Below are 56,356 nucleotides of genomic sequence, written 5' to 3'. Positions count from 1 at the left end.
TCCGCCTGGATACAGGGTGGTCCCCTGCGAGAAATCCCACCATCCGTCGAGATCAGACGAAGTACTGACCGCCATTGGCCGAGATCGTCGAGCCGGTGATGAAACCGGCGTCGTCGGAGGCGAGGAAGACGACGCAGCGGGCAATCTCAGCGGGCTCGCCGAGGCGGCCGACGGGGATCTGCGCGATGATGCTCTCGCGCACCTTTTCGGGCACGGCCATCACCATGTCGGTGCCGATATAGCCGGGGCAGATGGCGTTGACGGTGATGCCGGCCTTGGCGCCTTCCTGGGCGAGCGCCTTGGTGAAGCCGAGATCGCCGGCCTTGGCGGCGGAGTAGTTCGCCTGGCCCATCTGGCCCTTCTGGCCGTTGATCGACGAGATGTTGATGACGCGGCCGAACTTCCTCTCGCGCATGCCGGTCCAGACCGGATGCGTCATGTTGAACAGGCCGGTCAAATTGGTGTTGATCACCTCGTTCCACATGTCCGGCGTCATCTTGTGAAACATGGCGTCGCGCGTGATGCCGGCATTGTTGACGAGGACGTCGATGGGGCCGATCTCGGCCTCGACCTTTTCGATGCCGGCCTTGCAGGCATCGTAGCTCGACACGTCCCACTTGAAGACGGGAATGCCGGTCTCCTTCCTGAAAGCCTCGGCCTTCTCGTCATTTCCGGCATAGGTCGCGGCGACCTTGTAGCCGGCAGTGGTGAGCGCGACGGAAATCGCGGCGCCAATGCCGCGCGAGCCGCCGGTGACGAGTGCTGTGCGTGTCATGTTCTCTCCCATTGATGTTCATCTCCCCAGCGCCGTTCTCGGCGTCTTCTTGAAAAACGAGGGCGGCGCGAACGCCGCCCTGCGCAATCAGTTCATCGCTTCGACGCACATGGCAACGCCCATGCCGCCGCCGATGCACAGCGTCGCGAGGCCCTTTTGCGCGCCACGGCGCTTCATCTCGAAGAGCAGCGTGTTGAAGACGCGGGCGCCCGAGGCGCCGATCGGATGGCCGATGGCGATGGCGCCGCCATTCACATTCACGATCTGCGGGTCCCAGCCCATGTCCTTGTTGACCGCGCAGGCCTGCGCGGCGAAGGCTTCGTTGGCTTCCACGAGGTCGAGATCAGCGACCGACCAGCCGGCCTTTTCGAGCGCCTTGCGCGAGGCGGGGATCGGGCCGGTGCCCATGATCTGCGGGTCGACGCCGGCGGTCGCCCAGGAGACGATGCGGGCAAGCGGCGTGATGCCACGGCGCCTGGCCTCCGCCTCGCTCATCAGGACGACGGCGGCTGCGCCGTCATTGATGCCGGACGCATTGGCGGCGGTGACGGTGCCCTCCTTGTCGAAGGCGGGCTTCAGCTTCGCCATGGCGTCGAGCGTGGCGCCGTGGCGGATGTATTCGTCGTCCTCGACAATGGTGTCGCCCTTGCGGCCCTTGATCGTGACGGGGACGATCTCGTCCTTGAACTTGCCGGCCTTCTGCGCGGCCTCGGCCTTGTTCTGCGAGGCGACGGCGAACTTGTCCTGCTCGTCGCGCGAAAGCTGCCACTGGCGGGCGACGTTCTCGGCGGTGTTGCCCATGTGGTAGCCGTGGAACGCATCCCACAGGCCGTCCTTGATCATGGTGTCGATCATCTTGAAGTCGCCCATCTTCTGGCCCGAGCGCAGATAGGCCGCGTGAGGCGCCATGGACATGGATTCCTGGCCGCCGGCGACGATGATCTTCGCATCGCCGGTTGCGATCTGCTGCATGCCGAGCGCGACGGCGCGCAGGCCCGAGCCGCAGAGCTGGTTCATGCTCCACGCGGTCGCCTCCTGCGGGATGCCGGCGGCCATCGCGGCCTGGCGGGCCGGGTTTTGGCCCTGCGCGGCCTGCAAGATCTGGCCCATGATGACCTCGTCGACGTCCTTCGGGTCGACGCCGGCGCGCTCGAGGGCGGCCTTGATGGCGACCGCTCCGAGCTCGTGCGCGGGGACGGTGGCGAATGCGCCGTTGAAAGAGCCGACGGGCGTGCGCGCGGCGCTCGCGACGACGATCGAATTCATCTCAGACATGTCGGGTTACTCCGGAACGATGAGGGAGCGCGAAAAAGCGCTTTGACGCATTTCTTGCCGTCTCGGCGCGCCCAAGTCAAACCGGCGATGGGCCAGCGATGGGCCGGCGATGGGCTTCGTGCGCTGCACAAAGCGCTTTCAATTGCCCGCCTTTTGCGCATATCCTCAAAGCTTGCCGAGCGGAAACAGTCGGTTAAATCACTGGGAGCCAGCTACATGCCCGCAAAGACCGATCCGGTGGCCATCAAGAAATACGCAAACCGCCGTCTCTACAATACGGGCACGAGCACATATGTGACGCTGGAAGACCTGGCCGAGATGGTCAAGCGCGGCGAGGATTTCACGGTGCAGGACGCCAAGTCCGGCGACGACATCACGCATTCGGTGCTGACGCAGATCATCTTCGAGCTGGAAAACCGCGACGGCCAGAACATGCTGCCGATCCCGTTCCTGCGCCAGCTCATCGCCTTTTACGGCGACCAGATGCAGATGGTGGTGCCAAGCTTCCTCGAGCAGTCGATGGTGGCCTTCGCCAAGGAGCAGGAGCGCTTTCGCCAGCAAATGAAGGATGCGATGGGGAAGACGCCCATGGGCATGATGCCGATGGCCGCGCCGCTGAAGGCGATGGAAGACCAGGCCCGGCGCAATGCCGAGATGTTCCAGAACGCGATGCGCATGTTCACGCCCTTTCCGATGCACGGCGCGGCTGGGGGCGAGGCGGCGAAGGGCGAGGACGAGCCCGAAGCGGCGAAGGGCGACGATCTTTCCGAACTGAAGGAACAGATCGCCGCGATGCAGCGCAAGCTGGATCAGATGGGGCGGTAGGTTCGGCGCGTCGGCGCTTCTGGGCGCTGAATTGTCGATCGCGGAGCCGGCTTTTTTTCTGAATTGACCCCCACCCTTTATCCCTCCCCACAAGGGGGAGGGAGGGCGTCTTCGTTGCGCTCAGCCTTCCGCTTGGCACTTGCATTGACAGGAAAAAAACGACGCTGACGAACTCCCTCCCCCTTGTGGGGAGGGATAAAGGGTGGGGGTCGCCTTCACCAAAACCGGTGCCGACCATCCCGCGCCGCAGACCTACCAACCCATTGCGCAACCGTCCTTGCGGGGGTCGGAACCGGCGATGAGGAAGCCGGATTTTTCGTCGATGACGATCGCCTGGCCGCCGCCATGGGGGGCCGGGGCGTTCTGGACACGGTGACCACGGCGTTCGAGTTCGGCGCGGATGTCGGGGCCGATGCCGGTTTCGGCGTTGAGGATTTCGCCGGTATCTTCCCAGAAGATGCGGGGGTGGTCGATGGCGGCCTGCGGGTCCATGCTGTGGTCGGCGATGTTGGAGAGAACATGGGCGTGGCCCATGGGCTGGTAGTCGCCGCCCATGACGCCGAAGGAGATCGCCGCCTTGCCGCCCCGCGTCGCCATGGCCGGGATGATGGTGTGCATCGGCCGCTTGCCGGGGCCGATCTCGTTGGGATGGCCGGCGGCGAGCGAGAAGCCGGCGCCGCGGTTCTGGAGGGTTATGCCGGATTTCTCCGTCACGACCTTCGAGCCGAAGCCGTGATAGGTCGAGTTGATGAAGGAGACGGCGCGGCGGTCGCGGTCGACGACCGTCAGATAGACGGTGTCCGAGGACGGCATTTGCGGCGGTGCGATGTCGTCGTTGCGGCGGGCCATGTCAATGCGCGAGGCGAGCGCGTCGATATAGGCGTCCGACAGGAGTTCGGCCGGCGTCACGGTCATGGTGTTCGGATCGGCGACCAGGTGGTCGCGGACCGAATAGGCGATACGCGCGGCCTCGATTTCCATGTGGACGCGATCGGCCGAATCCGGCGCGAGGCGGCCGGCGCCGAGCTTTGCCATCAGGCGCAACAGGATCAAAGCCGTGATGCCCTGGCCGTTGGGCGGGATCTCGTGGACGTCGTAGTCGCCGTAGCGCGTCGCGATCGTGTCGACCCAATCCGCCGAGACGGCGGCGAGGTCGGACTCGGTCAAGAGGCCACCGAGCGACTTGACCGTGGCGGCGATCTCGGCGCCGATTTCGCCCTGGTAGAAGGCCTTCGAACCGTCCTTCGCTATCGCGCGGAAGGTCCTGGCGAGCGCGGGCGCCGCGTGGCGCGAGCCGACCGGCGGGGCCTTGCCATCGACGAGATAGTGCTTTGCACCGCCGGCATCCCTTGACAGGAGGTCGACGGCCTTCGGCCAGTCGAGGGCGACGCGTCCATGAACGGCGTAGCCCTCTTCCCCGTAGCGGATGGCATCGGTGAAGAGTTCGTCGAAGCCCTTTCTGCCGAAGCGGTTCGCGAGCTTTTCCCAGGCATCGATGGCGCCGGGAACTGTGATCGGCAGAGCGCCGTGCTCGGGCATCGCGTTGAGGCCCTTTTCGCGAAACCATTCCGGATCGGCCGCCATCGGCGCGCGGCCGGACCCGTTCAGGCCGTGAATCTTTCCGTCGGGTTCGGCGAGGATGACGAAGCAGTCGCCGCCGATGCCGGTCATGTGCGGTTCGACCACGCAGAGCGTCGCGCAGGCGGCGATGGCCGCATCGACGGCATTTCCGCCCGACCGGAGCACCGAGAGCGCGGTCATGGTGGCGAGCGGGTGCGATGTCGCGGCCATGCCGTTGTCGGCATAGACGGCCGAGCGGCCGGGCAGGTCGAAATTGCGCATGCGTTTGTCTCTCCCATTTCGGCCCGATGGTCCCGAGGCCGGTCGGGTAATAGTTCGCATGTTCAGTTCGGCAAGATCAATGGCGCCCTGCGCCAAGGGGAGCTTTCAATGTTTTGACCTTGCGTCCGCTGGTGGTTGCGCTGCACCATGCGGCCCCACGCAAGCTGGAGGGCCTTCCTTGCAGATCCAGAAAATCCTCGTCGCCAACCGATCCGAAATCGCGATCCGCGTGTTCCGCGCGGCCAACGAACTCGGCATCAAGACCGTCGCGATCTGGGCGGAGGAGGACAAGTATTCGCTGCATCGCTTCAAGGCGGACGAGAGCTATCAGGTCGGGCGCGGCGCGCATCTGGCGAAGGATCTGGGGCCGATCGAAAGCTATCTGTCGATCGACGAGGTGATCCGGGTGGCGAAGCTCTCCGGGGCGGATGCGATCCATCCGGGCTACGGACTTTTGTCGGAAAGCCCGGAATTCGCGGAGGCCTGTGCGGAAAACGGCATCGTGTTCATCGGGCCAACGCCTGAGACGATGCGCCGGCTCGGCAACAAGGTCGCAGCGCGCAACCTCGCCATCGAAGTGGGCGTGCCGGTGGTGCCGGCGACCGAGCCGCTGCCGGACGACATGGATGCGGTGAAGACGATGGCTGCCGAGATCGGCTACCCGGTGATGCTGAAGGCCTCGTGGGGCGGTGGCGGGCGGGGGATGCGCGCGATCCGCGCCGAGGCCGACCTCGCCCGCGAGGTGACGGAGGCCAAGCGGGAGGCCAAGGCCGCCTTCGGCAAGGACGAGGTCTATCTGGAAAAACTGGTCGAACGCGCGCGCCATGTCGAGGTGCAGGTGCTGGGCGACACCCATGGCAATGCCGTCCACCTTTTCGAGCGCGACTGCTCGATCCAGCGGCGCAACCAGAAGGTCGTGGAGCGCGCGCCCGCGCCCTATCTCGACGCGCAGCAGCGGGCGGAATTGTGCGCCCATGCCCTGAAGATCGCCAAGGCCACGGATTATGTCGGCGCGGGCACGGTCGAATTCCTGACGGATGCCGATACGGGGAAGTTCTACTTCATCGAGGTCAATCCGCGCATCCAGGTCGAACATACGGTGACCGAGGAGGTGACCGGGATCGACATCGTCAAGGCGCAGATTCGCATCCTTGAAGGGGCGGCGATCGGCACGGCTGAGTCGGGCGTGCCGGCGCAGGACAGGATTTGGCTGAACGGCCACGCGCTGCAATGCCGGATCACGACCGAGGACCCGGAGCAGAATTTCATCCCCGACTATGGCCGGATCACCGCCTATCGCGGCGCGACGGGCTTCGGAATCCGGCTCGACGGAGGCACGGCCTATTCGGGCGCGGTCATCACGCGGTTCTACGATCCGCTTCTGGAGAAGGTGACGGCGTGGTCGCCGTCTGCCGACGAGACGATTCTGAGAATGGACCGGGCACTGCGGGAGTTTCGCATTCGCGGCGTGGCGACCAACCTGACCTTTCTCGAGGCGATCATCGGGCACCCAAGTTTCCGCGACAATTCCTATACGACCAAGTTCATCGACACGACGCCCGAGCTCTTCACGGCGGTGAAGCGGCAGGACCGGGCGACGAAGCTCTTGAACTATCTCGCCGATGTTTCGGTGAACGGGCACCCCGAGGCGCGCGGACGGCCGAAGCCGAAGGCGGATGCGCTGAAGCCGAAGGTGCCGTTCGTCGGCGGCGCGGTGCCCGACGGGACCAAGCAGCGGCTCGACGCGGACGGGCCGGAAGCCTTTGCGAAATGGATGCGGGCCGAGAAGAAGGTGCTCGTGACCGACACGACGATGCGCGACGGTCACCAGTCGCTGCTTGCCACACGCATGCGCACGCACGACATCGCGGCGATCGCCGGCACCTATGCGCGGGCGCTGCCGCAGCTTCTGTCGCTCGAATGCTGGGGCGGGGCGACGTTCGACGTCGCGATGCGGTTCCTCACGGAGGACCCGTGGGAGCGGCTCGCCAAGGTGCGCGAGGGGGCGCCGAACATCCTCTTGCAGATGCTGCTGCGCGGGGCGAATGGCGTCGGCTACACGAACTATCCCGACAATGTGGTGCGCTATTTCGTGCGGCAGGCAGCGGCCGGGGGCATCGACCTCTTCCGCGTCTTCGACTGCCTCAACTGGGTGGAGAACATGCGTGTCTCGATGGACGCGGTGCGCGAGGAGGGGCGGCTTTGCGAAGCGGCGATCTGCTACACCGGCGACATCAACGACCCCGACCGGGCCAAGTACGACCTCAAATACTATGTCGGGCTCGCGCGCGAACTGGAGGCGGCCGGCGCACATATCATCGCCATCAAGGACATGGCGGGGCTGCTGAAGCCGGCGGCGGCGAAGATGCTGTTCCGCACGCTGCGCGAGGAAACGGACCTGCCGCTCCATTTCCATACGCATGATACGTCCGGCATCGCGGCGGCGACCGTGCTGGCGGCGGTGGAAGGTGGCGTGGACGTGATCGACGCGGCAATGGATGCGCTTTCGGGCAACACTTCGCAGCCCTGCCTCGGCTCGATCGTGGAGGCGCTGAAGGGCGATGCACGCGACCCCGGGCTCGACCCCGAATGGATCCGGAAGATTTCGCTCTACTGGGAGGCGGTGCGCAACCAGTACGCCGCGTTCGAGAGCGACCTGAAAGGGCCGGCCTCGGAGGTCTATCTGCACGAGATGCCGGGCGGACAATTCACCAACCTGAAGGAGCAGGCGCGTTCGCTGGGGCTGGAATCCCGCTGGCACGACGTCGCGCAGGCCTATCACGACGCCAATCTGATGTTCGGCGACATCGTCAAGGTGACGCCGTCGTCGAAGGTCGTCGGCGACATGGCGCTGATGATGGTCAGCCAGGATCTGACGGTGGAAGATGTCGAGAATCCGGGCAAGGACATCTCCTTTCCCGACTCCGTCGTCTCCATGCTGAAAGGCGATCTCGGCCAGCCGCCGAAGGGCTGGCCGGTGGGCCTGCAGAAGAAGGCACTGAAGGGCGAGAAGCCGATCACCGTTCGCCCCGGTTCGCTGCTTGCGCCGGCCGATCTCGACGCGGATCGCAAGAGCATCGAGGAGAAGCTGGAGCGCGCACTTTCCGATTTCGAGTTCGCATCCTGGCTGATGTATCCGAAAGTGTTCTCGGACTTCGCCGCCGCGCAGGACGAATACGGTCCCGTCTCGACACTGCCGACGCCGGTCTATTTTTACGGCATGGAACAGGAGGACGAGATCTTCGTCGAGATCGAGCGCGGCAAGACGCTCGTGATCCGCTGCCTTGCGATCGGCGAGACCGATGAGAAGGGCATGGTGACCGTGTTCTTCGAACTCAATGGCCAGCCGCGGCGCGTGAAAGTTCCAAACCGAACGCATGGGGCGGGCGGCGCGAAGGCGCGGGCCAAGGCGGAAGCGGGCAACGGAGCCCATGTCGGCGCGCCGATGCCGGGGGTGGTCTCGACGCTCGCCGTTTCCGCCGGGCAGAAGGTGTCGGCCGGCGACGTGCTGCTTTCGATCGAGGCGATGAAGATGGAAACCGCGCTCCATGCCGAGCGCGACGGCGAGATTGCAGAGGTTCTGGTGCGCGCCGGCGACCAGATCGACGCCAAGGACCTCCTGGTCGTCTACGCCGGCTGAAATGGAAAAGGCCCGGTCGAAGCCGGGCCTTGCTCAAATTCCGGCGATGCCGATCAGCGGGTGATGAAGGACTGGAAGATGTAGCCCTTCTGGCCCTTGTAGCTGACTTCGCACCAGCGGCAATCGGTCTCCGCCTCAATCGACGCGTTGGCGGGCACGACGGTCAGAACGGCGGCGCCATCCTCCGGAGCCGCGCGCATGTTCACGTACTGCGTGGCCTTGGCGGGGCTGAGATTGGACGACGCGACAACGGGCTCGGCTTCGACCTTCTCGTCCTCGGTGACGAGGGCGGCATCGAACGCGCTGCGCTCGGAAGCCGGCGATGCGGGGCGCGAGGGGGCAAAGCCGGCGGCGGTGGCCGGAATGCCCGAAGTCGTCAGCCCTTCGATGTTGCCCATGGCGCCGGCGATCTCGGCAGCGGCCACGGTTTCGTCGACGGCCTGCTTGAGCGCAGTCAGTTTGTCTTCGTCGACCGACAGCGCCTCGGCGCTCCAGCGCGGATCGTCCGCAGCGAGGCCGGCCGATTGCGTCGGCGCGGAGATTTTGGACTGGGTTGTCGCAGTGGGCTCGGGGGCCGCCGTGCGGGCCGGTTCGGCGGCAGCGAGTGCCGGTGCGTCGGCGATTGCGGTTTCTTCGGCAGGTTCGGGCTGGGCGAGGGCGGCGGTGTCGACCGTCTCGGCGACGAGGGCGTTCGTGGCGGTGTCGGAACTGGCCATGCTGCGAATGAGCGGGCCTGCGGCGAGCGCGCCGACGAGCGCAAGTCCGGCGAGACCGATCGCGGCCGGCACGGAAGCCTTGCGCAGGAGGCTGCGTGATTTCAGAACCGGAGCCGCTCCCTGGTCCAGTCCCTCGCCATTCCAGTCGATGCGTCGACGCGGATTGTCTGTAGACATGCCTTCACCCTGGCTGTTTGTGCTTGGCGCGGCGTGGCACTGCCCGGCAAAAAGCGGGCAGAGACGGGGCGCGAAGCGAAATTCGTGAATCCCTCTTCGCGCGACCATACCATCGATTGTGGCGCTGATGAGCCCGAGTTAATCACGCGTTAAGCTTCCGGAGGCTGTGGCGGACTTGTCACGCAACGAAATTATTTGTACAACCGATATTAAATCGATTTAAATTGGCCATTTAGACCAAATTGCATATTGCAGGGAGTAACGAAACGTGAATCCGGGATTTCCTCGAATCCGTATTGCCGTCGCGCTCGCCTTCCTGGCCAATGGGCTCGTCATTGGCGCATGGGCACCGCAAATCCCGGCGCTCATGGAGCGGCTGGAGGTGACGGAAAGCCGGCTCGGCCTCTTGATTCTCGTCTTCGGCCTTGGCGCTCTGGTCGCGATGCCGTGGTGCGGCGGGTTGATCGCGCGGCACGGATCCCAGCGGCCGTTGGCCGGATTTGCCGTCCTCCTGCCGTTTGCGCTTCCCGCCGTGGTCCTCGCTCCCGGCTTTGCCAGCGCGGGTTTGGCGATGTTCTGCTTCGGCGCGATCACCGGCGGCATGGATGTGGCGATGAATGCCAATGCCGTCGCGGTGGAGCGCAAACTGGACCGCGCGATCATGTCGTCTTCGCACGGCTTCTGGAGCCTTGGCGGCTTTGCCGGCGCGGCGGCGGGCGGCGCGCTGCTTCAGGCGCATGGCGCATTGGCGCAGGCGGTCGTCGTCGCCGCCATATCAGCGGCGGTCGTCGTCGCGATGCTGGCGTGGTCCTTGCACGACCGGCCGGCCGCGCATGCCGAAAAGCCAGCGACACGCTGGCCGCTGACGCCGCTGCCCTATCTGCTCGGGCTGGCGGCGTTGTTCGGCATGATCCCCGAGGGGGCGGTGCTGGACTGGGCCGCGCTCTACCTGCAGCGCGAACTTGGCTCGTCCGTCGCCACGGCGAGCCTCGCCTTTGCCGGATTTTCCGGCGCGATGGCCTTGATGCGCTTTTCGGGCGACGCCATCCGAAACCGGTTCGGGGCGGTCACGACGATGCGGGTCTCGTGCCTGATCGCGGGGCTCGGGCTGGTTGGCGCCGGCCTGTCGCCTGGCGCTTCGCTGTCTATCGCGTTCTTCGCGCTGGCCGGTCTCGGCATCGCCAATGTCGTGCCGATCGCCTTTTCGGCAGCGGGCAACCAGCCGGGCCTGTCGCCGGGCGTCGGGATGAGCGTCGCGACCACGATGGGTTATTCGGGCATCCTCGTCGCGCCGTCGGCGATCGGCTTCATCGGCGAGCGAACAGGCTTCGCGCCGATTTTCGTCGCGCTTGCGCTGGTGCTGTTCACGCTTGCCGCGCTTGCGCGGCTCGTCGCGACGGCGGATCGTCAGAAAGTCATCGCATAGGCCTTCAGGTGTTCGTGCAGGTGCTCGGCCACGCGGCGGATGCGCGGCGAGGCGCGCACGTCACGGTGCATGGCAAGCCACATCGGCAGGGCCGGCAGCGTCATGCCGGCAAGGACGATTTCGACGCCGCAAGTTCGGCGCACGAGCCCCCGCTGGGCAAAGCCGATGCCGAGCCCGGACTTCACCAGCTCCCAGAATACGATCTGGTTGTCGGTGCGCACGCCGAAGGCGTGGCGGTCGATCTCGACGCCGAAGCCGCGGAAGCCGGCGATGAGGTCGAGGCCGCGATCATAGCCGACCAGGTCGTGGTCGATCAGATCTTCGGGATTTCCGGGGCGTCCGCGCCGGTCGAGATAGGCCGTGGATGCGCAAGCGCAAAGCGGCAGGTCCGCGATCTTGCGGGCGACGAGGTCGAGCTGCGAGGGCTCGACCATGCGGACCGCGATGTCCGCGTCGCGGCGCAGAAGGTTTTCGACCGTGTTTGAGGCGACGATCTCGATCTCGATGGCGGGCTCGGATCGACACAGCGGCTCGAGAATTTCCGGCAGCACATAGGCGGCGACGATTTCGCTGGCGCTGATGCGCACGGTGCCAGCGAGCGCCTCGGCGCGGCCGGTGGCAAGGCGCGCAAATCCGTCGGCGGCGGCGTTCATTTCGGATGCGCGGGCGAAGAGCCGGGCTCCCTCCTCGGTCGGTGCGTAGCCGCGTGGCCCGCGCTGGAAGAGCGTGAGGCCGAGTTCGGCTTCGAGCGCCTGGATGTGCCGGCCGAGGGAGGGTTGCGACATGCCGAGCCGGCGCGCGGCGGCCGACAGGCTGCCCGTCTCGGCAACGGCGTAGAAGGAACGGATCAAAGACCAGTCGGTCATGTAATCTATCCGAAAATGAATAATCACGCGTCGAATTTGGCGAATGTCCATTCTTATTCGAAAGGCGGATGATCCGTCCATCGAAACGCGACGATGGAGCTGGAACATGAAAACGGTGGTCATACTGGGCGCTGGCGGACGGGTCGGACACGAGATCGCCAAGGCATTCGTCGCCGCCGGCTGGCTGGTCAGGGGCGTTGCGCGCGGTGCGAAGGCGCAGAGCCTTGCCGCCGGCGTGGAGCCGGTCGCGGCCGACGCAAGCGACGGCGACGCACTGGTCGCGGTTTGCAAAGGCGCCGACATCATCGTCCATGGGCTGAACCCGCTCTACACCGAGTGGGAGGAAAAGGTGATGCCGTTGGCGCGGAACGTGCTGGAGGCTGCGCGCGTGAATGGCGCGACGATCATGCTGCCTGGGAACGTCTACAATTTCGGTCTCGAGATCGGGATGAACATGGCGGAGGGCGATCCGCAGATCGGCTCGACCGCGAAGGCCCGCATTCGCATCGAGATGGAGTCGATGCTGGAGGCGGCTGCGCGGCTGGACGGCGTGCGCACCATCGTCATCCGGGCCGGCGATTTCTACGGCGGCGAGAAGCCGGGGACGTGGCTCGACGAACTCGTGCTCGCCAAGCTGGACAAGGGCGTCTTCACCTGGCCGGGCCCGATGGACGTTGCGCATTCCTTTGCCTACCTGCCGGATCTTGCGCTGGCTTTCGTGGCGGTCGCAGAGCGGCGCGCGGACCTTGCGCCGTTCGAGGTGCTGCATTTCGCCGGCCATACGGTGACGGGGCAGGAGATGAAGGCCGCAACGGAGCGCGCGGTCGGGCGGCCTCTCCTGCGGCGCGGCGTGCCATGGCCGCTCCTGCGCGCCGCGGGACTGTTCGTGCCGATGATTCGGGAACTGGCGGCGATGTCCTATCTGTGGCGCGCGCCGCACTCGCTCGACGGGCGCAAGCTGGCAGGCCTCGTTCCCGACTTGCGTGAGAACTCAATGGAAGGTGCGATGGAGAACGTGGTCCGCGACATGACGCGGCAGAAGGCGGCCTGAAAGAAGTAACGCCCGGCAGCGCGTTTGCGCTGCCGGGCGAAGGCGTGCTCCGTCTCGCGGAGGACCGGATCGGTGGCGCCGGTGCGCTAGATTCGGCCCATCAACACGAGGATCAGCACTACTACCAGGACGACCCCGAGGATGCCCGACGGGCCGTAGCCCCAGCCGCGCGAGTGCGGCCAGGCCGGAATGGCGCCGAGCAGGATCAGGATCAGAATAATGATCAGAATCGTTCCGACTGACATGGCAAGTTCCCCAACTCTCCTTGAACAGGACGATCCTGTTCTTCGCCGATAATGCGCGAAGCGGCCCGCAAGTTCCGCGGGCCGCTTCATGAGCCGCTAAAACAGCTATTCGGCGGGCGCTGGCAGCGCGTCGGGGGTCTTTTCGGCCGTTTCCTTCGGCTTGCGGCGTAAGAGCCACTGCCAGAAGGTCCGGCGCGTCTCTCCCGGCTTGACGTGCTCGCGCGTGAACACCATCAGCGCCGCCGGCGTGACGACCAGCGTCAGCACCGTAGCGAAGGACAGGCCGTAGACGATCGCCGAGGAGAGCGAGATCCACCACTGCGTCGACGGCGCGTTGATCGTCGTCTCGTGGTGGAAGAGCTCGAGCCCGAGGCCGAAGGCAATCGGCGCGACACCGAAGATCGCAGACAGGGCGGTGAGCACGACCGGACGGGCGCGCTCGCGGCAGGTCTGCAGGATCGCGTCCATCTTCGACATGCCCTCGTGACGCAGGAGGTCATAGGTGTCGATCAGGACGATGTTGTTGTTCACCACCACGCCGGCGAGCGCGATGATGCCGATGCCCGACATCACGACGCCGAAGGTCTGCCCGGTCAACAGTAGGCCAAGGAAGACGCCGATCGTCGACATGACCACCGTCATCAGCACCAGGAAGACGCTGGTGAACTTGTTGAACTGGGCGAGCAACACCACGAAGATCAGGAAGATCGCAGCGCCGAACGCCTTGGTCAGGAAGGCGCTCGCCTCGGCGCTTTCCTCGCTCGAACCGGCAAGGCGCCACCGGTTCTGGCCCATATCCATCTCGGACAGGGCCTGCGTGACTTCAGCCTGGACCTCGGCGACCTGATAGCCGGTGGCAATGTTGGCCTGGACAACGATCGTGCGTTCGCCGTCGATGCGGTTGAGGATGCCCGTCCGCGCCTGCGGCTCGCGGGTGACGAAGTTCGAGATCGGCACCGCGCCCTGCGGCGTCTGGACCCTGAGCTGGTCGAGGCTCGACAGCGTGCGGCGGTCGTCGGGCAGGCGCAGGCGGATGTCGACCGCGTCGTCGACGCCGGCCGGGCGGTAGTCGGTGAGCTTCAGACCGGTGGTGACGAGCTGGACGACCGTGCCGACCTGGCTCGGCGAGACGCCGTAGAGCGCCGCCTTGGCGCGATCGACTTTGAGCGCCCAGTCGACGCCAGGCGGCGGCAGGCCGTCCGAAATCTCGATGACGCCGGGAATCTGCGCGATACGGGCGGCAACCGCGGCGGCCTGATCCTTGAGCCCTTCCGGGTTCGCCGCCGACAGGCGCACCTGGATCGGCTGTCCGGTCGGCGGACCGGCTTCGGGCACGCGCACCTGGACCTCGACTCCGGGAATGCCCGACATCTCGGCGCGCAAATCGTTCAGGATTTCGCTGGCGGCCTTGCGTTCGCGCCAGTCGAGGAACTCGTACTGGATGACGCCGACGACGTCCTCGTCGATGTCCTGCCCGCCGCCGCGCGTCTGGCCGACGCGGGTGTAGACGGACGAGACGCCGGGCCAGCCGAGAAGCCGCTCTTCCGCCTGGCGCGTGGCCGCATCCATTTCGGCAAGCGAGAGATTGCCGCGTGCATGGACGTACATCAGGCCGTATTCGGGCTCGACATTGGGGAAGAATTCGACGCCCGCGCCATATTGCGTGTAGCTGTACTGGACGCCGACGAGCAGGCCGACGGTAAGGAGCAGGACCGTCTTGGGGAAAGCGACGGCCTTTTTCACGATCGCCATGTAGAGCCCGTCGGGCTTGCCCTCCGGATGCGGCTCGGCCTTGGCGAACATCGCGCCGAGCGTCGGCGTGAAGACCAGCGCGAAGAGCATCGATGCCGACAGCGTCACGATCAGCGTGAGCGGCAGATACTTCATGAACTCGCCGACGATGCCGGGCCAGAAGAGCAGCGGCGAGAAGGCCGCGATGCGCGTCATGGTCGCCGCTATGACGGGGCCGGCCATGCGGTTTGCCGCCAGTTCGAAAGCAGCGCGCTTGTCCATGCCTTCGGCCATGCGACGCTCGGCGAACTCGGTGACGATGATGGCATCGTCGACCAGCATCCCCACCGCCAGGATCAGGCTGAACAGGACGATCATGTTGACCGTGTAGCCCATCAGCGAAAGCGCCAGGATGCCCATCAGGAACGATGCGGGAATGGCCAGGCCGATGAGGAGCGAGGCACGGCCCGACAGCGCATAGAGGATGACGATGAAGACCAGGATGACCGCGATCAGGACGTGGTTCTGCAGGTCGCCGAGGAGCTGGCGGACCATGTCCGACTTGTCCTGGCTGTAGGAGATGTCCACCGCGATGGGGAGCGATTCCTGGAAGGCCGCAGCCACGACCTTCACCTGGTCGACCGTGTCGATCAGATTTGCGCCGGAGCGCTTCTTGACCTCGATGGCGATGGCGGGACGCCCGTCGAGGCGGGTGATCGTGTCGGCTTCCTTGAAGGTGGAGCGGATGGTGGCAAGGTCCTGCGCGCGCACGACCGCATTCGGGCCGGCGACGATCGGCAGGTTGGCGACGTCCTCGACATTCTCGATCAGCGAGGGGACCTTGACCGGGTAGCGGCCTTCGGCGCCCTGCAGCGCGCCGGCGGCCACGAGGCTGTTGCCGGCATTGACGCCCTGGATCATCTGATCGAGCTGAAGTCCGTAGGAGGAAAGCTTGACCGGATCGATCACCACGTCGACCTGCTCGTCGCGCGTGCCCTGCAGCGCGCCCTCGAGCACGCCCGGCACTTCCTCGATACGGTCGCGCAATTCGCGCGCCGTGTGGGCGAGGACGCGCTCGGGCAGATCGCCGGACAAGGTGACGACGAGGACCGGGAACTCGGAGACATTCACCTCGTTGACGGTCGGCTCCTCGACACCCTGCGGCAGTTCGCGCCGTGCGTCGGACACCTTGGCGCGCACGTCTTCCAGGGCGTTGGAGAAGTCATAGCCCGGCTGGAACTCGACCAGCACGAAGCCGCCGCCTTCATAGGCGGCAGAGCGCATTTCCTTGACGCCAGACAGGCCCTTCATCTGCATCTCGACGGGCCGCAGCAGAAGCCTTTCCGAATCCTCCGGCGAGATGCCCTGATAGGCCAGGCTCACATAGATGATCGGGATCGCGATGTCGGGCTCGGCCTCCTTCGGGATCGACTGGTAGGACAGCGCGCCCGCCACGACCAGGAACAGGAGGATCGAGATCGTCAGGCGGGCATTGTTGATGGCTATGCGAACAATGTTCATAGCGGATCGTCCCTGGCGCGCGGAGAAAGGCCGTGGCCCTTCCCGGCCGCAATCGTATTATTCGGTTCCGGCGCGGGCGACTTCGCCTGCCAGGCCGCGGATCGTCTCCTCGTCGGCCTCGATGGCGTTGACCGTGTCGCCCTCGGCGACGAGGTCCTGGCCGGAGACGATGACGCGGGCATCGGCCGGAATGCCGGCCAGCATCAGCCCTTCGGGCGTGTCGTCGACGAGATCGATCGGTACGAATAGGACCTTGCCGGCCGGGTCGACGGCGCGGATGCCAAGATCGCCCTCCATGCTCAGCGTGACGACGGAGCGCGGCAGGCGGACCGATTCGACCGGCTTGGCGCGCAGCGTCATCTCGGTCGTCATGCCGGCGGGGATGTCGTTGTCCGGATTGTCGATGGCCACCTCGACCTGGAAGGTACGGGTCTGGCTCGACGCGTCGCGCGAGATGTAGCGGATTTCGCCTTCGACGACGTCGCCATTGACGAGGCGCACCTCGGCGCGGTCGCCGCGCGTGACGTAGCCAAGGTCGCGCTCGCCGACCTCGCCGGTGGCGACGATCGGATCGAGGGCGAGGATCGTGGCGATCTCGGTGCCCAGCATGACCGAGCCGCCGATCTCGACATTGACGCGGTCGATCAGGCCGGAAAAGGGCGCGCGGACCTCGTTGCGGGTGAGCTCGGCCAGCGCTTCCTCGAGCTGCGAGCGCGCCGCGGCCAGCGCCGAGCGGGCATTGTCGGCCTGGAGCCGCGGCAGCGAACCGGACTGGACGAGACGCTCGGCGGCCTGTGCTTCAGCTTCGCGCTGCGAGAGCAACTGGCGCGCGGTCTCGACGGCAGCCTCCTTGCCCTCGGCATCGAGCCGCAAAATGAGGTCGCCCGCCTGGACGGTCTGGCCCTTGGAAATCGGCAATTCGGCGATGATGCCGGCGGAGCGGGCGGCAAGGACCGAACGCTTGTCGGCCTCGGTCAGGCCGGACATGCGGATGGCGCGCGAATGCTCGACGCGGGGCGGGCGCACGACGGCCACGGTGTGGCGCTTGGCCTCGACCTGAGGTGCCTCGGACTCTTGAGAGCCGGTCTCGTTCTGCGCAGAGCCCACGGACGAAAACTCGCCTGTGGTCACCCACGCAGCCGTGGCGACAAACACGGCGATCGCCGCGACCTTGTGAAACTTGAACTTCGACATTGTCGGTTAATCCGGTTTCGGGACCTGCGGGCGCATCTTCGCGCCTTCGCCCTCGCTTCAGATGGCGCTGCTCGATCCCGTCTTCAAACGGTCTGAAACCACGCGGGCTTCTACATCATCGCGCTGTGCGCAAACAGTCACAATTCGTCATCCATCCATCACTCCTGCCAATTCTGCGGACAGTTCATTCGCCGGCCTCTTGCGCAGGACAGGGCGCGCCGAGCGCCGTCCAGCGTTCGAGCGCCGCAAAGGTTTCCCCGGCCGAGCCGGGCGCGGGTTCGCGGCCGGGACCGGGGTCCCAGCCCCATGCGACCAGCGCGTCGTCGCGGACGTGGACCGCGACCGCTTCGAGGTCCATGCCGCCGGTGCGGTCCGGGTCCTTGATCTGGGCGCAGATCTCGGCCGAGCTCTTTTCGAACCAGACCATCTCGGCTGGCGCGAGGTGCCAGTTCGGCGCCCCAGGCGGGCCGTGCGGGATCTGCGCATTCGTTTCCTGATGGCAGGTCTGGCAGGTCATGCCCGTATTGCCAAAACCGTCCGGCCCGCGCCGCACGTTGAAGGGGTGGATGCGCGTTGCGCCGTAATGCGCGCCCGACCAGCGCGGGTGGTCGTCCTCGGTGTGGCAATTGGCGCAGCGCGGGTGGGAAAAGACCTCGTAGACCTTCTGCCATTCAGCAAGGCGCGGCCTCCCGCGCGGCCGAATCCTGCGCGAGCACGGGCGCAGGCAGGGCCAGCAGGATGAGCGCTATCAAAAACCTCATGCGAAGGCGACCTCGCGTGACAGGGGCAACTGACGAACGCGCTTGCCCGTCAGCGCGAAGACCGCGTTGGCGAGGGCGGCGATGGAAGTCGGCGTCGAAAGTTCGCCGACGCCGCCCATCTTCTCGGCGTTTTCGAGGATCGCGATCTCGAACCGGGGGCACTGGTGCATGCGCATCGCGTCGTAGTCGTGGAAGTTCGACTGCTCGACGCGGCCCTCGCGAAGGGTGATCTCCTGGTTCATCGCCGAGGAGAAACCGAAGACCGCGCCGGAGACGAGCTGCGCCTCGATGATCGACGGGTCGAGCGCGATGCCGACATCGGCGGCGATCCAGGTCTTCTCGATGCGGATGCCGGCCGGGGTTTCGGCGATCTCGACGATCTGGGCGACCCACGAGCCGAAGGCGAGCGCGAAGGCGAAACCGCGCGCGCGGCCTTCAGCTACCCGCTCGCCCCAGTTTGCCATCTCGGCGACGCGGTCGACGACGCCGAGCGCGGCGGGATAGTCGGCGACGAGCCGGCGGCGCAGCTCGACAGGGTCGATCCCGCCCGCGACCGCGATCTCGTCGAGGAAGCCTTCATGGAAATAGGTGTTGAAGGAGAGGCCGACCGATCGCCAGAAGCCGACCGGCACGCCGAGATCGGCCTTGATACCGCGCACGCGGTAGTTCTCGATCGCATAAGGCTGGTCGTGCGCGCCTTGGGTGATCGTGGCGTCGGGACCGACGGGCGAGATCGACGGGAAGGTCCGGCGCATGACGCTGCCGAGGATGGAGGGCGCGGCGATCGTCATGTCGAGCGCGACGGGCAAGCCTGCATCGTCGAGGCGGGCGCGGAAGCGGCCTTTCGCGGCGGGGCGGAAGACGTCGCGTCGGATGTCCTCCTCGCGCGTCCACGTGACCTTGACGGGGCGTCCGCCGGCAGCGTCCGCAAGGAGCGCGGCGTAGATCGAGAAGTCCACCTCGCGCCGACCGAAGCCGCCGCCCATCTGCGTCGTGTGGACCGTGACGTCTTCCGTGTCCATGCCGAGCGCGGAGGCGCAAAGCTGCGCGGTGAGCGTCGGCACCTGATTGGGCGCCCAGACCGTGAGCTTGCCGTCGGCGATCTTCGCGGTCGCGTTCATCGGCTCCATGCATGCATGGGCCAGAAGCGGCACGGTGTACTCGGCCTCGACGAACCGGTCGCGCGGGGCGTCCGCGAAGAGCGTTTCAACGTCGCCGTCATTGCGCATCGACGAGCCGGACGCCGGGTCGGCCAGCGCCTCCGTCAGCCGCGCATCGATCGCGGCACTGTCGGCCGGATAGTCGGGCGTGCCCCAATCCGCCTCGATCAGGTTTGCGGCACGGAAGGCTGCCCAGGTGTTGGTGGCGAGGATGCCGAAGCCGTGGCCATAGGTCGAGGCGATCGGCACGATGCGGATGACGCCCGGCACGGCCTCCGCTTTCGATAAATCCGCATTCGCCGGCTCGCGCCAGAAAACCGGGCTCATCTTCACCGTGCCAAAGAGCATGTCCGGCGCGGAAACGTCGATGCCGAAGACGGGCGCGCCGGTCGCCTTGGCGAGCATGTCGACGCGCTGCTGGGAGGTTCCGAGAAGCTTCCAGTGGGAAGGTTCGCGCAAGCGGATGTTGGAGGGCGGCTCGATTCCTGCAGCGTCGCGCGCGAGCGCGCCATAGGTCAGGCGCTGGCCGGAAGCCTCGTAGATCACCGCGCCGTCCGCCGTCGTCAGCTCCGCGGCGGCCACGCCCAAACGGCGGGCGGCGGCCTCGGTGAGCATGATGCGAGCGGCGGCACCGGCCTGGCGCATGCGCACGAAGCCGTCGCGGGTCGAGGACGAGCCGCCCGTCGCCTGCAGGCCAAGCACCTTGGCGACGGTGCCGAAACTGCTGCGTACGACCTCGGCCATCAGGCTCTCGTCGAAGAAGGGGAAGGGGCCTGCCTCTTCCATCATCGCCGCGTTGTAGTAGGCGGGCGAGGCGGGGCCGTGCTCGACGCTGACCTGATCGAGCCGCACATCCAGTTCCTCGGCGACGAAGGCGGCGAGCGTGGTGGAGATGCCCTGACCCATCTCGGCGCGCGGCGCGATGATGGTGATCGTCTCATCCTCGCCGATCTTGACGAAGGGATTGAAGGCAACCTCGTCATCGCCGAGTTCGTCGAGCAGCGGGTTGGCGTAGGGCCGGCGGACATACCATGCGCCGAAGGCGACGCCGCCGGCGATCGCGACCGCGCCGACGAGAAAGGTACGCCTGGTGATGGTGCCGAGCCGGGACATGGCGTCAGGCTCCCGCCGGCGCGCCGGCAGCACGCTTCACCGCCGCACGGATACGCGGATATGTGCCGCAGCGGCACAGGTTGCCGCCGAAGGCCTTGTCGATGTCCTCGTCGGTGGGAGAGGGGTTTGCCTCGAGCAACGCGACGGCCGTCATGATCTGGCCGGCCTGGCAATAGCCGCACTGCGAGACCTGCTCGTCGATCCAGGCCTGCTGCACGGGATGGAGCTCTCCGGCCGTGCCGATGCCCTCAATGGTGACGATTTCGCCTGTCGCCTGGCTGACCGGCATCACGCAGGAGCGAACCGGCGCGCCGTCGACCAGCACCGTGCAGGCGCCGCAAGCTGCGATGCCACAGCCGAATTTCGGACCCAGAATGCCGGCGAGATCGCGCAGCGCCCACAGGAGCGGCATGTCCGGCTCGGCATCTATCTGGATCGCGGTTCCGTTGACGTTCAGCCGCATGGCGTCAGCCTTTTCCATCCCTCGGCTTGTCTGGTATTCAGAACATATTGACAAATTCTGTTATTTTGTCAAACAGGATGCAATGACACAGTCTCTTTCCGATATGCTGTTCGCCAATTGCGACGACGAGCGCCGCGCACGAATCCTCGACGGCGCCATGGGTTGCTTTCTCGCCTATGGCTACCAGCGCACGACGATGGACGACATCGCCAAGGCGGCGGAGATTTCGCGGCCGGCTCTCTATCTCCAGTTCCGCAACAAGACCGACATCTACCGCGCGCTGGCGACGGCGTTCATGCAATACGCCGTCTCGAATGCGGAGGCTGTGTTTGCGGGACCGGGCGAGCTGCCGGAAAAGCTTGCCGGTGCGCTGACCTGCGTGATGGATCTCGTCGGCGAGGTCGAAGCGTCGCCGCATGGCGCCGAAATCCTCGACATGAAGACGAGCCTTGCCGCCGAGGTGGTCGCGACGGGGCGCGGGCGCATGATCGAACTTGTCGAGACGGCCATCGCCGCCGGCGGGCCGACGCCGCTGCCGCCGCGCGTCTATGCCGACATGCTGCTGGACGCGATCGACGGGATGAAGCTGCGCATGCCCCCACTCCAGGAGCAGTTGCGGCTACGAGACGGCTATGTCGCGGTGCTGCTCGCGGCGATGCGCGCGGGCTGACGCAGCCTTGACCTTCCAGCGACTGGAGACCTTATCTCGTTCTCACCGTGAGATTTCCGCCGGTAACGGCAGACGAGGAAGGGACGCATCATGTCCACGCAGACAGCAATCGATTCCAGGCAGGCTGTGCTCTACCGCATGGTCATGCCCGGCCACACATGCCCTTACGGGCTGAAGTCGAAGGCGCTCCTCGAGCGTCAGGGCTATACGGTCGAGGACCATCACCTGAAGACGCGCGAGGAAACCGACGCGTTCAAGGAGACGCATGGCGTCAAGACGACGCCACAGACGTTCATTGGTGGCGACAGGGTTGGCGGCTATGACGATCTGCGCCTCCATTTCGGCAAGACGGTGCTGAGGGATGGCGAGACGACGTACAAGCCCGTCATCGCTATCTTCGGCGTGGCGCTGGCGCTTGCGGCCGCGATGAGCTGGGCGGTGTCGGGCACAATCGAGCCGGTGCGCACGATCGAATGGTTCATCGCCGTCGCGATGGTGCTGCTCGGACTGCAGAAGCTACGCGACGTCGAAGGCTTCTCGACGATGTTCCTCAACTACGACCTGCTGGCCATGCGCTGGGTGCCATATGGCTACATCTATCCCTATGCGGAAACGCTGGCGGGTCTCCTGATGGTCGCCGGCGCGCTGATGTGGCTTTCCGTTCCGCTCGCACTTGTCATCGGCACGATCGGCGCGGCCTCGGTATTCAAGGCCGTCTATATTGACCGGCGTGACCTCAAATGCGCCTGCGTCGGAGGCGGATCGAACGTGCCGCTCGGCTTCGTGTCGCTGACGGAGAACCTGATGATGGTCGGCATGGCGCTGTGGATGGTGGCCAAGCCGGCGGTTCACTAGACCCGGCTTGGAACGAGACGGTTGCGGCGCGCGACGTTACGCAACGTCACACAACCGTGATGGAACGGATAGACTGGCTTAACCCTTGTTTCCCCGAGGCCGCCGCGGGTGGCAGAAATATTTCCGGGTCGGGCAGGGCATTTTGGTAGATCGTCTTCCCAGCTGACCGAACGCCAGGAGGTGCATCCAATGGCACGCACAGCTCTTATCGTCTCAGCAACGGCAGCAGCGATGGTTTTGACCGCTCTCCCCTTTGCTTCCGCTACAAGCCCCAATGCCGATCTCGCCGCCGTTCAGCCAGAAGCGCCCGCCGTCGAGACGCCGGCGCTCAACGCCAACATGCTCTCGATGAACATGTGCTCGGAGCGCTCCAACATCGTGTCCGAGCTGGAGACGCAGTTCAAGGAGAGCGCGACGGCGGTCGGCATGGTGGACAACAACGCGGTCGTCGAAGTCTTCGTGTCCGATAGCGGCTCGTGGACGATCCTGGCCACCGGAACGGACGGCAAGAGCTGCATCATCTCGGCCGGCGAAGGCTGGGAATCGACGCAGATGGTTCGCGGCGCGGACGTCTGATCGAACGCAACGCAGGCAACAAAAAAGCCGGGCAATGCCCGGCTTTTTCACGTTCTGTCGAAAGGCTCAGCCTTCCTTGGGCGTCAGCACCTGGCGGCCGCGATACATGCCCGTCTTCAGGTCGATGTGGTGCGGGCGGCGCATCTCGCCGGAATTCTTGTCTTCAGTGAAGGTCGGGGACTTCAGCGCATCGGCCGAGCGGCGCATGCCGCGCTTCGAAGGCGAAGTTTTCCTTTTGGGTACAGCCATTTGTCCTGCTCCGGATATCGGTCAATGGCCTGCGCCGCCCTTGGGTCAAGGGCCTGCAACTGGCCGAATTCTGCGAAAGGTTGCGGTGCCTATACACGCCTCGCGGCCGGTTGACCAGACTCGGCCTCGAATTTTTTCCGGCGCTCAGCGCAGGCAGGAAACATAGGCGCCGGCCTGGTTGGCGCGCGCCTCGATCGTTCCCGCCAGGCGCGAGAGGCCCTGGCCCGGATTGGCCGGGTTCCGGTTCAGCGGGTTGGGCAGCGTGACGGCCAGAAGCGCCGCCTGCCGGGCGGACAGATCGCGCGCGGAACGGCCGAAATGGTGCTGGGCGGCTGCCTCCACGCCATAGATGTTCGGTCCCCACTCGGCGATGTTGAGATAGATTTCCATGATCCGCCTCTTCGGCAGCACAGCGTCGAGATAGAGCGACAGCGGCACTTCGATGCCTTTGCGGATGACGGAGCGGCCGTGCCACAGGAAGAGGTTCTTGGCCGTCTGCATGGTGATGGTCGATGCGCCGCGCGTGCGCTCGCCCGACATGGCATCCTCGATGACGGCATTGAGCGCCGGCCAGTCGACGCCATCATGGGCGCAGAACTGGCCATCCTCCGACATCATCACCGAGTGGACGATCGCCGTCCCCATCTCGTCGATCGGCACCCAGCGCCGGTCGTAGCCCTGAAGGGTCACGACGTCCTTGATCATCAGCGTGGATGGCGCCGGAACGGCGGGCAGGCGGTAGAGCAGCGTCAGAACGAGCGGCAAGAGCGCCAGCGCGACGAGCACGATCACGGCGCGCCCGACCCAGCGCAGCCCCGGGCGGCGCTTGCGGCGCGGCTTCAGGAGCGTCAAGGCTTCAGGCCTTTCGGCCCTGCGCGGTTCGACCTCGATTGCAGGCTCGTCCACCCGTCTCTTCCATGTCCAGACACCGTTCCCCGTCTAGCGGCTCGCGCCCACGCGCGCAATCGCGGCGATCGTCGCGCGCGATTGCATCGCCGATATCGCTTGACCGGGCAGCCGGCAGAGGCGATTGCCACACCATGCACGATGAAAGCCAGATCGACTTCGAAACCCTTCTTGCCGGCGCCGCATTGCGCGTCGAGGCGATGCTCGACGCGCTCCTGGGCGCACACCCGCTTCCCGGCGAACTCGCCCGGCCCGAGCGCCTCCTCGCCGCCATGCGCCACGGCGTCCTCAATGGCGGCAAGCGGCTTCGCCCCTTTCTCGTCCTCGAAAGCGCCGCGCTCTTCGGCGCCGATGGCGAGGCGATCCTGCGCGTCGCGGCGGCGCTCGAATGCGTCCATTCCTATTCGCTCGTCCATGACGACCTGCCGGCGATGGACGACGACGATCTTCGGCGCGGACAGCCAACGGTGCACAGGGCGTTCGACGAGGCAGCCGCGATTCTCGCCGGCGACGCGCTCCTGACGCTGGCCTTCGACATCATTGCCGATCCGGCGACGGAGCTGAGCGCCGAGGCGCGTGTCGCGCTCATTTCAAAGCTCGCGCGCGCCGCAGGGATCGGCGGCATGGTGGGCGGGCAGGCGCTGGACCTTGCCGCCGAGCGCGACACGCCCGACGAGGCCGGCATCATCCGCCTGCAGGCGATGAAGACCGGGGCGCTGATCCGCTTTGCCTGCGAGGCCGGGGCGATCGCGGCCGGCGCGCCGCAGGGCGACGTGGAGCGGTTGGCCGAGTTCGGCTCCGCCATCGGCCTTGCCTTCCAGCTCGCCGACGATCTTCTCGACCATAGCTCCACACCGGAGGCGATGGGCAAGGCGACCGGCAAGGATGCGGCCGCTGGCAAGGGCACGCTTGTCGCGCTGCACGGCGAGGCCTGGGCGCGGCGGCAGTTGGGCGGGCTCGTCGCGCAGGCGTGTGAGCTGATCGCGCCCTATGGCGACCGGGCGGTGATCTTGATGGCGACGGCACGGTTCGTGGCCGAGCGGGACCGGTAGCGTTCTATCTGTTCTTCAAAACGACGCATGAGCCGCCGGAGCCACGCAGCGCCGTGCAGATGCGGTCGGCCTCGCCGCGCGTTTCAGCGCCTATGCGTACCGCATAGATGCCGGCGCGCGAGCGTCCGTTGCGCATGCGGCTGACGACCGGCTCGTGCCCCGACAGGACCCGCGCATGCTGCTGGCGCAGGCGCTGCCATTGCCGCACCGCCGCGTCGCGGCGGAAATTGCCGGCGACCTGGATTCCCCAGGGCAGCACCGGCACCGTCGCCATCGCCACCATCGATGCGCCGGAGACGGGCAGTTCGCGGCAGGCCTGGCCGAAGGGCATCTCGTCGTCGAGCGGCTGCACCTCGACCGCTTTCCTGACGCCGATGAAGGCGTCGGCCGGGGCACCCATGATGTCGAGCACGTAGTTCTCGGTTTCCAGCGGCAAGAAGCCACCGGAGGCGAGCCAGCGCGACACGCGTCCCTCGCCCGAATTGTAGGCAGCGGCGGCAAGGCCGAGATTGCCGTATTTCTCGGTGAGGTCGGCGAGATAGTTCGCGGAGGCGGCGAGCGCCTGATGCAGGTCGAAACTGTCGGCAAGGCCGCGCAGCGCCGCCGTGCCGGGCATGAACTGGGCGATGCCCTGCGCGCCGACCGGGCTGACCGCGTTCGGGTTGAACCGGCTTTCCTTCCAGATCAGGCGGGCGAAATACTGCTCGGGCAGGCCATTCCTGCCCGCATGTTCCTCGATCAGGTCGCAGACGAGCCCGATGGTCGGCGCGGCCTTCTCGGCGGTGTGCGAAGGCGACGCGCCAAGCGCGATGGCGAGGGCTGCAAGAAGCGCCCGCGCCCGCATGCTCAGGCGCCCGTGCCGCGCCCGAAGCGCTTTTCGATATAGTCGGCGACCATCACCTGGAAGTCGGCGGCGATTGCCGGTCCGCGCAAGGTTGCCGCCTTGGCCCCGTCGATGAAGACGGGCGCGGCGGGCGTCTCGCCGGTGCCGGGCAGCGAAATGCCGATATCGGCATGCTTCGATTCGCCCGGGCCGTTGACGATGCAGCCCATCACCGCGACCTTTAGGTTTTCCACGCCCGGATATTGCTCGCGCCAGACCGGCATGTTGCGGCGAAGGTCACCCTCGATGGTCTGGGCGAGTTCCTGGAAGACGGTCGAGGTCGTGCGGCCGCAGCCCGGGCAGGCCGCGACCACCGGCAGGAACTGGCGAAATCCCATGGTCTGCAACAGTTCCTGCGCCACCTGCACCTCTCGGGTGCGGTCGCCGCCCGGCTCCGGGGTCAGCGAGATGCGGATCGTGTCGCCGATGCCCTGCTGCAACAGGATGCCCATCGCGGCCGACGAGGCGACGATGCCCTTGGTGCCCATGCCGGCCTCGGTGAGGCCAAGATGCAGCGCGTGGTTCGAGCGCTTCGCCAACTCGACATAGACCGCGATCAGGTCCTGCACCTGGGAAACCTTGGCCGACAGGATGATCCGCTCGCGCGCCAGCCCGATCTCCTCGGCGAGTTCGGCCGACAGGATCGCGGACTGCACGATCGCCTCGCGCGTGACTTCCTGGGCGGTCATCGGGAAGCCTTTTGCCTGATTGTCGTCCATCAGGCGGGTGAGGAGTTCCTGGTCGAGCGAGCCCCAGTTGACGCCGATGCGCACCGGCTTGTCGTGCCGGATCGCCGTCTCGACGATGGCGGCGAACTGCCTGTCCTTCTTGTCCTTGAAGCCGACATTGCCCGGATTGATGCGGTATTTCGCAAGCGCCTCGGCGCAGGCCGGATGATCGGCGAGCAGCTTGTGACCGATATAGTGGAAGTCGCCCACGAGCGGCACGTCGACGCCGACGCGTTCCAGCCGCTCGCGAATCCTGGGAACGGCGGCCGCGCTCTCGTCGCGGTCGACCGTGATGCGCACGATTTCAGAGCCGGCGCGATGGAGCGCGGCGATCTGCGCGACCGTCGCGTCGATGTCGGCGGTGTCGGTATTCGTCATCGACTGGACGACGACGGGCGCCGCGCCGCCGACGAGAACGCCGCCTACCGGCACCGGAACCGAGATCCGGCGCGTCAGCGGACGATCGAGAAACTGAACATGCGGATTCACTTGGCCTGCCTCATCTGGTGGCGCCGAACGCTTTCCGGATTAAACCCGCCATCGGGCCGGAGCAAGGCGTCGCGCGTCCATATTGTGATGCGCTGCAATATATGTTCGATGGCGACGAGCACAACAAAACGGGATGACATGGCCATGACGGCGAGAAAAACGGCAATCGTGACGGGGTCGACTTCGGGCATCGGTCTTGCGAGCGCACGGCGGCTCGGCGCTGCCGGATACAACCTCGTGCTGAACTCGTTCACCGATGCGAGCGAAGACCGGGCGCTTGCCGAGAGCCTCGCCGCCGAGTTCGGCGTCGAGGCGCTCTATGTTGCCGCCGACATGTCGAAGGGCGAGGATGCGCGCAGGCTCGTCAGGGACGCCGCTGACGCCTTCGGCGCGGTTCATGTCCTCGTCAACAATGCCGGCGTCCAGCACGTCTCGCCGATCGAAAGCTTTCCGGTGAACCAGTGGGACCGCATCATCGCGATCAACCTGACCTCGGCCTTCCACACGACGGCGGTAGCCCTGCCGATCATGCGCGAGGCCGGCTTCGGGCGCATCGTCAACATCGCCTCGGCGCACGGGCTGCGCGCCTCCGTCAACAAGTCGGCTTATGTGGCGGCCAAGCACGGGATCGTCGGCCTGTCGAAGACGACGGCGCTCGAGACCGCCGGACAGGGCATCACCTGCAACGCCGTTTGCCCCGGCTTCGTGCTGACGCCGCTCGTCGAAACCCAGATCGAGGATCTGATGGCGCAAAAGGGGCTCGATCGGGAGACGGTCGTCGCCGAACACGTCCTGCGCAAACAGCCCTCGAAGGAATTCGCCACGGTCGACCAGATCGCCGGCACGGTCGCGTTCCTGTGCTCCGACGACGCAGCGCAGATTACGGGGACGACGGTGTCGGTGGATGGCGGGTGGACGGCGCAGTAGGACTGCGGCTTGCATCCGGAAAGGGAGCGCCCCGAGCGAGGGGGCGGATCGTTGGGGACCCCCACCCCGTACCCCTCCCCACAAGGGGGAGGGAGACGTCGGCGTGGTATGATACCAGGCGACTAAGCGCCTGGCGGGTGGTTCAGTTCATCGTCGGGATGACGAACTCGGCGCCGTCCTTGATGCCCGAGGGCCAGCGGGAAGTGACGGTCTTGGTCTTGGTGTAGAAGCGGAAGGCGTCGGGGCCGTGCTGGTTCAGGTCGCCGAAGCCGGAGGCCTTCCAGCCGCCGAAGGTGTAGTAGGCGATCGGGACCGGGATCGGCACGTTCACGCCGACCATACCGACCTGGACGCGGGCGGCGAAGTCGCGGGCAGCATCGCCGTCGCGCGTGAAGATCGAGACGCCGTTGCCGTATTCGTGCTCGTTGGGCAGGCGCAGCGCTTCCTCGTAATTGTTGGCGCGCACCACCGACAGGACCGGACCGAAGATCTCTTCCTTGTAGATCTTCATGTCGGGCGTGACGTTGTCGAACAGGCAGCCGGCCATGTAGTAGCCGTTCTCGTAGCCCTGCATCTTGAAGTCGCGACCGTCGACAACGAGGTCGGCGCCTTCCTTCACGCCCGTGTCGACATAGGACTTGATACGCGCCAGCGCTTCGCTGGTGACGACCGGGCCGAAATCTGCCGAGGCGTCGAGCGAGGAACCGATCTTAAGCGCCTCGACGCGCGGGATCAGCTTTTCGACGAGGCGGTCGGCAGTCTCCTTGCCGACGGGAACGGCAACCGAGATCGCCATGCAGCGCTCGCCCGCCGAGCCGTAGCCGGCGCCGATCAGCGCATCGACCGTCTGGTCCATGTCGGCGTCGGGCATGATGATCATGTGGTTCTTGGCGCCGCCGAAGCACTGGGCGCGCTTGCCGTTCGCGGTCGCGCGCGAATAGATGTACTGCGCGATCGGCGTCGAGCCGACGAAGCCCACGGCCTTGATGTCCGGATCGTCGAGGATGCCGTCGACGACCTCCTTGCCGCCATTGACGACGTTGAGGACGCCGGCCGGAAGACCCGCCTCGATGAAGAGTTCGGCGATGCGCATCGGCACGGACGGATCGCGCTCGGACGGCTTCAGGATGAAGGCATTGCCGGCGGAGATGGCCGGGCCGATCTTCCACAGCGGGATCATGGCCGGGAAGTTGAACGGGGTGATGCCGGCGACAACGCCGAGCGGCTGGCGCAGCGAATAGACGTCGATGCCGGGGCCGGCGCCGTCGGTATATTCGCCCTTCATCAGATGCGGCGCGCCGATGCAGACCTCGATCACTTCGAGGCCGCGCTGGATGTCGCCCTTGGCGTCGGGGATGGTCTTGCCATGCTCGCGGGCCAGCATCTCGGCGAGTTCGTCATACTCGTTCTGGACGAGGTCGAGGAACTTCATAAGGATGCGCACGCGGCGCTGCGGATTGGTCGCGGCCCAGCCGATTTGCGCCTGCTTGGCGTTCTCGACCGCTTCGCGCAGTTCTTCGCGCGAGGCGAGCGCGACCTTGCCACGCACCGAGCCGTCCATCGGCTGCATGATGTCAGCGGTATGACCGCTCTTGCCGGCGACGCGCTTGCCGCCGATGAAATGTCCGACCTCGATCATGAGGATCTCCCTAAGCTTATCCGGTTTGGCGCGCATCTTCTGCGCATGAGGACACCATTGCAACGTCAGGCGCGCGCAAGCCGCTGTGCAAGGATCAATGCGCAAGAAAGAAGGTGCACGAAATGGTGCAACGCGGTATGGGAGCCGGGGAGGAGATTTCCATGAATTGGGACGACATGCGCGTGTTTCTGGCGGTGGCGCGATCCGGCCAGATTCTGGGGGCCGGCAAAAGGCTCGGGCTCAACCACGCGACCGTCTCGCGGCGCATGGTGGCGCTCGAATCCGCGCTCGGCGCCAAGCTTCTCAACCGGCTGACGACAGGCTGCGAACTGACGCCGGAGGGCCAGCGCTTCCTGCAGGTCGCCGAGCGCATGGAAGCCGACATGATCGCCGCACGATCGGAAGTCGCGGGCGAGGAAACGACGCTTTCGGGAACGGTGCGGATCGGCGCGCCGGACGGGTTCGGCGTCGCCTATCTCGCCGGACGCCTGCCGGAATTCTCCGCGCTCCACGCCGATCTCGACCTGCAGCTTGTCCCGGTGCCGCGCTCCTTCTCGCTGTCGAGGCACGAGGCGGACATCGCGATCACCGTCGACCGTCCGACCGAAGGCCGGCTGGTGGCGGCAAAGCTCGTCGACTACACGCTCGCGCTCTACGTCTCGCGCACATATGCCGAGGCGCATGGCCTGCCGCAATCGACCGACGACCTGCCGCGCCACCGGCTGATCGGCTATGTGCCGGACCTGATCGTCAGCCCGTCACTCGACTATGCACACCAGTTCCATCCGCAATGGCAGGCGCGGTTCTCGGTGTCGTCGGCTCTGGGGCAGGTCGAGGCGGTGCGGGCAGGCGCCGGGGTGGGCATCCTGCACTCGTTCATCGCGCGCAGGCACCCCGAACTGGTGCTTGTCGAGGCGATCAAGCCGATCCGGCGCGCCTACTGGCTGGTCTATCACGAGTCGGTGCGGCCGGTTCGACGGATACAGGCGGTGGCGGGGTTCATCGCGCAGGCGGTGGAGAAGGATCGGGCGCTGTTCGCGTAAGGCCGAGCCGGAGAAAGCTAGGTTATCGCCCGCAGCCTTTCCGGCAGCGTGCGCAACACCTGCGCCGTCGCATTGGCGAATGCCACGCGAAGGTGCCGCTCGTTGCCGGGGCCGAAGAAGGCGCCGGGGATGGTGACGATGCCGGCCTCGCGGGCGAGGCGTTCGGAGATGCGGATCGAGCTTTCGCCCTCGAACGGATGGCGCAGGAACGCGAAGTAGGCGCCGAGCGCGTCGAGCGTCCAGCCGTTGACGCCATCCAGCGCCGCGCGCAGCGCATCGGCGCGGCGGGCGATCTCGGCGCGGTTGTCCTCGCGCCAGGCGGCGAGCGGCGCGATGGCCGAGGCGACCGCGATCTGCGGGGCGCGGGGCGCGCAGATCTGCACATTGTCCATGATCCTGGCGACGGCATCCACCATCAGCGGCGAGGCGGTGACCGCGCCGAGGCGATGGCCGGGAATGCAGAACGATTTCGAGAAGGAGTAGAGGCCGATCAGATTGTCCTGCCAGAGCGGCTCGGAAAAGAGCTCATGCGGGCGCAAGGTGCCGAGCGGCAGGAAATCGCGATAGGTCTCGTCGAGGATGAGCCAGATGCCCCTGTCGCGGCAAAGCGCCAGAAGGTCGGCGAGGAGCGCGGGCGGATAGATTGCGCCGGTCGGGTTGTTGGGCGTGACGATGGCCAGCGCGCGGATGTCGGGCGCAATCGCGGCGGCGACGTCCTCGACCCGCGGCAGGAAGCCATTTTCGGCATGGCAGCGGACATAGCGCGGTGCGATGCCAAGCATTTCTAGCGTCGTCTCGTGGTTGAAGTAGCACGGGTTGGTCATCAGGATCGCATCGCCGACGCCGGCGACCGCCATCGCGGCGGTGACGAAGGCCTGGTTGCATCCCGAGGTGACGTGGATGTTCTCGGCCGCGACCGGCGCGCCGTAGAGTTCGGCCTGATGGGAGGCGTAGGCTGCGCGCAGTTCGTCCTCGCCTTCGATCGGCCCATAACCGCAAGCCGCGACGGAGCCGGCAGCTTCAGCGAGCCAGTTCAGCATGCGCGGCTCGGGCGGGTAGCCGGGCACGGCCTGGGAAAGGTCGACCAGCGGGCCGAGGCGGCCGTCATAGGCGCGGCCCCAGGCCTGGACGGCGGGGATCGGCGGGGCGGACAGGCTGGCGATCAGCGGATTGAGGCGCGGTCTCATCATGCGGGGGCGGGTTCTCAGGACTTGCGGGATTTGGCGGCTTTTCGGCCCAGCGTCTTGCGCGGGGCGGGTGTGGAACGCCGGATTGAACGGCGAGCGCTCGTCTGCGGCTCGGCGCGGGCGTCGGTGGCGGCGAATTCGGCGGTGAGCCAATCGATGAAGACCTGCACGACCGGCGCGGAGCGCAGGTCCGAACGGCAGGCGACGTGGAAGGCATCGACCGCCGGCACGGCGAGGCTGAAGGGCGCGACGAGCTGGCCGGAAGCGAGGAAGCGGCTCGCGGTCACCGTGTCGCCGAGCGCCACGCCATAGCCGTGGATTGCCGCCTCGATGGCAAGCCGCGCGTCGCACATGTGGTGGTGCGCGTTGCGCTTCAGGTCGAGCGCATCGGCGGCCGACAGCCAGGTGTTCCACTCGCGCCCGTCATCGGCGTGCAGGAGGATGTGCTCCTTCATGTCGCGAATGGTGCGGATCGGCCGGTTGTTGATGAGCGAGGGTGAGACGACCGGAAAAAGATCGAGCCCGGTCAGCCGGCGCGACCAGCAATCGGTCCAGTTGCCGTCGCCGTAAAGGACGCAGATGTCGATGCCGGGGGAGTGGATCAGGTCCGCGTCGTTGGCGGCGTCCAGGGTGAGGCGGATGTCGGGAAAGCGCGCGGTGAAGGAGGAAAGGCGCGGCAGGAGCCAGAACGACAGAAGCGCGGGCACGCAGGTGACCGACAGCGCACCGGCGCTCGAAGGCCGCGTCAGCCGGGCAGTGGCGCCCGCGATCTCGGCGAACGCGGTCGAGACGGAAGGCAGGAGCTCGGCGCCATGGGCGGTGAGTTTCAGGCGGTGGCCGCCGCGCTCGAAGAGCTGCACGTCGAGAGCGGATTCCAGCGCCCTGATCTGGTGGCTGACCGCACCATGCGTCACCGACAGCTCCGCCGCCGCCTTGGTCAGCGAGCCGTGACGGGCTGCGGCCTCGAAGGCGCGCAGGGGATTGAGCGGGGGCAGACGCGGTGCCAAGCGTGGGTTTCCGATGTGAAGAAAGCTCATAGCGAGCGCTACAACAATATCAATTGCATTTTCAATGGCACTGCCTCAACAATTCGATACTGCCAAAACATTATGCGGCACGCGGCAGCGAACAAGGAGCAGGCAATGGGCTGGGATCAGGCGAAACTCGAAGCCTTGCGCGACAAGTTCGCGGACGGCACAGGCGGCGACATCGCCGACCCCCGCTTTCGCAAGGTGGCCGAGAAGATCTTCTCCAAATCCGGCACGCGGCTCGCGCCCTATGCCGGCATGCCGACCTTCCTGACCGCGCCGCACCATGCCATCGACCCGGCCGCGCCCGATTTCGGCGACCTGCAGGTCGGCATCTACGGCGTGCCGATGGATCTGGGCGTCACAAACCGCAACGGCTCGCGCTTCGGGCCGCGCGCGCTTCGGACGATCGAGCGGATCGGACCCTACAACCACGTGCTCGAATGTGCGCCGGTTCAGGAACTGCGCGTGGCCGACATCGGCGACGTGCCGTTTGCCAGCCGCTACCGGCTGGAGCAGAGCCATGACGACATCGAGGCGCATGTGACACGCATGGTGGATGCGGGCGTCGTGCCGCTCGGCGTCGGCGGCGATCATTCGATCACCCACCCGATCCTGAAGGCGGTCGGCCGGGACCGGCCGGTCGGGCTGATCCATATCGACGCGCATTGCGATACGAGCGGATCGTTCGATCAAACCAAGTTCCACCATGGCGGGCCGTTCCGCAATGCGGTGCTCGACGGCGTGCTCGATCCGACGCGGACGATCCAGATCGGCATTCGCGGCTCGGCCGAATATCTGTGGGAGTTCTCCTACGAGAGCGGCATGACGGTGATCCATGCCGAGGAGGTCGACCGGCTCGGCATTCCCGCGATCATCGAAAAGGCGCGCGCCATCGTCGGCGATGGGCCGACCTATCTCTCCTTCGACATCGACAGCCTCGACCCCTCCTTCGCGCCCGGAACCGGCACGCCGGAAGTGGGCGGGCTGACGACGCGCGAGGTGCTGGAACTCCTGCGCGGCCTGAAGGGCGTCGATCTCGTCGGCGGCGACGTGGTCGAGGTCGCGCCGCAATACGATTCGACGACCAACACTGCCCATGCGGGAGCACAGGTGCTGTTTGAAATTCTGAGCCTGATGGTGTTCAGTCCATCCATCATTCGGCTCTGAGCGGTCTGCAAACGCCTGCTTTCTGCGCTTCCGGTGCTCACGTACGAAAGTACGCTCCGCTCCGGTTCTCGAAACCAGACGTTTTCGCCTCGCACAGCCCCGAATACCCGGGCTGAATTGGGAACAAGGGAACGGCCGCAAAGGCCACATAAGAGGAACGACGATGAAGAAGTTTCTGACCACCAATGTGAGCCGGCGCACGGTGCTCGCCGGCACGGCGATGACGGCCGGCATGCTCGCCATGCCCTCGATCCTGCGGGCGCAGGACCGCTCGATCAAGGTCGGCGTCTATGGCGGCTATTTCAAGGATTCGTTCGACGAGCACATCTTCCCGGCTTTCACCGAGGAAACCGGCATCGCGGTCGAATCCATCGCCGAGCCGACCGGCGAGGCCTGGCTCGTCCAGCTCGAGCAGGCCGCGCGCGCCAACCAGGCGCCGGCCGATTTGTCGATGATGGCGCAGGTCGCCATGCTCAAGGGTCAGGCGACGGAGCTCTGGCAGCCGCTCGACCTCGCCAAGATCACCAATGCCGACAATCTGCTCGAGCGCTCGGTCAACAAATATCCGGACGGACGCGTGTGCGGCATAGGCGCGGTGGCCTGGTACATCACGCTCGTCACCAACACCGACGTCTATCCCGAGGCGCCGACCTCCTGGCAGGCGCTTTGGGATCCGGCGAATGCCGATCGCCTCGGCCTTCTCGCGCTCGTCTCCAACTCCTTCCTGCTGGAAGTCACCGCCAAGACCTTCTTCGGCGGCACCGACCATCTCAGCACCGACGAGGGGCTGGAAGAGGTGTTCCAGAAGCTGGCCGAGGTGAAGCCGAACGTGCGGCTGTGGTATCGCGACGAGGCGCAGTTCGAACAGGCGCTGAAGTCGGGCGAAATCCCGATGGGCCAGTACTACCACGACGTCACCGGCCTTGCGGCGGCCGACGGCAACCCGGTCCGCTCGACCTTCCCGCAGGAAGGCGGCATTCTGGATTCCGGCGCGTGGGCCTTGAGCCGCGCGTCGCAGAAGGTCGAGGAAGCGCATCTCTTCATCGACTACATGACGCGCGCCGAAACCCAGACGCTGATGTCGCAGAAGGTCGGCACCGCGCCGACGATCAAGCGCGAACTGACGCAACTCACCGACGAGGAATTTGCCGCCGTGTCGTCGGACATCGATCCGATCATCCCGCGCTACGATCTCTACCAGACGCGGGACGACTTCCTGAACCAGAAGTGGACCGAGATGATCGCCGGCTGACGGGCGCGACGATATTCACGTCAGGACGGCCTGCAAACGGCAGTCTTCTGCGCTTCCAGTGCTCACGTGCGGAAAGTACGCTCCGCTCCGGTTCTCGAAGACCACCGTTTTCGGCTCGTCCTGACCCCGAATCTCGACGCGCCCGGCGGCAGTTGCCCTGCTCGGTGCGTCGGGAACCACAATCTTCCGGGCGGCGTTGGCAGCCCGGACCATCGGAAAGACGGGACAGCGATGACGGGTCTCGCGCTCAAGGCGATCACCAAAAGGTTCGGCGACTTCAAAGCCGTCGACAATGTCAGCCTCGACGTGCCGCCAGGCACGTTCGTGTGCCTGCTCGGCCCATCGGGCTGCGGCAAGACCACATTGCTGCGCATGATCGCGGGGCTTGAGGAGCCGAGTTCGGGCGCCGTCGTGGTCGACGGGCAGGACATCACCGCGACGCCGACGCACAACCGCGACTTCGGCATGGTGTTCCAGTCGCTCGCACTGTTCCCGCATCTCAATGTCGGCGACAACATCGCCTATCCTCTGCGCATACGCGGCGCCTCGAAGGCCGAGCAGAGCGCGCGGGTGGACGAGCTCCTGAAGCTCATCCACCTGGCCGATTTTGCGAAGCGCCCGGTCGCCAAGCTCTCCGGCGGCCAGCGCCAGCGGGTGGCGATCGCCCGTGCGCTCGCCATCTCGCCGCGCCTCTTCCTGCTCGACGAGCCGCTCTCCGCGCTCGACGCCAAACTGCGCGAGGCGATGCAGGTGGAACTGCGCCAGCTCCAGCAACAGCTCGGCATCACCACCATCGTCGTCACCCACGACCAGCGCGAGGCGATGACCATGGCCGACCTCGTCGTCGTCATGGGCGAAGGCCGTATCCGCCAGGCCGCGCCGCCGGTGGAAATCTATCGCCGCCCGGCAGACAGCTTCGTCGCCGGGTTCATCGGCTCGACCAATCTTCTCGCCGTCGAAAGCGACAGCGCGGGTCGCGTCACCGCGCTCGGTACCGCGCTGCCGGATGTCGCGATGGCGGACGGAGCACGTGCCGGGACGCTCTCCGTGCGGCCCGAGGACGTCCAGATCACCGCGCCGGGCGAGGGTGCGCTGGACGGTACGGTCACCTTCGTGCGCGATCTTGGCGGCACGATCGAAACCTTCGTCGACGTTTCCGGTGCGACCATCGTCGCGGTGACCACACCGCGCGACCGCGCCGATCTCGTCGCCGGCCAGAAGGTCGGCGTGCGCATACCGGCGCAAAGCGCGGTGGTGCTGAAGTCATGAGACGCGAGGCGCCGAAGAGCGTTGCGGACTACGCCCCGCTGGTCTTTCCCGGCTTCATGCTGGTCGCCTTCTTCGTCGTGCCATTCGGCACGATGGTCGCCGTTTCGTTCTTCCAGCGCCAGCAGGGCGGGTTCTATACGCCGGCCTTCATCTTCGACAATTACGAGCGGTTCCTGTCCGCCTTCTTTGGCGGCGTGCTGGGCTTTTCGATCATGCTTGCGGTCATGGTGGCGCTGGTGTGCGTCGCGATCGGGTTCCCGTTCACCTGGCTGATCTCGAAGGCGAGCCGGCGCGTGCAGGTGGTCTGGCTGGTCGCGCTCTTGTCCGTCCTGTCGCTGTCGGAAGTCATCATCGGCTTTGCCTGGTCGACGCTTTTCTCACGCACCGCCGGCGTCACCAATCTGCTCGTCTGGGCGGGATTGATGGCCGAGCCGCGCGCGCTCTATCCCGGCTTCGGCGCGGTCCTGACCGCGATGGTCTACCAGGCGCTGCCCTATACGGTGCTGATCCTCTACCCTGCCATCGTACGGCTCGACCCGACGCTGACCGAAGCCGCACGCACGCTCGGCGCCTCGCCCGTCCGCGCGTTCTTCAACGTGGTCGTGCCGGGCCTGCGCAACACGATCGTGGCGACGCTGATCATGGTTTTCGTCTTCGCGCTCGGCGCGTATCTCCTGCCGCAGATTCTGGGCCGGCCCCAGCACTGGACGCTGTCAGTCCTGATCACCGACCAGGCGATCTACCAGTCGAACATGCCGTTCGCCGCCGCGATGGCCGTATTCCTCGTCCTGATGTCGCTGGCGCTGGTGGGCCTGACGCTCCTTGTCGGGCGCAAGGGAGATGCGGCATGAGCACGGCCCTGACGCGCCTCTACCTTGCTCTCATCGCGATCTTCCTTGCCGCGCCAATCGTCGTGGTCGCGGGCGTTTCGGTGAACGAGCGCCAGAACCTGACCTTTCCGCCGGAGGGCTTTTCGCTTTCCTGGTATGCGGCGATCTTCACCGACGACAGCTGGCGGCAGGCGCTGATGAACTCGCTGCTGCTTGCGACCCTCGCCGCGACGCTGGCGGTGCTGATCGCGCTGCCGCTCGCCTGGTTCCTGTGGCGGCGGATCGCGCCTTGGGCGAACGTGTTCCAGCTTCTGGGCGTCGCACCCTTCGTGCTGCCACCCGTCATCACCGCGCTCGGCTTCCTGACCTTCTGGACGACGGCGGGCGCCTACGGCCAGTGGTGGACGGCGATCATCTCGCACGGCATCTTCTTCGTCACGCTGCCGCTGGTGACGCTCACCCTCGGCTTCGCCTCCATCGACAGGTCGCTCGTGGAAGCGGCGTCGACCATGGGCGCGAGCGACCGCACGGTTCTGCGCACGGTGGTCCTGCCGCTGATACTGCCCTATCTGGTGTCGGGCTTCGCCTTCGTGTTCGTGCTGTCACTCAACGAATACATCGTCGCCTACATGACCGTGGGGTTCACCATGGAAACGCTGCCGATCAAGATCTTCAACGCGCTGCGCTACGGCTATACGCCCACCATGGCGTCGGTGTCGGTGTTCTTCGTCGCGCTTGCAGCGCTGATCTTCGGGCTGGTGGCGCGGTTCGACGACCTGCCGCGGCTCCTCGGCGCGCTCTCGTCGGACGAAAGCTGATGAAGATCGCCGCGTACCAGATGGAAAGCGTGCCGGGCGACGTCGGCGCCAACCTTGCGAAGATCGAGCGCGCGGCACGCGAGGCGGCGGCCAAGGGCGCGTCGATCCTGATCGCGCCGGAACTGGCGCTGACGGGCTATGGCGCCGGGCGCGCCGTGCGCGAAAAAGCCGAGACGTCCGAAGGCGCGCAAGTCGCGCGGCTGTCCGAGATCGCGGCGCAGACCGGCGTCGCCGTCCTCGCCGGCTTCTCCGAGCGCGACGGTGAGACGCTGCGCAACAGCGCGGTGTTCGTGGACGGCGAAGCGGTGCCGACGATCTACCGCAAGTGCAATCTCTACGGGCCCTATGAGCGCGGGCTGTTCGAACAGGCCAAGCCCGATGCCGTGACCTTCGAGCGCGGCGGGCTGAAGTTCGGCATCCTGATCTGCTACGATGTCGAGTTTCCCGAAAACGTGCGGCGGCTGGCAAGGGCGGGCGTCGACGTCGTGCTGGTGCCGACCGCGTTGCCGGCGAGCGACCACGACGCCTTCATCGCGCGCAAGATGGTGCCGGTGCGCGCCTTCGAGAACCAGGTCTTCCTTGCCTATGTGGATCATTGCGGGGCGGACGAGCGCTTCGCCTATGCCGGCCTGTCGGCGATCGTCGCACCGGACGGAACTCTGCTGGCGCAGGCCGGCGAGAGCGGCGAGGCGCTTCTCGTTGCACAGATCGACCCGAGCCGCTACCAAGCCTCGGCGGAAGCGAACAGCTATCTCGCAGACATGAACCCATGACCATATCGAAATTCCGAACGCAAAGCCGCTTCACACTCTTGCTGGAATTTCTCGGAAGGATACTCCCATGACCATCACCCGGCACGAAACCGGCCCGCGCATGAGCCAGGCCAACATCCACAACGGCGTCGTCTATCTCGCCGGACAGGTCGGCGACGGCGACACGGTGAAGGCGCAGACCGAATCGATCCTCAAGGAGGTCGACCGGCTGCTGGCGCTGTCAGGCTCGTCCAAGTCGCGCATCCTCTCGGCCCAGATCTGGCTCGACGACATGGCGAACTTCGCCGAGATGAACGAAGCATGGGACGCCTGGGTCGACAAGGCGAACACGCCCGCGCGCGCGACCGGCGAAGCGAAGCTCGCGGCGCCGAAGTACAAGGTCGAGATCATCGTGATCGCCGCCCAGGGCTGATTGCATTTCCGTCAGGGCGGCCTGCAAATGGCGGCCGCTCTGACGCGAACCGGGCGGGGCCTATAGGGCCGTTTCTCGCCTGTAAAACCGACCCAGCAGAATCGGCGTCAAATACATCGGGATCTGGTAGCAGCCGATGAAGAGCAACAGCGGGTCGGTCACCGCTGCCGGCAGGGCGGCGATGAAAAGCGCGATGTTGCGGTTGCCCGCGACGATGCCGAGCGGGGCGGCCAGATGGCGGCGGCCGCTTGCGCGCAGGGCCGTTGCGGCGGCGAGCTGAAGGCCGAAATTCGCCGCGAAGACGATGACGAGCGCGACCGCCAGTCCGGCCGGATCGTCGAAGATCGCCGGTCCCACCGCCGACATCAGCCCGACCACCACCACGCCCATGAGGATCGCCGACGCACCGTCGATGGCCGCGAGCGTTTCGGGTTCCGGATCGCGCAGGACGGTCGCGCGGATGGCGAAGCCGAGGCCGGTCGCGGCGAGGATCAGCGCCAGAAGTCGCGCGGCGGCGGCGAAGACGTCCGACAGATTGCCGAGATCGGGCGTCAGCCAGAAGACGGGAATGACGGTCAGGGGCAGGAGCGCGGTGCCGATCACGAGCTGGCGCAGCGCGGGTGCCGGATCGTTGCCGGTCATCAGCGTGATGTTGGGACTGCCGGAGATCGGCGAGGCTGCGAGCATGAGGATAATCGCCGTGGCGAAGACGCCGTTCCAGCCGAGTGCAAGGAACAACGCAATGGCGACCAGGGGGAAGACGACCTGATAGAGACCGGCGATGCCGACGGCGGCGCCGAAGTCGCGCGCGGCACCGAAGGCGGCGCGGGGTCCGATGCGAAGCGCGGCGACGAAGAGCATGGCCGCAACAAGCTCGGGTATCCAGGGCCGCATCGCGAAGGCCAGGGCGGGAAAGCCGATGCCGACCACGAGACCGGCAATCAGGATCGCGCGGCCTTGGCGGGCCGCCAGCCGCAGAAGCGTCACGCCGCCGGCGCCACGCCACGGACCGGGCGAACCTGTTCGGGCAACCATGTCGCCAGTTCAGGGAAGGCGACCAGCAGAAGGATCATGCCAAACATGATCAGGAACATCGGAAGGGCCGCCCGGGCGATATAGCTCATCGGGTGGCCGGTCATGCCCTGCAGCACGAAGAGGTTGAAGCCGATGGGCGGCGTGATCTGCGCCATCTCGACCACCACGACGACGAAGATGCCGAACCAGATCAGGTCGATGCCGGCCTGGCGCACCATTGGTTCGACGATGGCAATGGTCAGGACCACGATGGAGATGCCATCGAGGAAGCAGCCGAGGATGATGTAGAACACCATCAGCACCATGATGAGCTGGAACTGGGTCAGTTCCATCGAGGCGATGAAGGCGGCTAGCCCGCGCGGCAGGCCGGTGAAGCCCATGGCGAGCGTCAGGAAGGCGGCGCCGGCGAGGATCAGCGCGATCATCGCCGATGTCCGCGTCGCGCCCATCAGGCTTTCGACGAAGACGGACCAGGTGAGCGAGCGCTGGGCGGCGGCGAGCACCAGCGCGCCGACGACGCCAATGGCGGCAGCCTCCGTCGCAGTCGCAATGCCGGTATACATCGAGCCGATGACGAGCAGGATCAGGAGCAGGACCGGGACAAGGAAGCGCGAAAGCTTGACCTTTTCCATGAAGCTGATCTTCGGCTCGGGCGTCGGATTGTAGCTCTTCGAGAGCTGCGAGACTGCAACCACGTAGAGCATGAAGAGACCGGCGAGGACGAGGCCGGGAATGATGCCGGCGATGAACAGCGATGTGATCGATTCGTTGATCGAGACGCCGTAGACGATGAGCGTCAGCGATGGCGGGATCATCAGGCCGAGCGTGGCCGCGCCGGCCAGCGTGCCGATCACCATGCGCTCGGGATACTGCCGCCTGCGCAGTTCGGGGATCGTCATCTTGCCGACGGTCGTGAGCGTGGCGGCCGAGGAGCCCGAAACGGCGGCGAAAACCGCGCATCCGGCGATGTTGGTGTGCATCAGCCCGCCGGGAAGCCGCGCCATCCAGGGCGCAAGGCCCTTGAACATGTCTTCCGACAGGCGCGTGCGAAAGAGAATCTCGCCCATCCAGATGAACATCGGCAGGGCCGTCAGCGTCCAGGATGAGGCGGATCGCCAGACGACGGTCATCATCGCGTCGCCGGTCGGGCGCACCGTGAACATCTCCATGCCGACATAGGCGACGCCGAGCAGCGCAAGGCCGATCCAGACGCCGGAGCCGAGCAGGATGAAGAGGACGAAGAGAAAGAGGCCGATCGCGTAGAACTGTTCCATTGACCTATTCCGCCCGGCTCTGTTCGCCGAGGTCGGGGCGGATGTTGTCCCGGCCGGTCACGAGGAGGGTTGCGAGATTGTCGACAAAGCAGACGGCGAGGATGATCGCGCCCACGGCGACCGGGGTCTGCACGATCCAGAGCGGGGTGGCGTCCTGCGCCTGGCTGATGTCGCCAAGCTTCCAGGACCAGTAGACTGCCTTGCAGGCGTACCAGGCAAGGAAGATGCTCGCCGCCGAGGCGACCAGAAGGCACCAGAGCTCGGCCCAGAAGCGACGCTCGCCCAGAAGGTTCATCAAAAGTCCGACGCGGATGTGGGCGCCGCGGTTCAGCGTGTGGGCGAAGGCGAGGAAGGAGGCGGCCGCCATTAGATAGCCGGCATATTCGGCCGGGCCATGGATCGTGACGCCCATCCAGCGCGCGCCCACCTGCACCATGATCACGATCAGGATCGCGACGAGGCAAACAGCGGCAAGAAGGCCGGCACCGTCATAGATCGCATCGAGCGACCGGCGTATCACGCGCCCCGCGCCATTCATGTCCTGCTCCGCTAGCCGGAAAAGAAAATGAGGACCCGGCGCGCCGCCGGGCCCCCGTTCGATGCGCGCTTACTGGGCGCGGTAGTCCTCGACGATCGACGCTCCGACTTCGCCGGCGCTTTCGACCCACTCGTTCGTCATCGTCTCGCCGAAGGCGGCGAGCTCTGCGCGCAGCTCTTCGGACGGCTTGGCGACGGTCATGCCGTTCTCCTCAAGCGTCTTCAGATAGCCGGCGGTCAGTTCCTCGGCCTTGGCGTTGCCGGCGGTGCCCGCTTCGTCTGCGCAGGTGGTGACCGCCGTGCGGACCTCATCGCTGAGGGCCTCGAAGGCGTCCTTGTTGGCGAAGACGACGTTGCGCGGAAGCCAGGCCTGAACGTCGTAGAAATGGGTCAGGCTTTCCCATACCTTGGAATCGACGCCGGTCGAGCCCGACGAAACGAAGCTCTCGACCACGCCGGTCGCGAGCGCCTGGCTGAGTTCGGCGGCCTCGATCTGTACCGGCGCCATGCCGGCGAGGTCGGCAATGCGGGCGGTGGCGGCGTTGTAGGCGCGGAACTTAACGCCCTGGAGATCGGCGGCCGAGTTGATCTCCTTCTTGGCGTAGAGACCCTGCGGCGGCCATGCGACGGCATAGAGATAGACGAGGTTCTGCTCGTCGAGCACCTTGGCCATCTCCTCGGAGGCGGCGTCCCACAGCTTGTGAGATTCGTCGAAGGAGGTGGCGAGGAAGGGGATGGAATCAACGCCGAAGAGCGGGTTCTCGTTGGCATGGGCCGAAATCAGGCGTTCGCCGATCGGTGCCTGGCCGGTCTGGATGGCGCGCTTGATGTCGTTGCCGGCGAACAGAGCGCCGTTCGGGTGGGTGACGATCTCCAGTTCGCCGCCGGTGGCGTCGGTCACGCACTGCGCGAACATGGCTGCGTTCTCGGAGTGGAAATTCGTCGCCGGATAGGCGAGCGGCATATCCCACTTTTCGGCGAATGCGGCGCCTGACGCCATCGACACGATGGCGGTGGATGCCAGCACGGATGCGATCTTCTTCATGTTCAACCCTCTCCTGATGCCTTCGAGGCCGTTCTTCTGACGAGAAACTTCAAGCTTCAATCAAAGCGCGCGGGGGCGTAGGGCGCAAGGTCAATATTCGGCTTGCTGCCAGAAATAAGCTGCGCCAGCAAACGGCCGGTCTTCGGCCCGCCGGTCAGGCCGACATGGTGATGGCCAAAGCCCAGCCAGGCGCCGGCGATCTTCGGCGCAGGCCCGATAAGCGGAATCGAGTCCGACGGGGCTGGGCGATGGCCCATCCATTCCTTCGTCTCCTTCCAGGTCAGGTCAGGGATCGCGGCCCGAATGTTGCGCATCAAGAGATCGAAGGGCGCGCGCGAGGGCGGCGCGTCGAGCCCGCCGAACTCGACGATGCCGGCAAGGCGAAGCCGGTTCTCCATCGGCGTGACGACGAACTTCGCCGCCGCGATCATCGCCGGCGAACGGGGCATGGCGCTCGGCTCCCACAGCTCCAAATGATAGCCGCGCTCGCTTTCGAGCGGCACGTTGACACCGAGCTTTGCGGCAAGCGCCTTCGACCAGACGCCGGTCGTCAGTACGACGCCGGAACAGGGGATCGTATCGCCGCCGGCCCGCAGGCCGGTGACGCGCCCGTTCTCGATGACGAAATCGTCCACATGCGCCCTGACGATGCGCGCGCCGTTTGCCTCGGCATGGGCGGCAAGGTCCTTCACGTAGCGGCCGGGGTCGGCGATGCGGCCATGGTCTTTCAGGCGCACCCAGAATCCGTTCGCCGGCGCGAAGACCGGGTCGTAGGCCCGAAGATCGGGGCCTTCGAGTTCGTCCCATTCGAAACCGTGGCTGCGCCGAATGGACCAGCCGAAGGCGTCGGCGGCAAAGGCCGCACGGTCGCGGTAAAGAAACACGTAGTCGGACGGGACCAGCCATCTGGCTGCGTCGGTGCCAGCCGACAGCGCCTGGTGGTCGGCAAGGCTGTCGCCGATGATTGGGTGCAGGGCGGTGGCGATGCGGCGCGCCTCGTCGGCGGTTGCGTGGGCGAGATAGCGGCGCAGCCAGGGCGCTAGGCGCGGCAGATAGGACCATTTGAGGAAGAGCGGCTGCTCTCGGCTGAAGAGCATCCCCGGCGCCTTCTTCAAGAGGCCGGGAACCGTGACCGGGACGATTGCCGCCGAGGCCAGAACGCCGCCATTGCCATAGCTCGTGCCTTCGCCGGGGCCGGCCCGGTCGACGAGGATGACGTCATGGCCGGCGCGCTGCAGCCAGATGGCCGTCGACACGCCGACGATGCCCGCGCCGACGATTGCGATCGGCTTTGCATTCGAAGATTTTTCCATGCGCGAATAGCGACCGAAGCCCTTCTTCCGGTCAAGCCGTCTGGTGACATTTCCACCGGCGTGGCATGAGCAGGGCGCGAGACGGAGGCACGACATGCAGGCGACGGGCGGCAAGGCGATCTACGGAGCTGCGGTTGGCATCCTGATGCTGGAGGCACGGTTTCCGCGCATCGTCGGCGACATGGGCAATGCGCTCTCCTGGCCGTTCCCGGTCCACTACAAGATCGTGCGGGGGGCCTCTCCGGATCGGGTTGTGCGCCGAAACGCCGAAGGACTGCTGGACGATTTCATCGCCGCTGCGCGCGAACTCGTCGCCGACGGCGTCGACGGGATCACCACCAATTGCGGGTTTCTCTCGCTATTCCAGGAACAACTCGCTGAAGCGGTCGGCGTGCCTGTCGCGACCTCGTCGCTGATGCAGGTGGCGCAGGTGAACCGGCTCCTGCCGAAGGGCAGGCGCGCAGGCATCCTGACGATCTCGAGTTCCACTTTGACGCCGCTTCATCTGGAAAGGGCGGGCGTACCGGCGGGAACGCCGGTCGGCTCGACCGAGGGTGGCCGCGAATTCACCCGCGCGATCCTCGGCAACGAGATGACGCTCGACGTGGCGGCCGCGCGGGCCGACAATGTGGCGGCGGCGAAGGAACTTCAGGCGGACAATGCCGACCTTGGCGCAATCGTGCTCGAATGCACCAACATGGTGCCCTATGCGGCTGATATCCGCGCGGCGACCGGGCTGCCGGTGTTCTCCATCGCCAGCTTCGTGACGTGGTTTCAGTCCGGACTGGCACCGCGGGTCTACTGAACGCAAAAGGCCGGGCATCGAGCCCGGCCTTTCGATTTCATGATCCCGAGGATCACCCTTGCGGCTGCGGTTCCAGACCGCCTGGCTCGCCGCCCTTCTTGTCTTCCTTGCGGCCGCCGGCCTTCGGCACGGTCGAGCCGCGCGTGGGCGGCGTGTCGTCGCCCATGTCGCGGGCGGGCTTCTCGCCCTTGATCAACTGACGGATCTCGTCGCCCGACAGCGTCTCGTATTCGAGCAGGCCTTCGGCTATAGCCAGCCATTCGTCGCGGTGGTCGGTCAGGATGCGGCGGGCCTCGGTATAGGCTTCGTCGATCAGGCGGCGCACTTCACCATCGATGATCTGCGAGGTTTCCTCGGAGATGTTCTGCTGACGCGCGACGGAGTGACCGAGGAAGACCTCTTCCTGGTTCTCGCCATAGGCGACCTGGCCGAGCTTGTCGGAAAAGCCCCAGCGCGTGACCATGGCACGGGCGAGCTTGGTCGCCTGGTCGATGTCGGACGACGCGCCGGAGGTGATGTTCTCCTTGCCGAACTTGATCTCCTCGGCAACGCGGCCGCCCATCATGATGATGAGGCGCGAGACCATGTATTTGTAGCTCATGGAATAGCGGTCGCCCTCGGGCAACTGCATGACCATGCCGAGCGCGCGGCCTCGCGGAATGATCGTCGCCTTGTGGAGCGGATCGGACGAGGGAACATGCAGCGCGGTGATGGCGTGGCCGGCCTCGTGATAGGCGGTCAACTCCTTCTCGGCCTGCGTCATGGCATTGGAGCGGCGCTCCGCACCCATCATGATCTTGTCCTTGGCGTCCTCGAATTCCTGCATGGTGACCAGGCGCTTGTTGCGACGCGCGGCCATCAGGGCGGATTCGTTGACGAGGTTGGCGAGATCAGCGCCCGAAAAACCGGGCGTGCCGCGTGCGAGGACCTTCAAGTCGACGTTCGGCGCCAGGGGCACGTTGCGGACATGGACCTTGAGGATCTTCTCGCGGCCGCCGACATCCGGGTTCGGCACGACGACCTGACGGTCGAAGCGGCCCGGGCGCAAAAGCGCGGGGTCGAGAACGTCGGGACGGTTGGTCGCGGCGATGAGGATGATGCCCTCATTGGCCTCGAAGCCGTCCATCTCGACGAGAAGCTGGTTCAGCGTCTGCTCGCGCTCGTCATTGCCGCCGCCGAGGCCGGCGCCGCGATGACGGCCGACGGCGTCGATCTCGTCGATGAAGATGATGCAAGGGGCGTTCTTCTTGGCCTGCTCGAACATGTCGCGCACGCGGGACGCGCCGACGCCGACGAACATCTCGACGAAGTCGGAGCCGGAAATGGTGAAGAAGGGCACGTTGGCCTCACCGGCGACAGCGCGGGCGGTGAGCGTCTTGCCGGTGCCGGGAGGGCCTACGAGAAGCACGCCGCGCGGGATCTTGCCGCCGAGACGCTGGAACTTCTGCGGATCGCGCAGGAACTCGACGATTTCCTCAAGGTCCTGCTTGGCCTCGTCCACGCCGGCGACGTCGGCGAAGGTGACGCGGCCATGCGCCTCGGTCAAAAGCTTGGCCTTGGACTTGCCGAAACCCATGGCGCGGCCCGAGCCCGACTGCATCTGACGCATGAAAAAGATCCAGACGCCGAGGATGAGGATCATCGGCAGCCAGGAAAGCAGATAGCCGAAGATCGAGTTCGAGCCGTCGGCCTCGGGGCGGGCGTTGATGGTCACGCCGCGCTCTTCGAGGCGCTGGACGAGATTGGCATCGTTCGGCGCGTAGGTCTGGAAGCCCTGCGATGAATCGCCGTAAGTGCCGGTGATGCGGTTGCCGGTGATGGTCACCGACTGGACGCGCCCGCTCTCCACTTCCTGGACGAATTCCGAATACGGCACTTCGCGCGCGGTGCCGCGCTGCTGGGGCGCCTGGAAAAGATTGAAAAGCGCGATCAGGAGGACGGCTATGACCGCCCAGAGCGCGAGGTTGCGATAATTCGGATTCATCGTCCATCCCGTTCATGCCCGCTGGTCGCGGGCAAAGTGCCAAGCTGAGAGCTTCGCGCCTAACATAGGAAGCTGGCGAACCCTTGCCAAGCGCCGCTCTTCGGCGAGGTTAAGGTCCGCGGAAAATGTGGTCGCGCCAAGGCGATGACGGGAGGCCGGCAAGGCTAAAGAGACGTCGCAGGGCGGCGGCAGGCGCGAGGTCGAAGGACGGCAGGAAAAGCCTCCAGGGCGCAAGGACCGGGCAAAGCTGCGCGGGGGCGGTCTGCCGCTGGAACGAGCCGGCCCGCCAGATGCCCGGCTCGGCCCGCAAGGCAGCCATAACAAGGGCTTGGCTGGCGCCGGGGGGGACGCAGGTGGCAAGATGGGCGGCGGCGTTGCCGACCGGCGCAATCAGTTCCGCGTTCCCGGTCGGCGCGGCGGCGCGAAAGCGGCCGTCCCAGATCGCGTCCTCTGGAAGGGCCGCCGGCGCGGGAAGGCCGCGGCTTTCGCGGTGGAGCCAGACCGAGCCGTGACGCTTGTCGACCACCGCACGCGACAATGTGGCGCGCGCTTTTTCCCGGTCGAGCATGGCGAGCAGGGCCTGCGCGCGCGCTTCATCTGGAAGGTGTTCCGTCCCGCCGCAGACGGCGAGCAGGAGGCGAAGCGCGGTAAGGCAGCCATCGCTGGCGAGCATGGCCGGGTCGAGCCGCAGCAGGCCCGGCGCGGGACGGGTGATAGAGGACGAGATAAGGTCGGCTGCGCTGGCGCTGTCGGCAAGCCGCGAGGCAGGGTCCGCCGGTGCTTCCGGGCGAGACTCGCGGATGCGGACACGCTCGTAGGCGCGGTCGCGATTGCTCGGGTCGTCGATCCAGCCGAGGCCGGCATCGCGCAAACAATCGCGCAGAACTGCGCGTGAGGTGCCCAGAAGCGGGCGCACGAACCAAGTGCGGTCGCGATAGAGCATGGCGGGTGCCATGCCCGCATCGCCGCGGCGCAGGCCGTCGCCGGAACCGCGAGCGTGGCGCATCGCGACCGTTTCGGCCTGGTCGTCGGCGGTATGGCCAAGAAGGACGATGTCGGCGCCGGCCTGCCGCGCGGCTTCATCCAGCAGGCGATAGCGGGCGAGGCGGGCGGCGGCCTGAATGCCGGTCGCCGGCTTTTCGCCCTGCCAGCGCAGCGTGACGTGCCCGATGCCCAGGTCTGCGCCGAGCTGCGCGACCGCTCTGGCTTCGTTCGCGGAGGCGGGACGAAGGCCATGGTCGACGGTCGCGGCGACGATGCCAAGCGCGGGCGCGCGACGGTTCGCGAAGGATTTGAAGAGGTGGAGGAGGGCGGTGGAATCGCTGCCGCCGGAGATCGCGACGAGAACCTTTTGACGGCCCGTCAGGTCGAGTGGCGCAAAGAGCGCATCGGGGTCGAGCGGCATCAAGGCCGGCCCGGTCATCAGCAGGAGGTGAGCTGCTGTTCCTGCTTGACGCGTTCTTTCAGCGCCTCGGACATCTGCGGGTAGCGCTGGCCGACTTCGTTGAACGTGGCGCAGGCGACTTCGCGCTGGTTGAGCGCTGCGAGCGAGACGCCGAGCTTGAAGAGCATTTCGGGCGCGCGGCGCGACTGCGGGTAGTCGCGGCTGGCGGCTAGGAAGGTTTCGGCCGCGTCACGGTACTTTTCCTGGCCGAGCAGGGACTCTCCGAGCCAGAACTGGGCGTCGGGGATCTGTTCGTGCTCGGGATAGCGCGCGATCATGTCGCGAAAGCCGCTCTCGGCGGTTGCGTAGTCGCCGGACAGGATGAATTCGTAGGAATTGCGGTAGAGCTGGCCCGCATCGCCCGCGGAAGGAAGCGCCGCGACCGTGGTGCCGTCTGCCTGAGTGCCCGCGACGCCGGGTTGGGGGGCGACCGGCTGCGCGACGCCCGCGCCGACCGGATTGCCCTGCGCGTCGAAGGTGATCGAGCCCAGTTCGCGCGGCGGCGCAGCCAGCGTCTCGCTAGAGCCGCCGGCGACGGGCGGCTGGATCGTCCCGTGGGATTCGGCGTCGGCAGTGTCGGTGGTCGCGGGCGGTGTCAGGGCGTTGTTGCCCTGGTCGTTGCTCGACGCGCCCGTCGCGCCCGAACCGCCGCCGGAGGACGAGCCGCCGCCTTCCAGTTGCTGGAAGCGGAACTCGTTGTCCTCCTGCATTCGCCGGAGCTGGTCCTGCATCTGGAGGACCTGGAAATTCAGTTCCTCGACCAGGCCGTTCAACTGGCGAAGCTGGTCTTCCATGGCCAGAACGCGCTGGTCCGCCGTCTGGGCCATTGCCGGTGCGGCGAACAGGAGCGGCAGGGCAATCGCACCGCTCAAAAGGGTTGCAAACTTCATCATGCCTCTCGCTTGACGATGACGGGTCGCGACCTTGCGCCGCGCCCCAAACTCGCTTCTACCAGCGCCCCGGAGTTCGGCCAAATTTTGTTTTCGCCCGAAATAACAAAGGCGGCCACGAGGACCGCCTTCGAAGTTCGTTCGACTGTTGCCGAAATGGATCAGCTACCGGCGCCGTCGAGTACGGTGACCGCACGGCGGTTCTGCGACCAGCAGGAGATGTTGTCGCAAACGGCGACCGGACGTTCCTTGCCGTAGGAGATGGTGCGGATGCGGTTGGCGGCGACGCCCTGGCTGGCGAGATAATCGCGGGTGGCGGCAGCGCGACGGGCCGAGAGCGCGAGGTTGTATTCGCGGGTGCCGCGTTCGTCGGCATGGCCTTCGACGGTGATGCCGTAATTGCCGTACTGGTTCAACCACTGCGCCTGACGGGCGAGCGTCTGCTGGGCATCGGCGCGAATGACGGTCGAGTCCGTGTCGAAGAAGATGCGGTCGCCGACATTGACGGTGAAGTCCTGGCTGGAACCGGGGGTGGCCGCGATGCCCGAACCGGCACCGCCGGCGCCAAGGCCGAGGTCGGCCGCGTTGTTCGGGGTCTGCTTGCTGGCGCAACCTGCGAGCGCAAGGCCGGCAACGAATGCGACGATCAGGGGGCTACGGGTGATGGCTGCGATACGGCGCATGGCCGCCTCTCCTTCGCACTAGATGGGTTTCGTTGAATGTCCAGTAACCACAATGAGGTTAACGGAGCCTCAACAGGCAGGGTGACGACTTCGTTTCGAGGGTCGAGCGGCGGGCGGCTCGCAATGATTCGCCCGCGCCTTCGTCCGTGGCCGACGCTACGGCGAATCTGGGCCAAAAAGCGGCGCGTCCGTGTCTTTGAAGCCGCACTACTGCAGAAGCGGTGACCATGCGGGATCCGAACCGAAATTCGGCGTCGATATGCGCTGCTCGTTGCGGCCGGTCAGGTCGATCGAGTGCAGGGTCGGGCCGTTCGAGCCGGAAGCCTCCCGGAAGAACATGATGACGCGGCCGTTCGGCGCCCAGGTCGGGCCTTCCTGCAGGTGCCCCGTGGACAGGATACGCTCGCCCGAACCATCGGTGCGCATCACGCCGATCTGGAACTGGCCGGCACTCTGCTTCGTAAAGGCGATCAGATCGCCGCGCGGCGACCAGACGGGGGTCGAATAGGTGCCGTCGCCAAACGAGATGCGGGTCGGATTCGAGCCATCCGCACCCATTACGTAAATGTGCGGGCGCCCGCCGCGGTCGGAGGTGAAGGCAATCTTGGTCCCGTCCGGCGAATAGGTGGGCGAGGTGTCGATGGCGTTGGAATTGGTCAGGCGCGTCGTCGTGCGCGAGCGCAGATCCATCATGTAGATGTTGGAATTGCCGTCTTCGCGCAAAAGGCTCATCACGATGCGCTGGCCGTCGGGCGAAAAGCGCGGCGCGAAGGTCATGCCGGGGAAGTTGCCGACGAGTTCGCGCTGGCCGGTCTCGATCTGCAGGAGATAGACCTGAGGCGTGCCTCCCTCATAGGACATGTAGGTGATTTCCTGGCGCGTCGGCGAGAAGCGGGGCGTCAGGACGATGGAGCTGCCGTCGGTCAAGGTGCGCTGGTTGGCGCCATCCTGATCCATGATGGCGAGGCGCTTGACGCGCTGGTTCTTCGGCCCCGATTCGTCGACATAGACGATGCGCGTGTCGAAATAGCCGCTCTCGCCGGTCAGGTTCTGGTAGATCGAGTCCGAGATGATGTGGGCGATGCGGCGCCAGTTCTGGCGGTTGGCGAAATACTGCTCGCCGACGACCTGCTGCCCGGAGAACGTGTCCCAAAGACGGTATTCGGCGCGCAGCCGACCATCTGCCTCCTGCGTGACACGGCCGGTGACGAGGGCCTGCGCGTTGATGACGGTCCAGTCGTTGAAGCGCGGCGCAACGTCTGGATTGGAGATGCGCTCGATGAAGGCGCTCTTGGAGATCGGGGCGAAGAGGCCCGATCGGCGCAGATTGGCCTCGATGACCCCGGTGATTTCGGCACCGACATTGTCGCTCGACAGGAAGTCGGTGACGGCGATCGGCATCGGCTCGACCACGCCCTGCGTCACGTCGATCTGGAGCTGCGCGCGCGCGGGCAGGCTGGCGGCGAGCGCGCCGGCCAGCGCGAGAGCGCATATCGCCATGCAGGTCTTCAGGTATGTCATCATCGGTTTCGCCTCATTGTCCGGTCTTCGTGCCGGGTGGGGTCAGAACATCTGGCTCGGGTCGAAGTTGAACTGAACATCGGCCCAGGCATCGTATTTGTCGGCGGGGGCGTTGTAGGGCGCACAGCGCATCACTGCGCGCCGCGCCGCGTCGGCCGCCGCACGCTCGGCCATGGTCGAGCCGCCGCCCGACACGACTTCCGGATTTCCGTCGAGCGCACCCGACGGATCGAGCTTCAGGCGGATGGAAACGACCATATTCTCTGCGTCGGCCGCGCCGACCGGCGGGTTCCAGCAGCGCGACACCTGGCTGCGCAGCGAATCGATCTCGGATTGCGACAGGACGGCGCCCGTCGTCTGTCGGCCGCCGAGCGACGCCTGTTCGCTCGATCGCTCGGCGCCGCCGCCCTGCGCCTGGTCGCGGTTGAGGAGCGCAGCGATCTCGTCCTCGTTGAACTGGCTTTCCTCACTCGATTGCTGCGCCTGCTGGGGCTGCTGCGCGGGGCGTTCGGGCTCGCGCTGCGGCTCGGGGCGGGTGGCCTGCTGCTGCTGCTGCGGCTGAGGGCGGACCTGCGGGCGCGGGGCGCTCGTCGGCAACTGGACGAGTTCGCGCGGCTGTTCCTCGGCGATGGCCGGTTCCTCGGCGGGTTCCGGTGTCGCTTCCTCGACGGGAGCGGGTTCAGGCTCGGCTTCGGCTTCCTGTGGCGGAGGCGGCGGCGTCGGTTCGGGCTCGGGCGCCGGGGTCGGCTCCTGAACGGGTTCGGGTGCGGGCGGCTCCTCGGCCGGCGGCGGAGCAGATGCGGCATCGACCGGACGGTTGCCCGGCACGGTCGCGGAATTGGGGAGATCGACCTGGTTGTTGCCGATGTTCTGCGCGTTGTCGACCGGCGCTTCCTCGGTGGTCGCCTCGGGCGCCGGCGTCTCGGAGACGGGCGCGGTACGCTCGCCCTGAACGCTCTGCGAGATCTCGGCGAGGGGCACCATCTCCACCGGGAACGATTCGAAGTTGGAGCTTTCGAGCGGGCGCGGCGAGGACAGGCTGATGAGCCCGGCCCCGATGAGCACGACATGCATGGCCACAGATGTTGTGAGGCCGGCCTTCATCGCGTTGCTCAGCTATCCTCGGGGAGGGTGACGAGGCCAACGTTCCGGTAGCCGGCACCATTGATGCGGCCGAGAACGCGCATGACCATGGCGTAGTTCGCCGCGCCGTCCGCGCGCACATAGATGCGCTCGTCATAGCCGGTGGTGGCGACGGCCTCGAGGGTTGGCACGATGTCGTCGATCGCGATCTCGGTTTCCTGCAGGTAGACCTGGCCGTCGGCGTTGACCGACACGGTGATCGGGGTCGTTTCCGAATTCAGGGCGCCGGCGCGCGATTCGGGCAGGTCGATCGGCACGCCGACCGTCAACAGCGGGGCCGCGACCATGAAGATGATCAGGAGCACCAGCATCACGTCGACGAAGGGCGTGACGTTGATCTCGGAGACGAGCGCATGGCGCTTGCCCCTGCGCCTGGAGCGTCCGCCGCTCTTTTGTCCGACTGCCATGCCCATGTTGAAACTCCCCTGCCGCGGTCAGGCCGCTGCCGCGCGCGGCACGACCTTTTCATCGATCTGGCGCGAAAGAATGGCGGAGAATTCGTCCGAGAACCCTTCCATGCGCGCGGCGAGCTTGCCGGCATCGGCCGACAGCTTGTTGTAGGCGATGACGGCGGGAATGGCGGCGAGAAGGCCAAGGGCCGTTGCGAGAAGGGCCTCGGCGATGCCCGGCGCGACGACGGCGAGGTTGGTCGACTGCGAGCCGGCGATGGCCTGGAACGAGGTCATGATGCCGACGACGGTGCCGAAGAGGCCAATGAAGGGCGCGGCCGAGCCGATGGAGGCGAGATAGCCGAGACGGCCTTCCAGCCCCTCCATCTCGCGGGTGATGGCAAGGTCCATCGCCTTGTCGATGCGGGTCTGGAGGCCGATCGGAGACTTGGCGCCCTTCTCGAAGCTCTTCTTCCACTCGCGCATGGCGGAGACGAAGACCGCGCCCATGCCGGTCGTCTTGCGGTCGGCGAGTGTGCGATAGAGTTCTTCCAGCGACTGACCGGACCAGAACACTTGCTCGAAGCGGTTCAGCGATGCGTCCATGCGCTTGTAGGCGATGATCTTGTCGACGATGATCGCCCACGTCCAGATCGAGGCCGCTATCAGGCCCAGCATCACCAGCTTGACGACCCAGCCGGCCTGCCAGAACAGCGCCCAGATCGAATGATCGCCGCCCGGTGCGGCCAAAGTCACGGTTTCCATGGTCCCAACGTCCTCATCACGAGTCCGGACGGCTCTTTGCCGCCCTTCCTCCAGGTGCGCCTGTCAGTTGTCATCGATTGCGTGCCGGCCTCGACCCCACGGCACCATAATCGGCCTTGTTCAAGCCAAATTTGGTGAAAGGAAGGCGCATGCCGTTATCGACGATTTTCATCGCCCTGTTCATGCGCCGTTAGGGTTAAGGAAGCGTTTAGGCGAACGCGCGGCTCAAGCCGGATCGGCCACTTGCGGCATGAATGCGGTCAGCCATTCCTTGGGAAAACGGCGCGGCTTTCCGGCTTCCGAAATGATCGCTGCCTCGACGCGCGCGGTGACGAGCATGTCGTCGCCGCGCTTCAATTCCTGCGCCATGTAGATGCGCGCGCCGGAAATCCTTTCCGTTCGCGTGTCGATGGTCAGGATGTCGTCGATCCGTGCGGAGGCACGGAAGTCGATCTCCATGCGCTTGACGACCCAGACGAGCTTTTCGCCATGCTTGCCATCGGCAAGCTCGGTGTGGTGGACGCCGGCAAGACGCAGGAAGTCCGACCGGCCGCGTTCGAAGAATTCGAGGTAGCGGGCGTGGTAGACGACGCCGGAGAAGTCCGTATCGGCGTAGTAGACGCGGGCATGCATGCGGTGGCCGAAGGGCGTGAGTTCTCCGGCGAGGGCGGTCGGGTCGATCATTGATCGTCCTCGAAAAGGCTCGTCTGCCGCACAGCCAAGTCACGTGGGGCCTCCAGCCCGAGATGGCGCCAGGCATTGGCGGTGAGCATCCGGCCGCGGGGCGTGCGCTGGATGAAGCCGTGCTGGATCAGATAGGGCTCGATGATATCCTCGATGGCGTCGCGCGGTTCGGACAGGCCCGCCGCGATGGTCTCGATCCCGACAGGACCACCGCCGAAATTCGTCGCGATCATCGACAGATAGCGCCGGTCGAGATTGTCGAGCCCAAGAGCGTCGACTTCCAATCGGGTGAGCGCGGCGTCGGCGACCTTTCGGTCGACGATCTCGGCGCCGGCGACGGAGGCGAAATCGCGCACGCGGCGCAGCAGCCGGCCGGCGATGCGGGGGGTGCCGCGCGCACGCCGGGCGATCTCAACCGCGCCTTCCTCGCTCATGGGAAGCGACAGGATGCGCGCACCGCGGCTGACGATCTTCTCAAGTTCCTCGACCGTGTAGAAATCGAGCCGGACAGGGATTCCGAAGCGGTCTCGGAGCGGGTTGGTGAGGAGGCCGAGCCGCGTTGTCGCGGCGACCAGCGTGAAACGTGCGAGATCGATCTTGACCGAGCGGGCGGCGGGACCCTCGCCGATGATCAGGTCGAGCTGGAAGTCCTCCATCGCCGGATAGAGGATTTCCTCGACGGCCGGGTTGAGGCGGTGGATCTCGTCGATGAAGAGGACGTCGCGGTCCTCCAAATTGGTCAGGAGCGCCGCAAGGTCTCCGGCCTTGGCGATCACCGGGCCCGAGGTGGAGCGGAAATTGACGCCCAGTTCGCGCGCCATGATCTGCGCCAGCGTCGTCTTGCCGAGGCCGGGCGGGCCGACGAACAGGACATGGTCCAAAGCCTCGCCGCGCGTCTTCGCCGCCTCGATGAAGATCTTGAGATTGGCGCGTGCAGCGGCCTGCCCGAAGAAATCGTCGAGCGTTTGCGGACGCAAGGTGGTGTCCACGTCCTCGCCGCGCTTTTCCGGTGTGATGAGGCGGGGGGCGGTGTTCACGAAAGCAGTTCCATGGATCGGACCGAGTGGGCGGCTGCCTTGTCGAATGTCAAAGTGGCGCTGGCCCCAAGTTCCTGGTTTCTTAGCGCGACGACTGCGTCGGCGAAATCCGCGATGCCGGTTTCAAACGTTGTGAGAGCTTTTCCAACGGTGTCAAATGCCTCGAATTCGAGATGCTCGATCTCCAGGAGGCTGCGAATCGCGCCAGCCAGCGCGGGCCGGGGCAGCTTATAACGCGCGCGCAGGACCCAGAAGAATTCCATCATGACG

General features: G+C 66.1%; 52 protein-coding genes (1 of these 52 running past the window's edge). 18 read left to right on the top strand and 34 right to left on the bottom strand.

From position 1 onward, the window contains the following. Positions 1–52: 52 nt before the first annotated feature. Together GTK01_RS14550 and GTK01_RS14545 are read right to left on the bottom strand one after the other, a co-directional pair. On the bottom strand, positions 53–775 hold the full coding sequence (locus tag GTK01_RS14550; RefSeq protein ID WP_252927062.1) for a beta-ketoacyl-ACP reductase: 723 nt from the start codon (positions 773–775) through the stop codon (positions 53–55). An 87-nt stretch (positions 776–862) separates the two neighbouring features. Beyond that, entirely contained in the window at positions 863–2,050 is a 1,188-nt protein-coding gene (locus GTK01_RS14545) for an acetyl-CoA C-acetyltransferase (RefSeq protein WP_305883892.1), read from the bottom strand. Between the two features lie 216 nt (positions 2,051–2,266). Here GTK01_RS14545 and phaR point away from each other — a divergent pair, with 216 nt between their 5' ends. Beyond that, complete coding sequence (gene phaR / locus GTK01_RS14540) at positions 2,267–2,875, top strand: polyhydroxyalkanoate synthesis repressor PhaR (RefSeq protein ID WP_252927060.1); 609 nt, start codon at positions 2,267–2,269, stop codon at positions 2,873–2,875. A 252-nt stretch (positions 2,876–3,127) separates the two neighbouring features. On the opposite strand, the gene GTK01_RS14535 is transcribed toward phaR, so the two are convergent. Continuing rightward, positions 3,128–4,717 carry a gamma-glutamyltransferase family protein gene (locus GTK01_RS14535; protein ID WP_252927057.1) on the bottom strand — a complete coding sequence of 530 codons (1,590 nt, stop codon included), beginning with the start codon at positions 4,715–4,717 and terminating at the stop codon, positions 3,128–3,130. 178 nt (positions 4,718–4,895) lie between these two features. Here GTK01_RS14535 and pyc point away from each other — a divergent pair, with 178 nt between their 5' ends. After that, positions 4,896–8,357: a pyruvate carboxylase gene (gene pyc / locus GTK01_RS14530; RefSeq protein WP_252927055.1), complete on the top strand. Its 3,462-nt coding sequence runs from the start codon at positions 4,896–4,898 to the stop codon at positions 8,355–8,357. Between the two features lie 53 nt (positions 8,358–8,410). Here pyc and GTK01_RS14525 read toward each other — a convergent pair whose 3' ends face one another. Continuing rightward, positions 8,411–9,250 carry an SH3 domain-containing protein gene (locus GTK01_RS14525; RefSeq protein ID WP_252927053.1) on the bottom strand — a complete coding sequence of 280 codons (840 nt, stop codon included), beginning with the start codon at positions 9,248–9,250 and terminating at the stop codon, positions 8,411–8,413. 268 nt (positions 9,251–9,518) lie between these two features. On the opposite strand from GTK01_RS14525, the gene GTK01_RS14520 reads away from it, so the two are divergent. Continuing rightward, positions 9,519–10,676 carry an MFS transporter gene (locus GTK01_RS14520; protein WP_252927052.1) on the top strand — a complete coding sequence of 386 codons (1,158 nt, stop codon included), beginning with the start codon at positions 9,519–9,521 and terminating at the stop codon, positions 10,674–10,676. Here the strand turns inward: GTK01_RS14520 and GTK01_RS14515 are convergent. After that, complete coding sequence (locus GTK01_RS14515; protein WP_252927050.1) at positions 10,658–11,542, bottom strand: LysR family transcriptional regulator; 885 nt, start codon at positions 11,540–11,542, stop codon at positions 10,658–10,660. The genes GTK01_RS14520 and GTK01_RS14515 overlap by 19 nt on opposite strands. 106 nt (positions 11,543–11,648) lie before the next feature. On the opposite strand from GTK01_RS14515, the gene GTK01_RS14510 reads away from it, so the two are divergent. Further along, entirely contained in the window at positions 11,649–12,593 is a 945-nt protein-coding gene (locus GTK01_RS14510) for an NmrA family NAD(P)-binding protein (RefSeq protein WP_252927048.1), read from the top strand. 86 nt (positions 12,594–12,679) lie between these two features. Here GTK01_RS14510 and GTK01_RS14505 read toward each other — a convergent pair whose 3' ends face one another. The 6 genes from GTK01_RS14505 to GTK01_RS14480 form a co-directional block, all read right to left on the bottom strand. After that, complete coding sequence (locus GTK01_RS14505) at positions 12,680–12,838, bottom strand: DUF3309 family protein (RefSeq protein ID WP_252927046.1); 159 nt, start codon at positions 12,836–12,838, stop codon at positions 12,680–12,682. 105 nt (positions 12,839–12,943) lie between these two features. Further along, positions 12,944–16,090, bottom strand: a complete 3,147-nt coding sequence (locus tag GTK01_RS14500; protein WP_252927043.1) for an efflux RND transporter permease subunit — start codon at positions 16,088–16,090, stop codon at positions 12,944–12,946. A 57-nt stretch (positions 16,091–16,147) separates the two neighbouring features. After that, a complete protein-coding gene (locus GTK01_RS14495; RefSeq protein WP_252927039.1) occupies positions 16,148–17,284 on the bottom strand; it encodes an efflux RND transporter periplasmic adaptor subunit in 1,137 nt (378 codons plus the stop codon). Between the two features lie 184 nt (positions 17,285–17,468). Then, positions 17,469–17,801, bottom strand: a complete 333-nt coding sequence (locus tag GTK01_RS14490) for a hypothetical protein (RefSeq protein WP_252927036.1) — start codon at positions 17,799–17,801, stop codon at positions 17,469–17,471. Between the two features lie 240 nt (positions 17,802–18,041). Next, on the bottom strand, positions 18,042–20,318 hold the full coding sequence (locus GTK01_RS14485; protein ID WP_252927033.1) for a molybdopterin cofactor-binding domain-containing protein: 2,277 nt from the start codon (positions 20,316–20,318) through the stop codon (positions 18,042–18,044). Between the two features lie 4 nt (positions 20,319–20,322). Continuing rightward, positions 20,323–20,781 (bottom strand): (2Fe-2S)-binding protein, encoded by a 459-nt coding sequence (locus GTK01_RS14480; RefSeq protein WP_252927104.1) that lies wholly within the window; start codon positions 20,779–20,781, stop codon positions 20,323–20,325. A gap of 82 nt (positions 20,782–20,863) precedes the next feature. Here GTK01_RS14480 and GTK01_RS14475 point away from each other — a divergent pair, with 82 nt between their 5' ends. The 3 genes from GTK01_RS14475 to GTK01_RS14465 all read left to right on the top strand — a co-directional run bounded on the left by GTK01_RS14475 (position 20,864) and on the right by GTK01_RS14465 (position 22,882). After that, positions 20,864–21,451 (top strand): TetR/AcrR family transcriptional regulator, encoded by a 588-nt coding sequence (locus tag GTK01_RS14475; protein WP_252927030.1) that lies wholly within the window; start codon positions 20,864–20,866, stop codon positions 21,449–21,451. A 90-nt stretch (positions 21,452–21,541) separates the two neighbouring features. After that, positions 21,542–22,306: a glutaredoxin family protein gene (locus GTK01_RS14470; protein ID WP_252927027.1), complete on the top strand. Its 765-nt coding sequence runs from the start codon at positions 21,542–21,544 to the stop codon at positions 22,304–22,306. A gap of 189 nt (positions 22,307–22,495) precedes the next feature. Then, positions 22,496–22,882 carry a hypothetical protein gene (locus tag GTK01_RS14465; RefSeq protein ID WP_252927024.1) on the top strand — a complete coding sequence of 129 codons (387 nt, stop codon included), beginning with the start codon at positions 22,496–22,498 and terminating at the stop codon, positions 22,880–22,882. A 66-nt stretch (positions 22,883–22,948) separates the two neighbouring features. Here the strand turns inward: GTK01_RS14465 and rpmF are convergent, their stop codons facing one another. Both rpmF and mtgA read right to left on the bottom strand, forming a co-directional pair. Then, positions 22,949–23,131: a 50S ribosomal protein L32 gene (gene rpmF / locus GTK01_RS14460; protein WP_024587246.1), complete on the bottom strand. Its 183-nt coding sequence runs from the start codon at positions 23,129–23,131 to the stop codon at positions 22,949–22,951. A 144-nt stretch (positions 23,132–23,275) separates the two neighbouring features. Continuing rightward, on the bottom strand, positions 23,276–24,037 hold the full coding sequence (gene mtgA, locus GTK01_RS14455) for a monofunctional biosynthetic peptidoglycan transglycosylase (protein ID WP_371924355.1): 762 nt from the start codon (positions 24,035–24,037) through the stop codon (positions 23,276–23,278). A 134-nt stretch (positions 24,038–24,171) separates the two neighbouring features. Between mtgA and GTK01_RS14450 the strand changes: the two genes are divergently transcribed. Continuing rightward, positions 24,172–25,089, top strand: a complete 918-nt coding sequence (locus GTK01_RS14450) for a polyprenyl synthetase family protein (protein WP_252927021.1) — start codon at positions 24,172–24,174, stop codon at positions 25,087–25,089. A gap of 4 nt (positions 25,090–25,093) precedes the next feature. Here the strand turns inward: GTK01_RS14450 and GTK01_RS14445 are convergent, their stop codons facing one another. Both GTK01_RS14445 and ispG read right to left on the bottom strand, forming a co-directional pair. Then, a complete protein-coding gene (locus tag GTK01_RS14445; protein ID WP_252927018.1) occupies positions 25,094–25,933 on the bottom strand; it encodes a lytic transglycosylase domain-containing protein in 840 nt (279 codons plus the stop codon). Positions 25,934–25,935: 2 nt separating this feature from the next. After that, on the bottom strand, positions 25,936–27,189 hold the full coding sequence (gene ispG, locus GTK01_RS14440; protein ID WP_252927015.1) for a flavodoxin-dependent (E)-4-hydroxy-3-methylbut-2-enyl-diphosphate synthase: 1,254 nt from the start codon (positions 27,187–27,189) through the stop codon (positions 25,936–25,938). A 144-nt stretch (positions 27,190–27,333) separates the two neighbouring features. On the opposite strand from ispG, the gene GTK01_RS14435 reads away from it, so the two are divergent. After that, positions 27,334–28,116, top strand: coding sequence for a 3-hydroxybutyrate dehydrogenase (locus GTK01_RS14435; protein ID WP_252927012.1), 783 nt, complete (start codon positions 27,334–27,336; stop codon positions 28,114–28,116). A gap of 142 nt (positions 28,117–28,258) precedes the next feature. On the opposite strand, the gene GTK01_RS14430 is transcribed toward GTK01_RS14435, so the two are convergent. After that, a complete protein-coding gene (locus GTK01_RS14430) occupies positions 28,259–29,755 on the bottom strand; it encodes a CoA-acylating methylmalonate-semialdehyde dehydrogenase (protein ID WP_252927010.1) in 1,497 nt (498 codons plus the stop codon). Positions 29,756–29,916: 161 nt separating this feature from the next. On the opposite strand from GTK01_RS14430, the gene GTK01_RS14425 reads away from it, so the two are divergent. Next, the gene (locus GTK01_RS14425) at positions 29,917–30,798 is read left to right on the top strand and encodes a LysR family transcriptional regulator (RefSeq protein ID WP_252927008.1); all 882 of its coding nucleotides are present in this window, start codon (positions 29,917–29,919) and stop codon (positions 30,796–30,798) included. Positions 30,799–30,815: 17 nt separating this feature from the next. Here the strand turns inward: GTK01_RS14425 and GTK01_RS14420 are convergent, their stop codons facing one another. Then, positions 30,816–31,988, bottom strand: coding sequence for an aminotransferase (locus GTK01_RS14420; protein WP_252927006.1), 1,173 nt, complete (start codon positions 31,986–31,988; stop codon positions 30,816–30,818). Positions 31,989–32,002: 14 nt separating this feature from the next. Continuing rightward, entirely contained in the window at positions 32,003–32,992 is a 990-nt protein-coding gene (gcvA, locus tag GTK01_RS14415) for a transcriptional regulator GcvA (RefSeq protein ID WP_252927004.1), read from the bottom strand. 135 nt (positions 32,993–33,127) lie between these two features. Between gcvA and speB the strand changes: the two genes are divergently transcribed. The 7 genes from speB to GTK01_RS14380 all read left to right on the top strand — a co-directional run bounded on the left by speB (position 33,128) and on the right by GTK01_RS14380 (position 39,537). Next, complete coding sequence (gene speB / locus GTK01_RS14410; protein WP_252927002.1) at positions 33,128–34,183, top strand: agmatinase; 1,056 nt, start codon at positions 33,128–33,130, stop codon at positions 34,181–34,183. A gap of 220 nt (positions 34,184–34,403) precedes the next feature. Next, entirely contained in the window at positions 34,404–35,435 is a 1,032-nt protein-coding gene (locus GTK01_RS14405; protein ID WP_252927100.1) for a PotD/PotF family extracellular solute-binding protein, read from the top strand. A 231-nt stretch (positions 35,436–35,666) separates the two neighbouring features. Next, positions 35,667–36,704: an ABC transporter ATP-binding protein gene (locus tag GTK01_RS14400; RefSeq protein ID WP_252927000.1), complete on the top strand. Its 1,038-nt coding sequence runs from the start codon at positions 35,667–35,669 to the stop codon at positions 36,702–36,704. Further along, positions 36,701–37,555, top strand: a complete 855-nt coding sequence (locus GTK01_RS14395; RefSeq protein WP_252926998.1) for an ABC transporter permease — start codon at positions 36,701–36,703, stop codon at positions 37,553–37,555. Before GTK01_RS14400 ends, GTK01_RS14395 begins: the two co-directional genes overlap by 4 nt. After that, positions 37,552–38,352 (top strand): ABC transporter permease, encoded by an 801-nt coding sequence (locus GTK01_RS14390; protein ID WP_252926996.1) that lies wholly within the window; start codon positions 37,552–37,554, stop codon positions 38,350–38,352. Before GTK01_RS14395 ends, GTK01_RS14390 begins: the two co-directional genes overlap by 4 nt. Continuing rightward, positions 38,352–39,125: a carbon-nitrogen hydrolase family protein gene (locus GTK01_RS14385; RefSeq protein WP_252926993.1), complete on the top strand. Its 774-nt coding sequence runs from the start codon at positions 38,352–38,354 to the stop codon at positions 39,123–39,125. Before GTK01_RS14390 ends, GTK01_RS14385 begins: the two co-directional genes overlap by 1 nt. A 67-nt stretch (positions 39,126–39,192) precedes the next feature. Then, entirely contained in the window at positions 39,193–39,537 is a 345-nt protein-coding gene (locus tag GTK01_RS14380; protein WP_252926990.1) for a RidA family protein, read from the top strand. 60 nt (positions 39,538–39,597) lie between these two features. Here the strand turns inward: GTK01_RS14380 and GTK01_RS14375 are convergent, their stop codons facing one another. The 5 genes from GTK01_RS14375 to GTK01_RS14355 all read right to left on the bottom strand — a co-directional run bounded on the left by GTK01_RS14375 (position 39,598) and on the right by GTK01_RS14355 (position 44,741). Further along, positions 39,598–40,524: a hypothetical protein gene (locus tag GTK01_RS14375; RefSeq protein ID WP_252926987.1), complete on the bottom strand. Its 927-nt coding sequence runs from the start codon at positions 40,522–40,524 to the stop codon at positions 39,598–39,600. After that, a complete protein-coding gene (locus tag GTK01_RS14370) occupies positions 40,521–41,846 on the bottom strand; it encodes a TRAP transporter large permease (protein ID WP_252926983.1) in 1,326 nt (441 codons plus the stop codon). The genes GTK01_RS14375 and GTK01_RS14370 overlap by 4 nt, the downstream gene beginning before the upstream one ends. Before the next feature lie 4 nt (positions 41,847–41,850). Beyond that, a complete protein-coding gene (locus GTK01_RS14365) occupies positions 41,851–42,384 on the bottom strand; it encodes a TRAP transporter small permease (protein ID WP_252926966.1) in 534 nt (177 codons plus the stop codon). A 69-nt stretch (positions 42,385–42,453) separates the two neighbouring features. Then, positions 42,454–43,428: a TRAP transporter substrate-binding protein gene (locus tag GTK01_RS14360; protein ID WP_252926963.1), complete on the bottom strand. Its 975-nt coding sequence runs from the start codon at positions 43,426–43,428 to the stop codon at positions 42,454–42,456. 56 nt (positions 43,429–43,484) lie between these two features. Next, positions 43,485–44,741, bottom strand: coding sequence for an FAD-binding oxidoreductase (locus GTK01_RS14355; RefSeq protein ID WP_252926960.1), 1,257 nt, complete (start codon positions 44,739–44,741; stop codon positions 43,485–43,487). Between the two features lie 94 nt (positions 44,742–44,835). On the opposite strand from GTK01_RS14355, the gene GTK01_RS14350 reads away from it, so the two are divergent. After that, complete coding sequence (locus GTK01_RS14350; RefSeq protein WP_252926957.1) at positions 44,836–45,546, top strand: aspartate/glutamate racemase family protein; 711 nt, start codon at positions 44,836–44,838, stop codon at positions 45,544–45,546. Between the two features lie 52 nt (positions 45,547–45,598). On the opposite strand, the gene ftsH is transcribed toward GTK01_RS14350, so the two are convergent. The 11 genes from ftsH to GTK01_RS14295 all read right to left on the bottom strand — a co-directional run. Continuing rightward, a complete protein-coding gene (gene ftsH / locus GTK01_RS14345; RefSeq protein ID WP_252926955.1) occupies positions 45,599–47,530 on the bottom strand; it encodes an ATP-dependent zinc metalloprotease FtsH in 1,932 nt (643 codons plus the stop codon). Between the two features lie 109 nt (positions 47,531–47,639). Beyond that, positions 47,640–48,953 carry a tRNA lysidine(34) synthetase TilS gene (gene tilS, locus GTK01_RS14340; RefSeq protein WP_252926952.1) on the bottom strand — a complete coding sequence of 438 codons (1,314 nt, stop codon included), beginning with the start codon at positions 48,951–48,953 and terminating at the stop codon, positions 47,640–47,642. Beyond that, positions 48,953–49,864, bottom strand: coding sequence for a tol-pal system protein YbgF (ybgF, locus tag GTK01_RS14335; RefSeq protein WP_252926949.1), 912 nt, complete (start codon positions 49,862–49,864; stop codon positions 48,953–48,955). Before ybgF ends, tilS begins: the two co-directional genes overlap by 1 nt. A gap of 161 nt (positions 49,865–50,025) precedes the next feature. Further along, entirely contained in the window at positions 50,026–50,547 is a 522-nt protein-coding gene (gene pal / locus GTK01_RS14330; protein WP_252926946.1) for a peptidoglycan-associated lipoprotein Pal, read from the bottom strand. Positions 50,548–50,754: 207 nt separating this feature from the next. Further along, positions 50,755–52,071, bottom strand: a complete 1,317-nt coding sequence (gene tolB / locus GTK01_RS14325) for a Tol-Pal system beta propeller repeat protein TolB (protein WP_252926928.1) — start codon at positions 52,069–52,071, stop codon at positions 50,755–50,757. Positions 52,072–52,110: 39 nt separating this feature from the next. Beyond that, on the bottom strand, positions 52,111–53,172 hold the full coding sequence (locus tag GTK01_RS14320) for a hypothetical protein (protein ID WP_252926925.1): 1,062 nt from the start codon (positions 53,170–53,172) through the stop codon (positions 52,111–52,113). 8 nt (positions 53,173–53,180) lie between these two features. Beyond that, positions 53,181–53,624, bottom strand: a complete 444-nt coding sequence (locus GTK01_RS14315) for a biopolymer transporter ExbD (RefSeq protein ID WP_252926922.1) — start codon at positions 53,622–53,624, stop codon at positions 53,181–53,183. Positions 53,625–53,645: 21 nt separating this feature from the next. After that, positions 53,646–54,365: a protein TolQ gene (gene tolQ, locus GTK01_RS14310; RefSeq protein WP_252926919.1), complete on the bottom strand. Its 720-nt coding sequence runs from the start codon at positions 54,363–54,365 to the stop codon at positions 53,646–53,648. Between the two features lie 225 nt (positions 54,366–54,590). Next, positions 54,591–55,049: a tol-pal system-associated acyl-CoA thioesterase gene (ybgC, locus tag GTK01_RS14305; RefSeq protein WP_305883891.1), complete on the bottom strand. Its 459-nt coding sequence runs from the start codon at positions 55,047–55,049 to the stop codon at positions 54,591–54,593. Further along, entirely contained in the window at positions 55,046–56,086 is a 1,041-nt protein-coding gene (ruvB, locus tag GTK01_RS14300) for a Holliday junction branch migration DNA helicase RuvB (protein ID WP_252926915.1), read from the bottom strand. Before ruvB ends, ybgC begins: the two co-directional genes overlap by 4 nt. After that, a protein-coding gene (locus GTK01_RS14295) for a PIN domain-containing protein (protein WP_256483874.1) crosses the window boundary here: on the bottom strand, positions 56,083–56,356 show its 3' portion. 125 nt of this gene lie beyond the right edge of the window; 274 of the gene's 399 nt are visible here — the last part of the coding sequence; its start codon lies off the right edge, out of view; it ends in the stop codon at positions 56,083–56,085. Before GTK01_RS14295 ends, ruvB begins: the two co-directional genes overlap by 4 nt.

Source organism: Aliihoeflea sp. 40Bstr573, from assembly GCF_024105655.1.
Taxonomy (GTDB): domain Bacteria; phylum Pseudomonadota; class Alphaproteobacteria; order Rhizobiales; family Rhizobiaceae; genus Aliihoeflea.
This window is presented reverse-complemented; position numbering and strand designations above follow the sequence as displayed.

What these genes read in the sequence shown, in the direction of transcription:
- GTK01_RS14550 (WP_252927062.1), bottom strand. Translation starts at nt 775, where the DNA reads ATGACACGCACAGCACTCGTCACCGGCGGCTCGCGCGGCATTGGCGCC.
- GTK01_RS14545 (WP_305883892.1), bottom strand. Translation starts at nt 2,050, where the DNA reads ATGTCTGAGATGAATTCGATCGTCGTCGCGAGCGCCGCGCGCACGCCC.
- phaR (WP_252927060.1), top strand. Translation starts at nt 2,267, where the DNA reads ATGCCCGCAAAGACCGATCCGGTGGCCATCAAGAAATACGCAAACCGC.
- GTK01_RS14535 (WP_252927057.1), bottom strand. Translation starts at nt 4,717, where the DNA reads ATGCGCAATTTCGACCTGCCCGGCCGCTCGGCCGTCTATGCCGACAAC.
- GTK01_RS14525 (WP_252927053.1), bottom strand. Translation starts at nt 9,250, where the DNA reads ATGTCTACAGACAATCCGCGTCGACGCATCGACTGGAATGGCGAGGGA.
- GTK01_RS14515 (WP_252927050.1), bottom strand. Translation starts at nt 11,542, where the DNA reads ATGACCGACTGGTCTTTGATCCGTTCCTTCTACGCCGTTGCCGAGACG.
- GTK01_RS14510 (WP_252927048.1), top strand. Translation starts at nt 11,649, where the DNA reads ATGAAAACGGTGGTCATACTGGGCGCTGGCGGACGGGTCGGACACGAG.
- GTK01_RS14505 (WP_252927046.1), bottom strand. Translation starts at nt 12,838, where the DNA reads ATGTCAGTCGGAACGATTCTGATCATTATTCTGATCCTGATCCTGCTC.
- GTK01_RS14500 (WP_252927043.1), bottom strand. Translation starts at nt 16,090, where the DNA reads ATGAACATTGTTCGCATAGCCATCAACAATGCCCGCCTGACGATCTCG.
- GTK01_RS14495 (WP_252927039.1), bottom strand. Translation starts at nt 17,284, where the DNA reads ATGTCGAAGTTCAAGTTTCACAAGGTCGCGGCGATCGCCGTGTTTGTC.
- GTK01_RS14490 (WP_252927036.1), bottom strand. Translation starts at nt 17,801, where the DNA reads ATGACCTGCCAGACCTGCCATCAGGAAACGAATGCGCAGATCCCGCAC.
- GTK01_RS14485 (WP_252927033.1), bottom strand. Translation starts at nt 20,318, where the DNA reads ATGTCCCGGCTCGGCACCATCACCAGGCGTACCTTTCTCGTCGGCGCG.
- GTK01_RS14480 (WP_252927104.1), bottom strand. Translation starts at nt 20,781, where the DNA reads ATGCGGCTGAACGTCAACGGAACCGCGATCCAGATAGATGCCGAGCCG.
- GTK01_RS14475 (WP_252927030.1), top strand. Translation starts at nt 20,864, where the DNA reads ATGACACAGTCTCTTTCCGATATGCTGTTCGCCAATTGCGACGACGAG.
- GTK01_RS14470 (WP_252927027.1), top strand. Translation starts at nt 21,542, where the DNA reads ATGTCCACGCAGACAGCAATCGATTCCAGGCAGGCTGTGCTCTACCGC.
- GTK01_RS14465 (WP_252927024.1), top strand. Translation starts at nt 22,496, where the DNA reads ATGGCACGCACAGCTCTTATCGTCTCAGCAACGGCAGCAGCGATGGTT.
- rpmF (WP_024587246.1), bottom strand. Translation starts at nt 23,131, where the DNA reads ATGGCTGTACCCAAAAGGAAAACTTCGCCTTCGAAGCGCGGCATGCGC.
- GTK01_RS14450 (WP_252927021.1), top strand. Translation starts at nt 24,172, where the DNA reads ATGCACGATGAAAGCCAGATCGACTTCGAAACCCTTCTTGCCGGCGCC.
- GTK01_RS14445 (WP_252927018.1), bottom strand. Translation starts at nt 25,933, where the DNA reads ATGCGGGCGCGGGCGCTTCTTGCAGCCCTCGCCATCGCGCTTGGCGCG.
- GTK01_RS14435 (WP_252927012.1), top strand. Translation starts at nt 27,334, where the DNA reads ATGACGGCGAGAAAAACGGCAATCGTGACGGGGTCGACTTCGGGCATC.
- GTK01_RS14430 (WP_252927010.1), bottom strand. Translation starts at nt 29,755, where the DNA reads ATGATCGAGGTCGGACATTTCATCGGCGGCAAGCGCGTCGCCGGCAAG.
- GTK01_RS14425 (WP_252927008.1), top strand. Translation starts at nt 29,917, where the DNA reads ATGAATTGGGACGACATGCGCGTGTTTCTGGCGGTGGCGCGATCCGGC.
- GTK01_RS14420 (WP_252927006.1), bottom strand. Translation starts at nt 31,988, where the DNA reads ATGATGAGACCGCGCCTCAATCCGCTGATCGCCAGCCTGTCCGCCCCG.
- speB (WP_252927002.1), top strand. Translation starts at nt 33,128, where the DNA reads ATGGGCTGGGATCAGGCGAAACTCGAAGCCTTGCGCGACAAGTTCGCG.
- GTK01_RS14405 (WP_252927100.1), top strand. Translation starts at nt 34,404, where the DNA reads ATGACGGCCGGCATGCTCGCCATGCCCTCGATCCTGCGGGCGCAGGAC.
- GTK01_RS14400 (WP_252927000.1), top strand. Translation starts at nt 35,667, where the DNA reads ATGACGGGTCTCGCGCTCAAGGCGATCACCAAAAGGTTCGGCGACTTC.
- GTK01_RS14395 (WP_252926998.1), top strand. Translation starts at nt 36,701, where the DNA reads ATGAGACGCGAGGCGCCGAAGAGCGTTGCGGACTACGCCCCGCTGGTC.
- GTK01_RS14390 (WP_252926996.1), top strand. Translation starts at nt 37,552, where the DNA reads ATGAGCACGGCCCTGACGCGCCTCTACCTTGCTCTCATCGCGATCTTC.
- GTK01_RS14385 (WP_252926993.1), top strand. Translation starts at nt 38,352, where the DNA reads ATGAAGATCGCCGCGTACCAGATGGAAAGCGTGCCGGGCGACGTCGGC.
- GTK01_RS14380 (WP_252926990.1), top strand. Translation starts at nt 39,193, where the DNA reads ATGACCATCACCCGGCACGAAACCGGCCCGCGCATGAGCCAGGCCAAC.
- GTK01_RS14370 (WP_252926983.1), bottom strand. Translation starts at nt 41,846, where the DNA reads ATGGAACAGTTCTACGCGATCGGCCTCTTTCTCTTCGTCCTCTTCATC.
- GTK01_RS14365 (WP_252926966.1), bottom strand. Translation starts at nt 42,384, where the DNA reads ATGAATGGCGCGGGGCGCGTGATACGCCGGTCGCTCGATGCGATCTAT.
- GTK01_RS14360 (WP_252926963.1), bottom strand. Translation starts at nt 43,428, where the DNA reads ATGAAGAAGATCGCATCCGTGCTGGCATCCACCGCCATCGTGTCGATG.
- GTK01_RS14355 (WP_252926960.1), bottom strand. Translation starts at nt 44,741, where the DNA reads ATGGAAAAATCTTCGAATGCAAAGCCGATCGCAATCGTCGGCGCGGGC.
- GTK01_RS14350 (WP_252926957.1), top strand. Translation starts at nt 44,836, where the DNA reads ATGCAGGCGACGGGCGGCAAGGCGATCTACGGAGCTGCGGTTGGCATC.
- ftsH (WP_252926955.1), bottom strand. Translation starts at nt 47,530, where the DNA reads ATGAATCCGAATTATCGCAACCTCGCGCTCTGGGCGGTCATAGCCGTC.
- tilS (WP_252926952.1), bottom strand. Translation starts at nt 48,953, where the DNA reads ATGACCGGGCCGGCCTTGATGCCGCTCGACCCCGATGCGCTCTTTGCG.
- ybgF (WP_252926949.1), bottom strand. Translation starts at nt 49,864, where the DNA reads ATGAAGTTTGCAACCCTTTTGAGCGGTGCGATTGCCCTGCCGCTCCTG.
- pal (WP_252926946.1), bottom strand. Translation starts at nt 50,547, where the DNA reads ATGCGCCGTATCGCAGCCATCACCCGTAGCCCCCTGATCGTCGCATTC.
- tolB (WP_252926928.1), bottom strand. Translation starts at nt 52,071, where the DNA reads ATGATGACATACCTGAAGACCTGCATGGCGATATGCGCTCTCGCGCTG.
- GTK01_RS14320 (WP_252926925.1), bottom strand. Translation starts at nt 53,172, where the DNA reads ATGAAGGCCGGCCTCACAACATCTGTGGCCATGCATGTCGTGCTCATC.
- GTK01_RS14315 (WP_252926922.1), bottom strand. Translation starts at nt 53,624, where the DNA reads ATGGGCATGGCAGTCGGACAAAAGAGCGGCGGACGCTCCAGGCGCAGG.
- tolQ (WP_252926919.1), bottom strand. Translation starts at nt 54,365, where the DNA reads ATGGAAACCGTGACTTTGGCCGCACCGGGCGGCGATCATTCGATCTGG.
- ybgC (WP_305883891.1), bottom strand. Translation starts at nt 55,049, where the DNA reads ATGATCGACCCGACCGCCCTCGCCGGAGAACTCACGCCCTTCGGCCAC.